Annotated in this window: 56 protein-coding genes and 1 pseudogene (1 of these 57 running past the window's edge); 39 read left to right on the top strand and 18 right to left on the bottom strand. The window is 43.3% G+C overall.

Translation table 11 applies throughout. The features are described from left to right. Nucleotides 1-111 precede the first annotated feature (111 nt). From ltrA to P4S58_RS15985, 3 genes are all read right to left on the bottom strand, one after another. Complete coding sequence (ltrA, locus tag P4S58_RS15975) at nucleotides 112-1584, bottom strand: group II intron reverse transcriptase/maturase (RefSeq protein ID WP_337163954.1); 1473 nt, start codon at nucleotides 1582-1584, stop codon at nucleotides 112-114. Nucleotides 1585-2272: 688 nt separating this feature from the next. Next, on the bottom strand, nucleotides 2273-3523 hold the full coding sequence (tyrS, locus tag P4S58_RS15980; protein WP_123014134.1) for a tyrosine--tRNA ligase: 1251 nt from the start codon (nucleotides 3521-3523) through the stop codon (nucleotides 2273-2275). 92 nt (nucleotides 3524-3615) lie between these two features. After that, a complete protein-coding gene (locus P4S58_RS15985; protein WP_337164607.1) occupies nucleotides 3616-4416 on the bottom strand; it encodes a response regulator transcription factor in 801 nt (266 codons plus the stop codon). A gap of 553 nt (nucleotides 4417-4969) precedes the next feature. Here P4S58_RS15985 and rnk point away from each other — a divergent pair. The 5 genes from rnk (at nucleotide 4970) to P4S58_RS16010 (ending at nucleotide 8100) form a co-directional block, all read left to right on the top strand. Then, a complete protein-coding gene (rnk, locus tag P4S58_RS15990; protein WP_112404664.1) occupies nucleotides 4970-5383 on the top strand; it encodes a nucleoside diphosphate kinase regulator in 414 nt (137 codons plus the stop codon). Between the two features lie 107 nt (nucleotides 5384-5490). Beyond that, nucleotides 5491-5697: a hypothetical protein gene (locus tag P4S58_RS15995; protein WP_241967549.1), complete on the top strand. Its 207-nt coding sequence runs from the start codon at nucleotides 5491-5493 to the stop codon at nucleotides 5695-5697. 259 nt (nucleotides 5698-5956) lie between these two features. Further along, the gene (locus tag P4S58_RS16000) at nucleotides 5957-6322 is read left to right on the top strand and encodes a hypothetical protein (protein ID WP_123014136.1); all 366 of its coding nucleotides are present in this window, start codon (nucleotides 5957-5959) and stop codon (nucleotides 6320-6322) included. 139 nt (nucleotides 6323-6461) lie between these two features. Then, on the top strand, nucleotides 6462-7013 hold the full coding sequence (locus P4S58_RS16005; protein WP_123014137.1) for a sugar O-acetyltransferase: 552 nt from the start codon (nucleotides 6462-6464) through the stop codon (nucleotides 7011-7013). 364 nt (nucleotides 7014-7377) lie between these two features. Beyond that, a complete protein-coding gene (locus P4S58_RS16010) occupies nucleotides 7378-8100 on the top strand; it encodes an NYN domain-containing protein (RefSeq protein WP_337164613.1) in 723 nt (240 codons plus the stop codon). Between the two features lie 142 nt (nucleotides 8101-8242). On the opposite strand, the gene P4S58_RS16015 is transcribed toward P4S58_RS16010, so the two are convergent. Next, nucleotides 8243-8845: a helix-turn-helix domain-containing protein gene (locus P4S58_RS16015; RefSeq protein WP_337164614.1), complete on the bottom strand. Its 603-nt coding sequence runs from the start codon at nucleotides 8843-8845 to the stop codon at nucleotides 8243-8245. A 45-nt stretch (nucleotides 8846-8890) separates the two neighbouring features. Here P4S58_RS16015 and P4S58_RS16020 point away from each other — a divergent pair, with 45 nt between their 5' ends. The 8 genes from P4S58_RS16020 to secF all read left to right on the top strand — a co-directional run bounded on the left by P4S58_RS16020 (nucleotide 8891) and on the right by secF (nucleotide 15597). Continuing rightward, on the top strand, nucleotides 8891-9595 hold the full coding sequence (locus P4S58_RS16020) for a B3/B4 domain-containing protein (protein ID WP_337164617.1): 705 nt from the start codon (nucleotides 8891-8893) through the stop codon (nucleotides 9593-9595). A 1-nt stretch (nucleotide 9596) separates the two neighbouring features. Further along, a complete protein-coding gene (locus P4S58_RS16025) occupies nucleotides 9597-10223 on the top strand; it encodes a LysE/ArgO family amino acid transporter (RefSeq protein ID WP_337164619.1) in 627 nt (208 codons plus the stop codon). Nucleotides 10224-10281: 58 nt separating this feature from the next. Then, entirely contained in the window at nucleotides 10282-11175 is an 894-nt protein-coding gene (locus P4S58_RS16030; protein WP_140148935.1) for a dihydrodipicolinate synthase family protein, read from the top strand. A gap of 58 nt (nucleotides 11176-11233) precedes the next feature. Continuing rightward, entirely contained in the window at nucleotides 11234-11860 is a 627-nt protein-coding gene (locus P4S58_RS16035; RefSeq protein ID WP_337164623.1) for a LysE family translocator, read from the top strand. 95 nt (nucleotides 11861-11955) lie between these two features. Then, the gene (locus P4S58_RS16040; RefSeq protein ID WP_267134692.1) at nucleotides 11956-12207 is read left to right on the top strand and encodes a mechanosensitive ion channel domain-containing protein; all 252 of its coding nucleotides are present in this window, start codon (nucleotides 11956-11958) and stop codon (nucleotides 12205-12207) included. A 65-nt stretch (nucleotides 12208-12272) separates the two neighbouring features. Then, the gene (locus P4S58_RS16045) at nucleotides 12273-12743 is read left to right on the top strand and encodes a hypothetical protein (protein WP_102968796.1); all 471 of its coding nucleotides are present in this window, start codon (nucleotides 12273-12275) and stop codon (nucleotides 12741-12743) included. A 129-nt stretch (nucleotides 12744-12872) separates the two neighbouring features. Beyond that, nucleotides 12873-14708: a protein translocase subunit SecD gene (gene secD, locus P4S58_RS16050; RefSeq protein WP_337164634.1), complete on the top strand. Its 1836-nt coding sequence runs from the start codon at nucleotides 12873-12875 to the stop codon at nucleotides 14706-14708. A gap of 1 nt (nucleotide 14709) precedes the next feature. Then, the gene (secF, locus tag P4S58_RS16055) at nucleotides 14710-15597 is read left to right on the top strand and encodes a protein translocase subunit SecF (protein WP_102968794.1); all 888 of its coding nucleotides are present in this window, start codon (nucleotides 14710-14712) and stop codon (nucleotides 15595-15597) included. Between the two features lie 342 nt (nucleotides 15598-15939). On the opposite strand, the gene P4S58_RS16060 is transcribed toward secF, so the two are convergent. Both P4S58_RS16060 and deoC read right to left on the bottom strand, forming a co-directional pair. Then, a complete protein-coding gene (locus P4S58_RS16060) occupies nucleotides 15940-16776 on the bottom strand; it encodes a DeoR family transcriptional regulator (RefSeq protein ID WP_110096922.1) in 837 nt (278 codons plus the stop codon). A 43-nt stretch (nucleotides 16777-16819) separates the two neighbouring features. Beyond that, nucleotides 16820-17479 (bottom strand): deoxyribose-phosphate aldolase, encoded by a 660-nt coding sequence (gene deoC / locus P4S58_RS16065; RefSeq protein WP_337164639.1) that lies wholly within the window; start codon nucleotides 17477-17479, stop codon nucleotides 16820-16822. A 217-nt stretch (nucleotides 17480-17696) separates the two neighbouring features. On the opposite strand from deoC, the gene rbsK reads away from it, so the two are divergent. The 7 genes and pseudogenes from rbsK (at nucleotide 17697) to P4S58_RS16100 (ending at nucleotide 25389) form a co-directional block, all read left to right on the top strand. Then, nucleotides 17697-18626 carry a ribokinase gene (rbsK, locus tag P4S58_RS16070; RefSeq protein ID WP_011149441.1) on the top strand — a complete coding sequence of 310 codons (930 nt, stop codon included), beginning with the start codon at nucleotides 17697-17699 and terminating at the stop codon, nucleotides 18624-18626. Nucleotides 18627-18709: 83 nt separating this feature from the next. Then, nucleotides 18710-20038, top strand: coding sequence for an L-fucose:H+ symporter permease (fucP, locus tag P4S58_RS16075; RefSeq protein ID WP_337164643.1), 1329 nt, complete (start codon nucleotides 18710-18712; stop codon nucleotides 20036-20038). A gap of 50 nt (nucleotides 20039-20088) precedes the next feature. After that, the gene (locus P4S58_RS16080) at nucleotides 20089-21105 is read left to right on the top strand and encodes an aldose 1-epimerase family protein (RefSeq protein ID WP_332189006.1); all 1017 of its coding nucleotides are present in this window, start codon (nucleotides 20089-20091) and stop codon (nucleotides 21103-21105) included. Between the two features lie 111 nt (nucleotides 21106-21216). Then, a pseudogene (locus P4S58_RS16085) lies at nucleotides 21217-21646 on the top strand (type I restriction enzyme endonuclease domain-containing protein); the annotation flags it as partial. Between the two features lie 262 nt (nucleotides 21647-21908). Then, nucleotides 21909-22736, top strand: coding sequence for a hypothetical protein (locus P4S58_RS16090; protein WP_337164646.1), 828 nt, complete (start codon nucleotides 21909-21911; stop codon nucleotides 22734-22736). A gap of 242 nt (nucleotides 22737-22978) precedes the next feature. Next, nucleotides 22979-23479: a hypothetical protein gene (locus tag P4S58_RS16095; protein WP_337164648.1), complete on the top strand. Its 501-nt coding sequence runs from the start codon at nucleotides 22979-22981 to the stop codon at nucleotides 23477-23479. 695 nt (nucleotides 23480-24174) lie between these two features. Beyond that, complete coding sequence (locus tag P4S58_RS16100) at nucleotides 24175-25389, top strand: MFS transporter (protein ID WP_337164650.1); 1215 nt, start codon at nucleotides 24175-24177, stop codon at nucleotides 25387-25389. Between the two features lie 79 nt (nucleotides 25390-25468). Here the strand turns inward: P4S58_RS16100 and P4S58_RS16105 are convergent, their stop codons facing one another. Beyond that, nucleotides 25469-26944, bottom strand: coding sequence for a Na+/H+ antiporter NhaC family protein (locus P4S58_RS16105; RefSeq protein WP_337164653.1), 1476 nt, complete (start codon nucleotides 26942-26944; stop codon nucleotides 25469-25471). A gap of 18 nt (nucleotides 26945-26962) precedes the next feature. After that, nucleotides 26963-28306, bottom strand: coding sequence for a glutamine synthetase family protein (locus P4S58_RS16110; protein WP_042481415.1), 1344 nt, complete (start codon nucleotides 28304-28306; stop codon nucleotides 26963-26965). A 339-nt stretch (nucleotides 28307-28645) separates the two neighbouring features. Here P4S58_RS16110 and P4S58_RS16115 point away from each other — a divergent pair, with 339 nt between their 5' ends. From P4S58_RS16115 to gabT, 8 genes are all read left to right on the top strand, one after another. Next, nucleotides 28646-29392, top strand: a complete 747-nt coding sequence (locus P4S58_RS16115) for a gamma-glutamyl-gamma-aminobutyrate hydrolase family protein (RefSeq protein WP_042481412.1) — start codon at nucleotides 28646-28648, stop codon at nucleotides 29390-29392. Between the two features lie 19 nt (nucleotides 29393-29411). Beyond that, nucleotides 29412-29969, top strand: coding sequence for an HTH-type transcriptional regulator PuuR (gene puuR, locus P4S58_RS16120; RefSeq protein WP_042481409.1), 558 nt, complete (start codon nucleotides 29412-29414; stop codon nucleotides 29967-29969). Nucleotides 29970-30004: 35 nt separating this feature from the next. Then, on the top strand, nucleotides 30005-31489 hold the full coding sequence (locus P4S58_RS16125; RefSeq protein ID WP_042481407.1) for an aldehyde dehydrogenase: 1485 nt from the start codon (nucleotides 30005-30007) through the stop codon (nucleotides 31487-31489). 37 nt (nucleotides 31490-31526) lie between these two features. Beyond that, the gene (locus P4S58_RS16130; protein ID WP_042481404.1) at nucleotides 31527-32804 is read left to right on the top strand and encodes an NAD(P)/FAD-dependent oxidoreductase; all 1278 of its coding nucleotides are present in this window, start codon (nucleotides 31527-31529) and stop codon (nucleotides 32802-32804) included. Between the two features lie 18 nt (nucleotides 32805-32822). Continuing rightward, entirely contained in the window at nucleotides 32823-33689 is an 867-nt protein-coding gene (gene aguB, locus P4S58_RS16135; RefSeq protein ID WP_337164663.1) for an N-carbamoylputrescine amidase, read from the top strand. A gap of 12 nt (nucleotides 33690-33701) precedes the next feature. Continuing rightward, nucleotides 33702-34784 carry an agmatine deiminase gene (gene aguA / locus P4S58_RS16140; protein WP_042481398.1) on the top strand — a complete coding sequence of 361 codons (1083 nt, stop codon included), beginning with the start codon at nucleotides 33702-33704 and terminating at the stop codon, nucleotides 34782-34784. A gap of 69 nt (nucleotides 34785-34853) precedes the next feature. Then, the gene (locus P4S58_RS16145; protein ID WP_042481395.1) at nucleotides 34854-36281 is read left to right on the top strand and encodes an NAD-dependent succinate-semialdehyde dehydrogenase; all 1428 of its coding nucleotides are present in this window, start codon (nucleotides 34854-34856) and stop codon (nucleotides 36279-36281) included. 15 nt (nucleotides 36282-36296) lie between these two features. Next, nucleotides 36297-37574, top strand: coding sequence for a 4-aminobutyrate--2-oxoglutarate transaminase (gene gabT / locus P4S58_RS16150; RefSeq protein WP_042481393.1), 1278 nt, complete (start codon nucleotides 36297-36299; stop codon nucleotides 37572-37574). A 115-nt stretch (nucleotides 37575-37689) separates the two neighbouring features. Here the strand turns inward: gabT and P4S58_RS16155 are convergent, their stop codons facing one another. Beyond that, nucleotides 37690-38250, bottom strand: coding sequence for an isochorismatase family protein (locus P4S58_RS16155; protein WP_042481390.1), 561 nt, complete (start codon nucleotides 38248-38250; stop codon nucleotides 37690-37692). A gap of 216 nt (nucleotides 38251-38466) precedes the next feature. Here P4S58_RS16155 and P4S58_RS16160 point away from each other — a divergent pair, with 216 nt between their 5' ends. Then, nucleotides 38467-39255: an AraC family transcriptional regulator gene (locus P4S58_RS16160; RefSeq protein WP_042481388.1), complete on the top strand. Its 789-nt coding sequence runs from the start codon at nucleotides 38467-38469 to the stop codon at nucleotides 39253-39255. Between the two features lie 41 nt (nucleotides 39256-39296). Here P4S58_RS16160 and P4S58_RS16165 read toward each other — a convergent pair whose 3' ends face one another. The 3 genes from P4S58_RS16165 to P4S58_RS16175 all read right to left on the bottom strand — a co-directional run bounded on the left by P4S58_RS16165 (nucleotide 39297) and on the right by P4S58_RS16175 (nucleotide 42151). Continuing rightward, nucleotides 39297-40181: a MurR/RpiR family transcriptional regulator gene (locus tag P4S58_RS16165; protein WP_042481385.1), complete on the bottom strand. Its 885-nt coding sequence runs from the start codon at nucleotides 40179-40181 to the stop codon at nucleotides 39297-39299. A 131-nt stretch (nucleotides 40182-40312) separates the two neighbouring features. Next, on the bottom strand, nucleotides 40313-41092 hold the full coding sequence (locus tag P4S58_RS16170; RefSeq protein WP_042481380.1) for a DUF4886 domain-containing protein: 780 nt from the start codon (nucleotides 41090-41092) through the stop codon (nucleotides 40313-40315). A gap of 12 nt (nucleotides 41093-41104) precedes the next feature. Then, entirely contained in the window at nucleotides 41105-42151 is a 1047-nt protein-coding gene (locus P4S58_RS16175; protein WP_042481379.1) for a porin, read from the bottom strand. A 542-nt stretch (nucleotides 42152-42693) separates the two neighbouring features. Between P4S58_RS16175 and dcuC the strand changes: the two genes are divergently transcribed. Genes dcuC through P4S58_RS16195 form a run of 4 tightly spaced genes read left to right on the top strand, consistent with a single transcriptional unit; the run spans nucleotide 42694 to nucleotide 48262 of the window. Then, nucleotides 42694-44055 (top strand): C4-dicarboxylate transporter DcuC, encoded by a 1362-nt coding sequence (gene dcuC, locus P4S58_RS16180; RefSeq protein ID WP_042481376.1) that lies wholly within the window; start codon nucleotides 42694-42696, stop codon nucleotides 44053-44055. 9 nt (nucleotides 44056-44064) lie between these two features. Next, a complete protein-coding gene (locus P4S58_RS16185; protein WP_337164675.1) occupies nucleotides 44065-45423 on the top strand; it encodes a class-II fumarase/aspartase family protein in 1359 nt (452 codons plus the stop codon). After that, nucleotides 45423-47102, top strand: coding sequence for an NAD-dependent malic enzyme (locus tag P4S58_RS16190; RefSeq protein ID WP_042481369.1), 1680 nt, complete (start codon nucleotides 45423-45425; stop codon nucleotides 47100-47102). Before P4S58_RS16185 ends, P4S58_RS16190 begins: the two co-directional genes overlap by 1 nt. A 35-nt stretch (nucleotides 47103-47137) precedes the next feature. After that, complete coding sequence (locus P4S58_RS16195) at nucleotides 47138-48262, top strand: M20 family metallopeptidase (RefSeq protein WP_042481367.1); 1125 nt, start codon at nucleotides 47138-47140, stop codon at nucleotides 48260-48262. A 205-nt stretch (nucleotides 48263-48467) separates the two neighbouring features. Here P4S58_RS16195 and P4S58_RS16200 read toward each other — a convergent pair whose 3' ends face one another. Together P4S58_RS16200 and P4S58_RS16205 are read right to left on the bottom strand one after the other, a co-directional pair. Next, complete coding sequence (locus P4S58_RS16200) at nucleotides 48468-49121, bottom strand: glutathione S-transferase family protein (RefSeq protein ID WP_337164678.1); 654 nt, start codon at nucleotides 49119-49121, stop codon at nucleotides 48468-48470. Between the two features lie 110 nt (nucleotides 49122-49231). Beyond that, on the bottom strand, nucleotides 49232-50161 hold the full coding sequence (locus tag P4S58_RS16205) for a M14 family metallopeptidase (protein WP_337164680.1): 930 nt from the start codon (nucleotides 50159-50161) through the stop codon (nucleotides 49232-49234). Nucleotides 50162-50282: 121 nt separating this feature from the next. Here P4S58_RS16205 and P4S58_RS16210 point away from each other — a divergent pair, with 121 nt between their 5' ends. The 3 genes from P4S58_RS16210 (at nucleotide 50283) to P4S58_RS16220 (ending at nucleotide 53181) form a co-directional block, all read left to right on the top strand. Then, nucleotides 50283-51191, top strand: a complete 909-nt coding sequence (locus P4S58_RS16210; RefSeq protein ID WP_337164682.1) for a DUF808 domain-containing protein — start codon at nucleotides 50283-50285, stop codon at nucleotides 51189-51191. Nucleotides 51192-51334: 143 nt separating this feature from the next. After that, a complete protein-coding gene (gene rlmC, locus P4S58_RS16215) occupies nucleotides 51335-52468 on the top strand; it encodes a 23S rRNA (uracil(747)-C(5))-methyltransferase RlmC (protein WP_337164684.1) in 1134 nt (377 codons plus the stop codon). Between the two features lie 173 nt (nucleotides 52469-52641). Continuing rightward, entirely contained in the window at nucleotides 52642-53181 is a 540-nt protein-coding gene (locus tag P4S58_RS16220) for a L,D-transpeptidase family protein (protein ID WP_102963733.1), read from the top strand. A 35-nt stretch (nucleotides 53182-53216) separates the two neighbouring features. Here the strand turns inward: P4S58_RS16220 and P4S58_RS16225 are convergent, their stop codons facing one another. Together P4S58_RS16225 and P4S58_RS16230 are read right to left on the bottom strand one after the other, a co-directional pair. Then, entirely contained in the window at nucleotides 53217-53537 is a 321-nt protein-coding gene (locus P4S58_RS16225) for an antibiotic biosynthesis monooxygenase family protein (protein WP_042481350.1), read from the bottom strand. A gap of 38 nt (nucleotides 53538-53575) precedes the next feature. Continuing rightward, the gene (locus tag P4S58_RS16230) at nucleotides 53576-54067 is read right to left on the bottom strand and encodes a DUF1993 family protein (protein WP_042481347.1); all 492 of its coding nucleotides are present in this window, start codon (nucleotides 54065-54067) and stop codon (nucleotides 53576-53578) included. 183 nt (nucleotides 54068-54250) lie between these two features. On the opposite strand from P4S58_RS16230, the gene P4S58_RS16235 reads away from it, so the two are divergent. Then, complete coding sequence (locus tag P4S58_RS16235) at nucleotides 54251-54475, top strand: ParD-like family protein (protein WP_042481345.1); 225 nt, start codon at nucleotides 54251-54253, stop codon at nucleotides 54473-54475. After that, nucleotides 54468-55253 (top strand): type I methionyl aminopeptidase, encoded by a 786-nt coding sequence (gene map / locus P4S58_RS16240; RefSeq protein ID WP_269350451.1) that lies wholly within the window; start codon nucleotides 54468-54470, stop codon nucleotides 55251-55253. The genes P4S58_RS16235 and map overlap by 8 nt, the downstream gene beginning before the upstream one ends. 188 nt (nucleotides 55254-55441) lie before the next feature. Here the strand turns inward: map and P4S58_RS16245 are convergent, their stop codons facing one another. Together P4S58_RS16245 and P4S58_RS16250 are read right to left on the bottom strand one after the other, a co-directional pair. Further along, complete coding sequence (locus P4S58_RS16245) at nucleotides 55442-55810, bottom strand: VOC family protein (RefSeq protein WP_337164695.1); 369 nt, start codon at nucleotides 55808-55810, stop codon at nucleotides 55442-55444. Between the two features lie 66 nt (nucleotides 55811-55876). Further along, nucleotides 55877-56578, bottom strand: coding sequence for a helix-turn-helix transcriptional regulator (locus P4S58_RS16250; RefSeq protein WP_337164697.1), 702 nt, complete (start codon nucleotides 56576-56578; stop codon nucleotides 55877-55879). Between the two features lie 251 nt (nucleotides 56579-56829). Between P4S58_RS16250 and P4S58_RS16255 the strand changes: the two genes are divergently transcribed. Then, a protein-coding gene (locus P4S58_RS16255) for a DUF1852 domain-containing protein (protein ID WP_042481337.1) crosses the window boundary here: on the top strand, nucleotides 56830-57671 show its 5' portion. 133 nt of this gene lie beyond the right edge of the window; the window shows 842 of its 975 coding nt (coding positions 1-842); it begins with the start codon at nucleotides 56830-56832; the stop codon falls past the right edge of the window.

The following is a 57671-nucleotide window of genomic DNA, read 5'->3' on the forward strand; positions in this document are numbered from 1 at the left end:
GTCGAGTAGACGACACCTGTTACCAAGTGTCGTCCCTCTAAGAACCCAGCGTGCAACTTTCACCGCACTAGGCTCAAGCCTTCACGAAGGCACCGATTGGCACCCAGCAACTTACAAAGCAGCGAGAGCAGGCTCATACCAAGAGTTACGGCATTGCCTCTTTGACTTTCTCTTTGCCAAGTATTCTTGGTATTGAGGGTCAAAAGGCGTTGCGGCACTCCTAATTTTTACATGTCTCTCTATTGGCACCTTGGCGATTTGAAACAGATTGAACTGACAATCCATATTCATGAGCTTCTGCCAACCGTGAAATTGCCATTGACCTTGACGGTTGATGAAGTATTTAAGGGCGATCCAAGTTCTAGACTTAGTCGGATGACGCCTTTTAGCCCAGTGCCATAACGCGTGAAATAGCTTGTGACCTACATATCCGAATATCTGTTTAGCAACACAGTGTCGATAGTAATTCGACCAGCCCCTGAGTTTCGGATTTATCAACTTGATTAAATCGTTAACGGGGATGGTTGCGTGCTTTTTGATTAGTTCACGCAAGTTACTCAAGAGCATCAGAGTGTTGGATTTGCTCGGTTTAATGAGCAGTTTTCCTTTGAACTTCCTATGATTGAAACCTAGGAAGTCAAAACCACGGCTGATGTGGGTAATGTGCGTTTTCTCTTCGGAGAGTGTTAAGCCTCTTTCCGCTAAGAACTCAGCAATCAACGGTTTGATATCGTTCTCCAGCACCTCCTTTGAAGCACAGGTGACGACGAAATCATCGGCGTATCCAATAAAGTTGGCTCTCACCCCCTTTTTGAGGGCGGTAGATTTTATGCGTTGTTCCAGACCAGCAAGAGTCATCAACATCAGAGTTGGAGATATAATTCCGCCCTGCGGTGTGCCCTCGACGGTATGGTAGAACAATCCTTTATCTATATAGCCAGATTTCAGCCATTGTCCCAGCATCCGTTTGTCTGCTGGTATGTTTTCGATTAGCCATTGATGTCCAATTTTATCGAAACAGGCTTTAATATCTCCCTCGAGTATCCATTGCGCGGATTTCTTTTGACTTAAACAGATGAAACACTGTTGAATCGCATCAGCAGTGCTTCGATTAGGTCGGAAGCCATAGCTATTGGGATCGGCAACGGTCTCCGATATTGGCTCTAGTGCAAGAAGATGAAGCGCTTGCTGCGCTCTGTCTATCATACAGGGGATACCAAGTGGTCTGAGCTTGCCGTTTTTCTTGGGGATGTAGATACGCTTGAGCGGTTTGGCTTGATAAGCTTTTCTGCTCAATTGATTGACAGCTTTCATGCGGCGCGTATCTGTATTCCAGATAACGCCGTCAATTCCTGGCGTTTTACTGCCTTTGTTTTGTGATACCCGCTTAACAGCAAGAAGCTTTGCTGAACGCGAGTGAGTCAGTATCCATTGCAATGCTTTAGCTTTGCCTTGTTTACCTTCTCGTGTTGCCTTTGCAATACGCATCTGAAGCTTTAATACATGGGATTCTACGACTTTCCAATTTATGGATTGCCATTGAGCACTGTCAGGAGATGCACTAATCTCTTTTGAAATCATCATTTGCTTATCTCCTTGAATAAAGTTCTTCAAATTCTCTTGCAACGGAAGACCAGTCGGAAGTCAGCTCACTTTCGTGATCAGATAGGAATCTGTATCTGCATCGTTACAATGCAGCTTTCGCTTTTTCCAACATCCTCTACCTGCATCACTATCGGCCACAGAGGCTTTCCCAAAGGGAGCGATACAGGCTTACCGTGTTCCGTATGTCGCGCAATGTCAGGGTAGATGCCTGCTATGGAGCGGAGAGCTTAACGATCACGAAAGAGCATGGGGCAATCTCTTTCCAACTCTCGCGCCTTTTGGCTACAGCGTGTTAACCACTTCCGCTGCTTGCAAGGATAACGCCCCTTACGCAGATTCACATATGTTCATCATACTGACTACCTAGCACTCACCCGATTCGTGGTTATCAGGAGAGCCGTCCCCTCACGGTTTCGACCCCGAACGGGATCACCCCATTCTTCGTTACATTGTCAGAGCCGCTACTTTATTCAGGCTCCTAGGTTCATCTGGTGATACAGATGGTTCACTCGTTAAGCGGTGAACAGCGCTTCATACGACTTCACGTCGCACGCCCCATTCCTTTTCAGGAACCGTCTAATAATTTTTACTAAGTGAAACACTGCAATACTTAAAGTAATGCGTTCAACCCTTCCACGAATGAGCTGAGGCGCATTACATTTTTACTTTATTTGCGTTTGATTAAGCAAAAGTGCTTCTTTCCGCGCTGAATTAACCAGTATTTATCAAACAGTGGAAATCCGAGTTGGGAGTTGTCAGGTGTTATTTTTTCTCCATTTACACTAATCGCATTGCCTTCGATCAGCTCTCTGGCGATACGTTTTGATTTAGCTAACCCTGACTCGAGCAACAATTCGACGACGTCTTGCAGAGTGCTTTCAATGCTTGGAAGACCATCTAGCTCTAATTGTTGGAGTTCACTATAACTCAGCTTCTCGACACCACCTGTGAATAATGCCTGTGTTATACGCTCGGCACTACGTAACCCTGATTCTCCGTGAACAAAACGAGTCATATTTTGCGCCAAAATCTTTTGTGCCTCAGGTTTGCCGTTATTTGACTTGTCCTGCAACTCTATCTGATCAATTTCTTCACAGGTTAAGAATGTGTAGTACCGAAGAAGGTTGTAGACATCTGTATCCTCAGTTGACAACCAGAACTGGTAAAACATATATGGCGATGTTTTTTGTGGATCAAGCCAAACGGCTCCTCCTTCTGTTTTGCCAAATTTAGTACCGTCAGATTTAGTTATCAAAGGTAACGTCAAACCAAACACTTGTTCACCATTCTGGCGACGTGTTAAATCAATACCGCTGACGATATTTCCCCATTGGTCATTACCACCAATTTGTAAACTACAACCATAATTTCTATTAAGTTCAGCAAAATCAAAAGATTGGAGTAAACAGTAACTAAACTCTGTAAATGAAATACCTTGATCGGGTCTTTGCAACCGTTGTTTTACTGACTCGCGGCTGATCATATTGTTGACAGAAAAATGCTTACCGACATCACGGAAAAAATCGATGACATGAATGTCTTTTATCCAGTCTGCGTTATTGACTATCGTCATTGGCTTGCTTAAATGAGGTGCTAATAACCGCTCAATTTGAGTAGTAAGATCTTTGACCCAAATGGCTACCGTTTCTTCAGTATTTAAACTGCGCTCTAAAGCTTTGAAGCTAGGGTCGCCAATCATACCCGTTGCACCACCAATAAGCGCTAATGCTTGATGTCCAGCATCTTGAAAACGCTTGAGCATAATTAGAGGAACTAAGTGTCCAATATGAAGGCTGCCTGCGGTAGGATCGAAACCGCAGTAAACTGTTTGTGGCTGGCTAAGTTGTTGCTGTATTTGTTCTAAATCACTGGCTTGAGCAATTAATCCGCGCGTCTGTAGTTCCTGAATGAATGTCATCTATAACGTCTTTTCTGTCATGAATAATGTGATGTACAGATTACGAATAGAACCTTTTGCGCGATATATCCCTAAAGGGATAGTTGGTTCATTTAGTGGGTAATAATATGGTTGAGGAAGATTTGAAAAAGCTCACTGAGTGATGACACCTTTAATTGAGCATAGATACGCTTTCGGTGATTTTTTACCGTTCCTTCTGTAATGCCCAAATGTTTTGCTATTTCTTTGGTATCAAGTCCTTGCAATATTAAACGTACGATTTGTTTCTCTCTAGTTGAAAGAAAATCTTTGCCAAAAGAGTGCAGACCATCCTCTATGAACTTTCGTTTTTTTACTGAGTAGGATTCAGGAGAAAAGACAGGTTCCGCAAGAAGGAATTCAGTTTGCTTCCAGTGTTGTTGACATAAGGATTGAATGACGGAGAAGTATGAATTTAACATCTCAATATCTGATAGCGAAAATGGATTACTTGTATGGGTGCAACCCAAATAGATAACGACCCAGCGAGTTGCTTCGACTTTTATGAGAATACTTAACTCATCCTTCCAGCCAGTTTGCAGGTAAAATTGATTACAGTATGTTTGATAATCCATATCCCGTTTGGCTACGTCTTTTAATGAAAAAACGCCTTGCTGTTCATCAGTAGTTAGCATTTTGTAGAATGGGTCATCTTGAAATGCAGAAGTGAGGTAACGGTCAAAAAGTAGTTCTCGATTATTTTCAATCGAATCATAAAGATAAATGGGATGTTTATCTGTACGCAGACCGAGAATTACTGCGCAGTCATAATTCACTAGAGAAGCGATGAAAGCCATTAGATTAGGCGTAAAATTCGTTGATTTCAGAGAAGAAATAGAGTCAGCGAGTAGATTATTAAATTGCGATTTAGGCATAGCGTATAAGACTAACAATATAGGTCTAAAGCATAACGTAATTACTTAAGTTGCTCAAAGATGATCTTTGCTAACAAACTCTTGCCCCCAAAACTTGTTAGCACACGTTTGTTCGTTCTGGACTTTACGAAAGAGTTACCCTACAAAATCTCATCTATTAGCCCTCCACTTTAGTGCTTCTCTATAACAGCCGAATCCTGGTTAGATATACAGTCATATCGTATTACGCTAGTTTTTGAGGGTTTTGAGAACAACATTCGTGCGCGTTTTTCCAAAAAATAAAATTGAAAGTCATTTTAAATCAATTGGATAAAATATATTGAGCTTAGTTAATCGGTTTGGAAAACGCGCATGCGCGTTTTTCCGGATAGTGTATTTGTAAGAAATCTGATAACTTCTTTACATACAGATAGTTAACTGTGCGCGTTTTTACTGGTCTAACGTGATAAACGCGCATGCGCACGAATAAAATGTTAGGCGCATGAGACATCAAATCAACTATCATACTTCGTTAATAAATTGACAAGTAAATCTAATTTTTTGTGAGAAACCAATGAAAAAGAAGCCCGAAATTATTTTGTCTTCACTAGACGCTGATAGATTGTATGCTCTTCTTGAGTCATTACCGAAAAACAGTGTGCCAGGCATTGAAGAGTTAGAGCAGGAGCTAAATCGAGCGGAGATCGTAGAGCCAACGAAAATGCCTCAGGATATCGTTACTATGAACTCAATAGTTCGATTTTTCGTTGAATCAACGAAGCAAGAATTTGAATTGACATTGGTATATCCAAAAGATATGGATTCAAATGGAAAAAATATTTCTATTCTTGCCCCGGTTGGGAGTGCAATGCTCGGCCTTGCTATTGGTGATGAAATCGAGTGGCCCAAGCCTGGCGGGGGTACTCTGAAAGTTAGAATTACAGAAATTCTCTATCAACCAGAGAGATCTGGCGATTATCAACGATAATGTGAAAGCGCCTAACAAGGCGCTGCACTCGGACAAATTTACGCTACGCTTCATTTTTCCGGTGAGCGTGGCATTATATGCTTCCGTCAGTAGAAGGAATAGAGCTTATGTCACTTTATGAGAAACGAAATAGCAATGCGCAGCAAGAAGATGCAATGTTAGTTGCTTCGGATTCTTGGTTTACAGTTAAATTTGCCCAAGAAGCAGCAAAGTCTTGGAAGCGTATTATCTTACTCTTCGTTGTTGCCATCCTATGTTTGTTTGCACCAGCATTGGGCCTTATTGTATCTGCTATCAATGCTTTCTTTTCATAAATACATAGGGAATCACCTGAAAGGTCGGCGGGTAAGTGCTATTTAAAGAAGTTGTGTTTTCATATTTGAATACGCATATAACAATAAATTTAAGCAGATTCGTAACGCTCGGCATTTTTGCTTTGAATCAGCTTCAGTGTTTACGGCACAATGGTTTAGGTTAGTGGTAGCGTTACTCACTACTTAATTTGGCGTTATGCCTCACAACATCATGCGTCGCACCCTACTCGTCCTGACCATTGCAGCCTGCGCTGGATGTATGAACTACTCGGACAAGATCTCGGAGCAATTCGAGGCCTCCGGCAACAAGCGAATCGACCTGAAGGCCGCCGTTCCAACTGACTGGGACAGAGTTTGCGTCGTTGGCCCGTACCAAGATGACGCATTTGTTGAAAAGACACTCGGCTTTGCTTGGCCAGCCGAACGTAAAACCAGCATCGAGGACAACGATGGCATCTCGCTTCTATTGTTCGCAAAGGGCCAATCGGTGGTGGCGCACGTTGAGTACCCGCGCAACCATGGCGACTTCACTGAGCTAGAGGGCCAGTGCTTCAATCCGCAAAAGGCAAGGTTCAGAAACTTCCCAAGTGGCCCGGACAACTGGCCGCGCCTTGTTCCGGAGTGAGGCATAACAATTCGTTCAAGCCGAGCCCGCTTCGCGGTCTCGGCGCTGGCGCTATGATTGAACCATCGCCGGTCCCGCTCAGCGGGCCGGCTTAACTCCGGCGTTATGAGCAGCATTAAAATTTAGGACTGAGTTGTATATGAGAGAAAGAGAAAAAATGCTCTCTGGCGAGTATTACGATCCGAGTGACGCTGAGCTCGTCAAGTTGCGTCTTGAGGCTCGTTTACTCACAGAGAAGCTAAATCAAACAAGTGTAAGTTGCCCAGAGAAAAGAGTAGGGATAATCAAATCCTTGTTGGGCTCTACAGGAAATAGCATTCACATTGAATCTACCTTCAACTGCGATTACGGGCTGAATATACACGTTGGTGAGAATTTCTATGCCAATTTTGGCTGTGTCATTTTGGACGTAGCGGAAGTTCGCATTGGCGATAACTGTTTTATAGCACCACAGGTTGGAATTTATACGGCAACTCATCCAATCGATCCGATTCAGAGAAACAGTGGGTTAGAGTTTGGAAAGCCAATCAGAATAGGTAACAACTGTTGGATTGGAGGTCATGCAACGATCAACCCAGGAGTGACGTTAGGTGACAACGTTGTTGTTGCCTCGGGAGCCGTTGTAACAAAGAGTTTTGGTAGTAATGTTGTCATTGGTGGCAATCCAGCACGAGTGTTAAAAGAAATCTAGCAACCTTTAGCTCGCTGCTCATAACAAACGCCTCAAGAGGGACTGTCAACGCGCGCCGTTTCCAGTCCCATTGAGCTACAGTGGTTATGGTTGTTGTGTTTGAGTTTAGTGTTATGCGTTGCCAGCCCCTTAGGCGGGCGTTAACTTAGCCATACAAATATTAATCTTAAACTCACTTTGTAGAGTTAAAATCCTAACTCAGAATTGTCCATAGGTGTGCTAGCGCCGATCACGGCAAACACACCTTTGCCCCTTTTCGGTTTAGGGTGTCGCTCGTAACATTTCTGATATCACCTATTTGAACTAGTTTAACTAATACCTATATAGTGCAACTGACTACATAAAAAATGTTCAGGAACGCATTATGGGCTACAAGAAAATAGCGGTACTAATTGATTCTGAAAATACACCCCATTCGAAACTGAACTTGATCATTGAAGAGCTATCTAGTTTTGGGCAAATAATAGTTAAACGTGCGTATGGTGATTTTTCTGCTGAACAATTGAAAAATTGGAAACAGCCTTTAAATGAATTGGCTATCCAAGCTAAACAACAGTTCGCGTACACTTCTGGTAAAAACTCGACCGACTCGTTAATGATTATTGATGCAATGGATCTCCTATATAGCCAAAGATTTGATGCCTTTGCTTTGATTTCCAGTGATAGTGACTTTACAAGTCTTGCAACAAGATTGAGAGAATCGGAGATTCACGTTATTGGAGTTGGCAAAGCGATGACACCCACTTCATTTAAAAATGCTTGTGACGACTTTGTTGCGATTGAGAACTTAAATGCTGATGTTGAGCTTGAGGAAGTACAACAGAATCCGAATCAAAACGCAGAGCGTGAACTTTGGCGATTAATGCACCAAGCTTGGCAAACCTATAGAGACGAAACTGGTTGGGTTAAGCTAGGCGAGGTCGGCAAATATTTAAAAAGATTGAAGCCAGATTTCGATCCCCGTAATTACGGGTTAAAAAAATTGTCTGACTTTTTTGATAAATATCCAACACGGTATAGAACCCGTAACACTAAGAGTTCGGGTATGGAATTTCAGTTAATTCCCAAGACCAGCAAACAAAAATGACATACTATATCGACAGACTTTCAAGTAATTTTGGTGACTCATTTTTGCCCCATTGTTACTTGGGGCTAGTACTAATCCAGTTATTACCAGTATGACTTTGCCTTAATAAATCTTATTCGAATTCACCTCCAAACTGGTGAATTTATCGATGTAACTCTGCAACACTCATCGTGAAAACTAAATCCGAATCAGCTTGGTTTGAGTAGCTGTGAGGGACATCCGTTTTAGCTATAGCGGACTGACCTTCAAGCAGTTCTATGGTTTGCCCATCAATATTCAAAGTAAGTATTCCAGACTCAACATGAAAAAGTTCAAACGTACCTTGTGGATGACCTGATGATTCAAAAATTTCTGATGACTTCATATCCCAGCGCCATAGTTCAATCATATCGGGACCGCTAGTTCCTGCCAGCAGCTTTGCGCTACCACCGTACTCGCCAGTCCAAAGCGTTGGAATGTCCTCTTTATCAATGACGTTGACGGTTGGATTACTCGCAACATTCACAATATCGGCAACCGAAATCCCAAGGGCAGCAGACAGTTTACACAACGTCGAAATACTAGGGTTAGCCGCACCTTTCTCTACTTCGACTAACATACCTTTACTGATGCCTGCTCTTTTTGACAAGGCATCCAGTGACAGCTTGAGATGTTTTCTATGTTCCTTGATCCTTGCTGCTACAGCCTGATTTATGAAATCAGCATCAGTACCACTGTCGGTCGATATATTGACTTTTTTGGTCATTGTAATGTATCTTGCACGAAAATGAATCACTGAAGGAATTATCTAATGGTTGTTATAGTGCCGTCAATCGATGCTCGCATTTCCCATATTGCACCAGAGTTCAAAGCATTGAGCATATCCGTTAAAGGAACGGAAGTTCAAAACCCAGAGTACGCAAAACAGGTTCTGCAAGAGGCGTGTACTTCCGTCATTGAGAATGACCATTCATGGGCAGAATCACACATCAATGCGTGGGGCGATGTTTTTCGTCAATTTGGCGCTAAACCAAATAGAACTCCTTGCTCGGCTGCGGCACTGCGAAAACGAGTATTGAAAGATGGGGGAATGCAGAGCATTGACCCTATTGTCGATATTTATAATGCCATCAGTATTCGATACGCCATACCCGTTGGTGGTGAAGATATGGACAGTTATCAAGGAACGCCAACACTCACTATCGCAGATGGCTCTGAATCCTTTGACACCATGAAAAATGGTGAGGCTTCAATTGAAACCCCTGATGTTGGGGAAGTAATTTGGCGCGATGAGGTAGGCGTTACTTGTCGTCGTTGGAACTGGAGGCAGGGTGTTAGAACTCGAATTGAACCCGACACACGTAACATGTGGTTTATTCTAGAAAGCTTGCCAGAAATGCCACTTGAAAGCTTGCGAGAAGCCGGGGACGAAATGATCAAACACTTGCAAGTGATCATGCCTGAGTCAGTGATAGAGCAATCGTTGGTGTTTGCTTCAAAATCCATTGAGGTTTGATGTGATAAATACTTTGTTAACGGGTGCCGTTGTTTCTGGAAGTTTGATTGTCGCAATCGGTAGCCAAAATGCGTTTCTATTAAAGTGCGGATTAAAAAAGCAATACGCGCTGTCTGTTGCCACTGTCTGTTTTCTTGGCGACATTCTATTGATCAGTACTGGTGTACTGGGTATAGGAACCTTGCTCTATAAGGCACCGTTATGGAAAGACATTTTGACTCTTGGTGGCGTAATATTTCTTTTCTGGTATGGCTACCAATCTGCAAAATCAGCCTGGACAGGTTCAAGTCACTTAGAATTGGAAAATTCGGACATTGCTCAGAGTTGGGTAAAGGTCGTATTGATGGCGATGGCTATTACTTTTTTAAATCCACATGTTTATCTGGATACGGTGGTGATCCTTGGTGGTGTGACTGCTCAAATGGAACCTGATGAAAAACTATGGTTTGTTATCGGAGCACTGGTTGCATCAGGGATATGGTTTTATGGCTTGGTGTATTTGGCTAACAAGTTGATCCCACTCTTTAGTAAGCCAAGAACATGGCGAATGTTAGATTCAGTGATTTCATGCATCATGTTTGGTATTGCATTAAAGCTGGCAACACCTCTGTTAAGCCAATTTATATAGAACGCCGTTATAACGCCATGTTTTTAATAAGTTAATTCTACTTTAGAAGGTAAATTTTATGTTTGTTGGGCTATCTGCATTTCCCTTAACACCAATGTACGATGATTCTGTTGATGAAAAAGCTTTTATAGGCCTTATTCAGCGCTTGGTTAATGCTGAGGTGGATTCTATTGGGGTATTGGGGTCGACTGGTAACTATGCGTACCTCACAAGAGAAGAACGAAAAAGAGTCGCGCAGATTGCGGTTCAACACGCAGAAAACATACCTGTCATGGTTGGTATTAGTGCTTTAAACCTAAGAGATGTACTCCTAAATGCCGAAAATGCTCAAGCGGCAGGAGCAAGTGCAGTGTTATTAGCGCCAATGTCATACCAGCAGTTGAAAGAAAATGAAGTGTATAAGTTGTATGAAGTTGTCACTTCTAATCTATCCGTTCCTCTGTGCGTCTATGATAATCCTGGCACGACACATTTTAATTTCAGTGATGAACTGCACGGGCGTATCGCTCAGTTACCCAATGTCAGGTCAATAAAAATCCCAGGTGTGCCGATGGAACCTCAAGCCGCTCTAGATCGAGTAAACCGCCTCCGTGCTTTAATTCCCGATCATGTATCCATAGGTATTAGTGGTGATGCTTGTGCTGCAACCGGATTGAACGCAGGATGTGACGTTTGGTATTCAGTCATTGGTGGCTTATACCCTGAAGTAGCTCAATCGTTTACAACAGCAGCACAGAAAGGAGATACACAAGAAACTTTGCGCCTGTCAAACCGCTTAGCTCCGATGTGGGAACTATTCCATCGTAATGGAGGAAGCCTTCGTGTTGTAGCTGCTGCGGCTGAGATTCAAAACTTAGTTAAGCCTCCCTGCTTGCCGTTGCCACTTAGAGCATTAGAAGGAAATGAAAGAAAAGAATTGGCACTATTGCTTAATAGTTTAGAATTATCATGATGTTAGGGTGTTTTTTTTGGGTTTGTAACTCACAAAGATATAGTTAAGGATGATTGCAATGGATGCTATTAATTACCCTCTAATCTTAGTGGCAGCATTAGCTGCTATAGCGAGTCCTGGGCCTGCGACATTAGCTATTGCTAGTGCATCTATGAGTCATGGTCGAATTTACGGCTTAGGCCTAGCCTGTGGCGTGCTCACTGGTTCGCTGTTTTGGTCTTGTAGTGCTGCGTTTGGTTTGGCTGCACTGCTCCGTTCAAATGTTTGGATATTTGAAGTCATACGGTATTGTGGTGCTGCCTATTTGATTTATTTGTCGTTGAAATCTTTACGTTCTGCAGTTGGAAAATCTACATTGACATTAGTTCAAAGTCATTCAACAACGCTGACCAATATTTATTTCAAAGGTCTACTTATTCACCTGACTAATCCCAAAGCCATATTGTCTTTCGCCTCTCTGTACTCCATCGGTGTTCCTGTAACTGCGCAGGTTTCTGATTTGGTGACAGTGATATTGTCGGTCGGAATGCTGAGTTCCAGTGTCTTTCTTGGTTACGCTGTTCTTTTCTCTAACCATAGAGCGAGAAATATCTATTTAAAATCGAAAGTCATGTTTGAATGTGCGTTTGCTGCTTTTTTTGGTTTTGCTGGCATGAAAATTTTGACGGGTGATATTGTTAAGTAGTTCTTTACCACCAAGATTGAGTTCTGAGCTAACCGATTTTTCCATACTAGAAGTTATCTATGACTTGCTAATTTAGTAAACTCACTGAAACAGAAATGTCCAATTCTGTGCTGCGGGTAAAATTTGTTCTCAAAGATCCTGAGCCAAAAGTGATTGTTCATATGCTGGCTGACAGCTCGGTTAATTTACAATTGCGGGCATGGGCACCAACGGACAAGTACTGGGATACTTATTGGGCAATTCAAGAGCAGATCAAATCAAGAATTGAAGAGGCTGGCTTATCCATACCGTTTCCACAGCGTGATCTCAATATAAAGTGGACTGACAAAATTCCGGTTAAGCGTTAAGACTCTAGGAGGGCATTTGCATTCAATACATTGAAAAAGATGTATTTGCCCCAATGATATAAAGTATGAAAACGAGCTTATTTTCTCTTATGCGAAATCTGACGATATTGCTATTTGTCGGTTTGTTAGTGTCTGTTTATTCTGGTGTTGTAGAGAATACAACCTGGAAGGCCTTCGCTCACACTCATACAGAGAGTGAAAGCAAGACTCAACAAGTCGAACAGTTCGATTTTCATATTTCTATTTCCGCAACGAATACCAATAAAGCTCAACATGATAGGTCATCGAATGATGGCTTATGGTATGCACCTGCCGTTAATCAGCGTTGCATCAGTATGTCGGGATCTTCGTTTGAAAATGACTATCCCGAATACATGCTTGCAACAGAAATCCTACTGCCAGATGTGCCTGAACTGTGTCATGGATATGCCGTTGCATTACCAGATTACCCTTGGACTCTATTCCATCCCGGGCGAGGTCGCCTAAACGGTTGGAAAGAGTCAAACTTGCAGTACCGCTTCATCCATCATATCTGACGTTTTTGTCTCAACGCTTTTAAGCAAACAACTCTGTATCGGGTATTCCTAGAATCACCTCATGCGTAGGTGAGGCTCGGCTACCTGCTGTTCGGCTATGCCGTAAGCTCAACGAGACAAAGAGCAAATATGTCAATCAATTCTATTTTTAATACGTCTACTAAGCGACGTACCTCAGCGTTGCCCAATCGCAACGCCAAATGGAAATACCTAGTATTAATCACTACTCTCATCATTATGGCGCTGAGCGCTATTCCTACTTGGTATGGTGAAGATGCGGCGATTCAAATACCGGTGTCTGCAGACTTAAATCTTGACGCTGAGTCGATTAATCGTGTGCTCATTCAAGAAAATGTACCGGTAAAAAAAATCAACTCGAACCAGCAAGCCACTCAGGTGGTTTTGGCTGACGCGAATCTGCAAGCGAAGGCAAAAGATATCCTCGCCAAGCATGCGTTACAGCCTGAAAAGCTGACTCTGTCATTAAGCCCTTCAGCTCCAGATTGGTTGCTCAACCTCGGGTTTGCGCCAATAAAGCTTGGATTGGATTTACGTGGTGGCGTTCAGTTTTTGTTAGATGTTGATTCGACTCCTGTGTATAGGCTGCAAGCCGAAGCGGCCGCCAACGCTCTACGAGATTTTGCTCGTACCGAAGGCATCAGAGGGCTACAACTCAGCTCTATCAACGAAGAACAGTTGCAACTTACTGTACCCACTGAGGCAAGACCGGCGCTGAGAACGTTTGTTGCCAGTCAATTGTCGCAATGGCAGATGGTTCGTGATGGACAAAAGTTAAAACTTCAGCTTGATGCAAAAGAAAAAAGCGACTTGCAAACCAGAACTGTGCAGCAAAACCTACAGATTATGAGGAGCCGTATTGAAGAGCTAGGGGTGACAGAAGCGTTAGTTCAACGAGAGGACGAAAATCGCATTCGTATTGAGTTACCGGGAGTACAAGATCCTGCGGTGGCGAAAGAGGTGATTGGCTCTACGGCAACGCTCGCCTTTTATGAAGTACTTCCAACTCGTGGTGCCAATACTCAGTTCATCAACAATGCGCAAGGGGAGCGTGTCGTGGTGGGCAAAACGCCCGTTTTGACCGGAACGCATATTCTCGATGCGAGATCCGGTGCCGGAGAGCTAGGGCAAGCCGAAGTGAATATCACCTTAGATAGTGAGGGTGGAAAGCAGATGACGACATTTTCCAAAACTCATATCGGTAAGCCGATGGCGACGGTATTCAGTGAATATGGTCGTACGCCTAACGGCACGCTGACTCAGAAAAATGAAGTGATTAGCGTCGCGACCATTCAATCTGTGTTGTCTGAGCGATTTAGGATCACGGGTGTTGGTACGCATCAACAGGCTCAGCAATTGGCTTTGTTGCTCCGTGCCGGATCGATGACGGCACCGGTGACTATTGTTGAAGAACGTACTATTGGTCCAAGTTTAGGTGCTGAAAACATTGAAAATGGATTTGCAGCGTTGGCGCTTGGCTTGGCGAGCACATTGTTATTTATGGCACTTTGGTATCGTCGTTTAGGTTGGATCGCGAACATCGCTTTGCTCGCCAATATGGTTCTGTTGTTTGGGTTAATAGCATTGATACCAGGAGCGGTTTTAACCTTACCCGGTATTGCAGGGTTAGTACTCACTGTCGGTATGGCGGTTGATACTAATGTCCTTATTTTTGAACGAATACGCGACAAACTCAAAGAGGGAAGAAGTTTTGCCAATGCTATAGACCGTGGGTTTGATAGTGCGGTTTCAACAATCTTTGATGCAAATATTACCACTATGATCACCGCTGTGGTGCTTTATGCCATCGGTAATGGTCCAATCAAAGGTTTCGCTTTAACGCTTGGGCTCGGTTTGCTAACCAGCATGTTCACCGGCATTTTTGCCTCTCGTGTCCTTGTTAATCTTGTTTATGGACGTAATTCATCGCGTGATGTGAGGGTTTAATATGGAAATCAAATTCACCAGTTTCTGGCGTTATACCTGTAGTGCTATCTCTATTTTGCTTATGGTGGTATCGATAGGTGTCATCGCCTTTAAAGGTCTGAATTGGGGGCAAGACTTCACCGGTGGAATTGTCAGTGAGATACGTCTTGATAAGCGTATTGAAGAGCCAGTTCTGAGAGCCACGCTTAAACAAAATTATGGTAGTGAAGTTTTCTTGATTGCGACAGGTGAGCCTCAGCGTTGGGTGCTACGTTATCCTGTTACGACGAAGGAGAATGTGAATCTATCTGAACTATCGGCACAGTTAGACACCAATGTTGAGACACTCAATACCAGTATTGTTGGACCACAAGTTGGCCAAGAGCTGGCAGAGCAAGGTGGCCTCGCGGTGCTTATCGCTATCCTATGCATTCTTGGCTATTTGTCGTTTCGTTTTGAATGGCGCTTAGCCAGTGGGGCACTGTTTGCTCTCGTTCACGATGTTGTGTTTGTGGTTGCCTTTTTTGCACTGACGCAAATGGAGTTCAACTTAACGGTACTTGCTGCTGTTTTGGCAATACTGGGGTATTCGTTGAATGACTCGATTATTATCGCTGACCGAATACGTGAGTTGTTAATTAGAAAACCGGATGTTCCTTTAGCCGAGGTCAACAATATGGCCGTAATGGCGACGTTCTCTCGTACTATGGTGACATCAGGTACCACGTTATTGACCGTTGCAGCGCTGTGGATTATGGGCGGAGAACCTCTGCAAGGATTTTCGATTGCTATGTTCATTGGTGTTCTGACCGGAACATTTTCTTCGATTGCAGTGGGAACATCGTTGCCAGAATGGTTGGGATTAACAAGTAAGCACTATCAATCACCATCTTTAGTTAAAGATATTTAATTAGAAGTGTTTTGATATGAGAAATAGGGTAGTGATGCGATCGCTGCCCTATTTCCGAGTTGTCATCATATAAGTCAAACCAGTAGCTTGCGTTTTGTAGATAACATATATCTGAAGCTTGATGTGATGTGGGAGAGAGAACGGGCATTAGACCAACCGCTCTCTTAGCAAGTCTTTGCCCCATTATCATTTACGGCTAAAATATTCGCGGCCACGAACTACTGAAATCTGCCCAAATACAGCTCATGTAACGATATTAAGATTTATGCAATAATAGTGAGTTTCTATGTTTGCAAAGTCGCTTCGGGACAAAACCGCCTCCACTCTTTATCACCAATTTAATCAACCGGTTGGGGTTAGAACTTGCAGTCGTGCTTCATTACAAGCCGCTTCGAGCTTATGAGGTAAGGCATCATCAGATATCAAATAGTGGAAATTTAGCAAGTTACCGATTTTGTATGTGGCGGTTTGATTGATAGTTTTCTTTTCTACTATCAGATACTTTTTCATGCTCCTTTCCATAACCAGATTCGCAATGTTTGCTACCAACATATCCGAAGCTGTCACGCCAAACCTATCGTGAACACCTGCGGACGAAATAAACACTTTCTGAAATATCATAGGTGTTAGCACATCATTAGAGGTGGAGACGAAGATATCATGTACAGCGTTATAATCGCCGCCTTGCAAGATAGCCTTACAGTTAGGTTTATTCTTTAATGCCAAAAAGACATTCATAGAAGCAGTAACACCTGTAAATTTCACATGATCGGGTATTGAACCAATAATGTCAGCGTTAAGTACTCCGTTATCGAAATACACTACATCATTCATCTCTATAAAGTCAGAAACGATAGCCGAGATATAGTTATTCACTTTGACTGGAGGGAAAACTGTTGTATTGCGCGCTTTCTGAGGTGGAGTCGCCTGAGAAGATACTTCCGAAGGCATCTGTTCAAGATCTTCCGTAACTTCATCATGAATGATTGGATCACCACGACGGATATATCCGCCGTAGTATTCAAGAGGAAAAGAATGAGCAGCATTGGAGCTTAAATCACGACGAACTGTCATTTCTGACACTTCTAAAAGGCGGGCGATTTCTTTCAAATGAATTTTGTCGCTGTGTTTTAGGCATGCTTCAATTCGTCGAAGTCTTTCTAACTGCTTTGTAACCATGTTTCTCCATTTTCGGCCTTTTACAGCCGAAGGCTTCTTACTCTTAGTAACCATTCGTCGTTGGAGCTTCACCCGTGACAATGCTCACACTCGCACTAGCGCCAACTCGAGACGCCCCAGCGTCAATCATTGCTTGTGCTGTTTCTTTGGTGCGAACGCCGCCAGATGCCTTTACTCCCATTTGTTTGCCAACAGTATCACGCATTAACTTAATATGCTCAACAGTTGCACCACCTGTTGAGAAACCTGTCGATGTTTTCACAAAATCAGCACCAGCACGCTTGCTAATGTTACACAATTTAACAATTTGTTCGTTAGTAAGTAGGCAGGTTTCGAAGATAACTTTAAGCAATTTCGGCCCACATGCTTCTTTTATAGCGACAATCTCTTTTTCAATAACATCCCACTTACCGTCTAAGACATCGCTGATGTTCACTACCATATCAATTTCATCAGCGCCTAAAGAGATTGCATTCTGAGTTTCAAACACTTTAACAGCAGTGGTGTTTGCCCCTAAAGGAAAACCGATAACTGTGCAGATCTTAACATTTGATGTGTTTAGGCGTTCGGCACAATGCTCAACAAAATCAGGATTGATACAAACAGAGAAGAACTTGTGTTCGTGGGCTTCATCACAGAGAGTGTTGATTTGTTTAGTTGTGGCGTTAGCCAATAATAATGTGTGGTCAATATAGTGATTCATGTTGTTACCTTATGCGTTAATCTTGGATATATAGTGTATGTTACTTTAATAACACTTATAAATTGTATTGTTATGATGTTAACTTAAAAATGTGATTCAGTGCTGTTTTTCTCACTATTTAATAGGCGATCACATCATTTAAGTGATCTCAATCTCAGTAAATACTCATTAAGATCGATTAATGTTAGTTTTATAACATCAATAAGGAAGGTTAACAATGAAAACAATTGCAGTTATCGGCTCAAATATGGTTGATCTCATTTCATACACAGACCGTATGCCAAAAGAAGGTGAAACATTAGAAGCTCCATCATTCAAAATGGGATGTGGTGGGAAAGGTGCTAACCAAGCCGTAGCCGCTGCGAAAATGGGAGCAGATGTTGTAATGGTAAGCAAAGTGGGTGACGACATGTTTGCCGACAATACGATTCGAAACTTTCAATCTTACGGCATCAACACTCAATATGTGAGCAAAGTACCTCAGACTTCAAGCGGTGTGGCACCAATATTTGTTAACTCCACATCTCAGAACTCAATTTTGATCATTAAAGGAGCTAACGAGTTTTTAAAACCAGATGACATTGATAAAGCAGAAAGTACCTTGGTGGAGTGCAGTTTGATTGTACTTCAGCTAGAAGTACCACTGGAAACTGTCTATGCCGCCATCGAATTTGGCAACAAGCATAGTATTCCGGTATTGCTAAATCCTGCACCTGCTGTACCTGAGCTTGATATTGAATATGCTTGTCGTTGTGATTTCTTCGTCCCTAACGAAACTGAACTAGAAATTCTAGTGAACAAGCCTGTTGAAACGGTTGAACAGATTAAAGAAGCAGCCACCATTCTTCTAAATAAAGGTTTGAACAATATCATCGTTACCATGGGTTCGAAAGGAGCGCTTTGGTTAAGCAAAGATGGTAAAGACGTATTCATTGAGCCAACCAAAGTAAATGCGGTGGATACCAGTGGTGCGGGGGATGCATTCATTGGCTGCTTCTCTCACTACTTTATGCAAACTGGTGATGTACAGAAGTCATTGGAAAAAGCTTCACTGTTTGCTGCATTTAGTGTGACGGAAAAAGGAACACAGTTCTCTTATCCGAGCATTGAACAATTCGAAGAGTTTGAAACAAAGCACTCTAAATAATACTAACGGTCTGAACTGACAATTAAAACTGGCTCATTATTTCTAATGAGCCACAGATAACTTGTTCTTTAAGGAACCCTACAATGATAAAAAATAATACCATCCAAGGCTCTGATGGCTATTTGGATAAAACACCAGTATTTCAATTCATACTATTATCTTGCCTTTTTCCTTTATGGGGATGTGCGGCTGCATTAAACGATATTCTAATTACTCAATTTAAATCTGTCTTTGAGTTATCTAACTTTGCAAGTGCCTTAGTGCAAAGTGCTTTTTATGGTGGTTATTTTCTAATTGCAATCCCTGCTTCTTTAGTTATTAAAAAGTCGTCGTATAAAATGGCTATTATGATTGGTTTGTCGCTTTATATCTTTGGTTGCGCTGCATTTTTCCCAGCTTCTCATATGGCAACTTATACTATGTTCCTAGCTGCGATTTTCGCTATTGCTGTGGGTTTGTCTTTTCTTGAAACAGCGGCGAATACATATTCTTCAATGTTGGGACCAAAATCCCATGCAACACTGCGTTTGAACATCAGCCAAACTTTCTATCCAATAGGTGCTATTGCGGGTATCTTGCTTGGTAAATACCTTATTTTCCAAGACGGTGCTAGCTTAGAATCACAAATGGCGACAATGTCTCCAGATCAGATTCATGCGTTCCGTCTGGAGATGCTAGAGCATACGCTGAAGCCTTATAAGTACATCATTTTCATTCTCATCGGTGTGTTAGCGTTGTTTATGTTCACTCAATACCCGAAATGTAAAGTGGCTCAACAAAGTGGTAAAAAAGCCCCTTCTATTGGTAAAACGCTTAAGTATTTATCGACTAATAATCGCTTCAAAAAAGGCATCATTGCACAGTTCTTATATGTAGGTATGCAGGTCGCGGTGTGGTCGTTCACGATACGTTTAGCATTAGAAATGTCTGATATCAACGAACGCGCAGCATCAAACTATATGGTGTACTCATTCGTGTGTTTCTTTATAGGTAAATTTATTGCCAACATCCTGATGACAAAATTTTCTGCTGAGAAAGTACTCATTGTTTATTCTTTGATTGGTATGGCGTTTCTTGCTTATGTATCTCTAGTTCACGATTTTAGCGCGGTATACGTAGCTGTTGGTGTGAGTGTTTTGTTCGGTCCTTGTTGGGCAACTATCTACGCTGGTACATTAGATACGGTAGATAACGAATATACGGAAACAGCGGGAGCTGTCATTGTTATGGCGATCGTAGGCGCAGCAGTGGTACCTGCTATTCAAGGTTTGGTGGCTGACGCTATTGGCATGCAGCTTTCTTTTTTGGTCAACTTTATTTGCTTTGGATACGTTGGTTATTATTTCTTAGGTGAAATGAAAAATAAGAACCAAAGCGAAAAACAGACTCAATTAGCAGAACAAACAAATTAATGTAGCAAAAAGCCACTTTATAAGTGGCTTTTCTGTTCCGGAGAAGATTTATGTATATCATTCCACTAAACAAAGCACAGTTTAATCAGCAAGAAACAATTTTAATTCAATCTGAGGATTTTAAAGTATCAGCGTTCAAATATAACTCTGGGGTCGAAGGGTTAAAAATAGAAAATGCGAAAGGTTATTTAACAATTCTGCCTTACATGGGGCAAATGATTTGGGATGCGAAATTTCTAGGTGAAGACATTTGTATGGAGAACATGTTTTCGGAGCCGAAACCAAGCAATGAGATTGTAGCCACATACGGATGTTTCGCTTTCCATTCTGGCATGATTAGAAATGGTTGTCCAAGTCCTGAAGATGACCACCCGCTGCACGGTGAAATGCCGTGTGCTAATATGGATAAAGCATGGTTAGAAGTCGATGAATATCAAATTACTCTAAAGGGTGAATATGAGTATGTAATGGGTTTTGGAGACCACTACTTAGCGACTCCGTCAGTTTCTATTGAGAAGGGGGCGTCTATGTTTGAGATTAAAATGAAAGTGCAAAACTTAGCTTCGGTCCCAATGCCACTACAGTATATGTGTCACATGAATACGGCATACTTCCCAGAGGCGAAGATGACGCAAAACATTCCGGATAGTGCGGTTAAGTTGCGTAAATCGATTCCCGGCCATGTTAAGCCAACACAACAATGGCTCGATTTTAACGACACACTCAAAGCGCAATCAGCACCCATTCATCAGCTTTCTGCACCAGACATGTATGACCCTGAAATCGTTTATTTTATGGATAACTTGTCTCAGCATACTGACAATGCTGAGTTTGAAATGACAATACCGAATGGCAAGACGTTAATTACTCGATTTGATACGACAGAATTCAACTATGCGACGCGTTGGATCTTGTACAACGGAGACCAAAAAGTCGGAGCCTATGTCCTGCCTGCAACTTGTCGACCAGAAGGTTACTTAGCCGCTGAGAAAAACGGTACGTTGATTCAATTGCAACCAAAGGAAGTGAGAGAGTTTACAGTGAAAACAGGCATTATTGAAAAATAAAACTTTGCGGTGTGATGTAAAAAACAGCCATTTGTTTGGCTGTTTTTTTAGTTTGAAAGCAATTTTGTAGACAAAAAAGTAAGAATCTATGAATCCACTTATTGGCATATAAACGATGTAGTTCACTCAGACTGCATCCTGACAACGCTGAACAAGTACCATAACCGCAGCATCGAAACCGCTCTGGTCATCGAAGAACTGATTCCAGTGAACAAAAGAGATGCATGAAGATAAAGAGCTATTTGATAAGCTTAATCTTTCAGTGTACGAGATAGTGTTCTACCGGGCCTTGGTTGAAAATGAGGCTTCAGTACATGAACTTGGCTATCATGCGTTGCGAAATCTAGCTATAGAGTTAACAGTTCAGCTTCGTAATTCAGCAACGCTTGACTGGCAGAAGCGTGACAGTGTCCGTGCTCGTATGCGTAACTTAGTCTGTCGACTGTTACGCCGCTGGACGTATCCGCCAGATGCCGCAGAGGAGGCTATCAAACTTGTACTTGAGCAAGCAGAGATTCTTGCTGACGCGTGGTACAAATAATGACAAAAGTAAGCTATCAACCTTGCCTTTTGAATATCTATGCATAACTTGTTTGATAGTCGGCCAGATGATTACATCTTTTGGTCAAAAAAAGTAATCTAATCAGAATTAATTAGAGTTTTATAACCAAGCAATAAATGTCTAATTCAATGACAGACGGTATGCGTGTCTGAAGGCCAATAAATAAAAATATTGAGACACGGTAACTCGTTTTACTAAGCGATATCTTAGTACGAAAATAAAGAAACTAAAGGTGCTTATCGTGACGAAATTACCTACAAACTCACCAACTGACTTTTGCGTAGCCTTTATAGAAAGGGAACTTGAAGATAACCGAGAGAAAAAAATTTTGATGAGTCGCTGGCCAATTATGCAACGGATGATTGATCAGGCATCAAATCTTGAAAGGGTGTTCAACGAGTTAATACATCGGTTTGGCTACGCTGACAAACTAGCAATCCATTATGAATCAGAGAGGCCAAATGCTGAAGCTGTTTGGTTAACATTGGAACATATCTGGATGAGCGAAGATTTTGCGAAGGAAGAGTTTATCCAAGCTAGAACCAATAGGCGTGAGCTACTCAAATTGCAAGAAGATATCTCGGAGCTTTCATGTCGTCTGGCCGGTATGTTAAGACGCCAGAGTGAATTGTATGAGTTATCTGGTTTTCGCCGTCATGATTATCAAACAGCAATCGATTCGTTGGTGCAAGGCGGAGAGCATAACTATCTTTTCGGAGCTTACGTTAAAAATGAGCTTGAAAGTCTGGCGTACCAATATGATCTTAAATACTGGCCTTCACGGGCTGATGTCGTAGAAGCCATTGGTGAGTTTGAAGAGCTTCAACCGATACCACGACATGTTGAAATCCCTGATGCGGTACTAGATGGAAGAGCGTCAGACCATAAAGATTTTGTTCTTGCGTTTGACGCCCAATTTGATGAACTAAATCAGCTACCTATCGGATTTAGATTCAGCAATCAAGCTATGGCAGACATTATCAATGTAGTTTTAGACTTTCCTGAAGATAAGCTCATCCTTGGTGATACTATTCGGACGATCAGGAATCGATATGTAGTGGTCAAATAAAACTGGCTACAGGTTTAGAGCTTTTCCATACTTTTGGTAATCTGAAATGCTTTCATTAGTGCAAAAGTCTTAACACGAAAATGTCCATGTTCGTTTCAGTCCCATTTCAATTTTGCTTTGATTTATGACTGTTTTCATTTGGCATTTATTTTGGTTAGTATTTCTGATACTAGAAATATGAATTAAGTTGGGTATTATTCTACTTGATTGGTGGATTGAAAAGTTGGGGTCAGGTCAGCATTATGGTCGATAAAAAGGTACACCTGCTTGGTCATGCATTGAATGAGCTTTTAGAGCGAGGGCTAGTAAACTTAAACGAGCTTGATGACACTAATGGCTCAATTGAGTGTGAACTACTGGGGAAAAGCTCTGTTATTAATTGGCATGGAATTGGACACGGTGAAATTCGGCTTTCCGTGTTGTGGGATTATGACAAGACAAAACACCCTCAGCATCTTGAAGGCGGATATAAAAATAAGAGTGTAAACCCTGATTCGAATCATGTTGAAAAGTACACAACCAGTACACCACTTGCAAAACCTGCCAAGTATAAAGAGTTTGTCGGGGTGGTATGTTCTACTTGGATAGAACGCAAAGAAGGTAAGTATCTTCAAACACGGGATGGGAAGGGCTCTGACAGCACATTTGATAATTACATCCGTCAATCAACTAGGCCTGAACTTCAAGATATCCCTAATTGCTCACCAAATGGATTTGAGTTAACTGGTCGCTTCCATATGTAGCGGCAGTAAACTCGGCTAGGTACGTCTGAGAGGCCGTTTCGACGATTGAATTTCCACCGACTTGATGGACATATTTATGGTAAGCGACCTACGATCTGATTCGTAGGGCTTTGCTTTGCCATACCTCAGTTAATCCGAGATTTTCTAATTTAGTAAATACCGTAACTTAGAAATGTCCATTTCCGAGTTACGATACCGGACATCAGTGTTGTGATCACCAAGCGATTTTGTCATATGTTAACTCGCTACTGAATTTGTCGGTGAAGTGAGGGGAGTTCAGGGCATTTTTCTGTAAGAAACTTTCTTACAAAAAATTTAACTCCCAAATCCAATCATCACAAAAATATCAACTTATGGTTGCATTGGACGATATCAATATATGGTTGTATTTTTTATAACTATCTGAATTATAATAAATCATAAACATCATTTTATGGTTGTATCAACAATTGCCAAACAACCATACATGGTAGTGATCCAACCGTATGTTGAAAACGCAATTACGATAACCTGAAAGTTAATCAATTGACTACCATTCTTTTACATAATTCCAACAAGAATGGTGTGATGGTTGAAAACTCATTATGGGATGTTTGTAGAGCACGGGAGTAGAGTATTGAATAAGCCTTTGAGCTTTGCTTCTGATCTAATATGCTCGTATAAGAAATAGAATTCATACAAGGAAAGTAAAGTTCATGTCTAACGATTCGTATTCGACAATCTCTGATCCCGCACTACTTGGTCCAGACGTCAGCCGTTCCAATTTATGGCGTTTAACACTGGCACAAGCGTTGGCAGGGGCGAATTCAGTGGTTGTATTTGCAACCGGAGCGATTGTCGGAAGTATGCTGGCGCCTTCTCCGTTGCTTGCCACACTGCCTATTTCTATTTTCGTTGTTGGTATGGCTGTGTGTGTCTTTCCTGCGGGAGAATTAGCAAGAAAGTACGGACGAAAAGCGGCGTTTATGGCGGGTTCGGTAGCAGGCGTGTTAACGGGGTTGTTAGCGATGGCTGCTATGTTCACGGGATTGTTCTGGTTGTTTTGTCTCTCGACCCTTCTAGGTGGCGCTTACGCCGCCGTTGTTCTCTCTTTTCGTTTTGCTGTAACGGACGGTTTACCGCCAGAGAAAAGACCTCAAGCACTTTCGCTAGTTATGGCTGGTGGTATTGTTGCAGGTGTTATCGGGCCTCAGCTAGTGACACAAACCATGTATCTGTGGCCAGAAAAAATGTTTGCTGCCACTTTCCTTGCACAGGCAGTAGTTGCTGTGATCTCAGGTGTGATCTTATATGGCGTTCAGTCTCCGGCTGTAAAAGAGCAGCATGGTGGAAGAAGACCATTATTGGAAATTGCACTTCAACCGCGCTTTATTTCTGCTGTGGTGTGTGGCGCAGCGTCATACATGATCATGAACTTTCTTATGACTGCAGCCCCGCTCGCCATGCATATGCACGGCCACAGCCATGAGTCGTCAAACTTAGGTATTCAATGGCATGTGATTGCCATGTATGCCCCGAGCTTTTTCACCGGCAAACTGATAGCGCGATTTGGCGCTGTGCGTATTTCCGCAATAGGCATTGTTTTGACGGGTGTTTCTGCGGCTGTTGGTTTGTTGGGCGTAGATGTAAACCATTTCTGGTGGTTACTCATTTTACTGGGCATTGGATGGAACTTCGGCTTTCTTGGCGCTTCTGCATTGGTGTTGGAATGTCATAAACCGGAAGAGAAAAATCGCGTTCAGTCGCTCAACGACTTTATTATTTTTGGCTTGATGGCAATAGGTTCTTTTTCATCAGGCGGGCTGTTAAGTGCTTACGGCTGGCAGATGGTGTTGTTGGTATCCTTTGTTCCTTTGATCTTGGCTGCTTTAGCTTTAGCAGCTGCGAAAGTTGGAAAATTGCGAGCTTAAATTCCCAACTGCTTTAGATACAAATAGCAAAGCCCCTTAAATAAGGGGCTTTGTTTTGGTGTACTTTTTGGTTAGAGATTTACGCAATCACTAAGAAGAAAATAGCGGTCGCGACAATACCGATAAGCGCATATGGGAACTGAGAAGTTGCGTGTTGCATTGGTGTACAACCAGAACCTTGTGCCGACAATACTGTAGAGTCACTGAAGAAACATGAGTGGCTGCCCGCAGCTGATGCAGAAAGCAGTGCTGCAACCGTTAGGTGTAGAGGAACACCAAGCTGTTCACCCAGTGGCAGAACGATTGGCATTGCTACTGCAAAAGTACCCCAAGATGATGCAGTGGCGAATACTAAAGCGCCGGTAATCATAAAGATGATGGCTGGGAAATAAGAGGCAGATAGGTAAGGGCTCACTGTTTCAATAACATACTGAGTTACGCCTAGCTGGTCGTTCACAGACTTCAACATAAAGCCGCCGATAACGGTTGCAAGAGGCAGCAACATGACTTTAATGCCATCGTAAACAGACTCGAACATGTCGTTCATTGAAATCAGTCGTTGAGCACCGTAGAAACAGATAGTGAAGATAAGGGCAACGAAAACACCAGCCAGCAAATCAATGCCGAAGTACCAGCTTGCAGCTACAAGTACAATCATAGGAAGCAGGAAGTTAATCAAACCCATGGTTGGATTGGTGTGAGATGAGATATCAGAGCCAAAGTCGATATCCGTTGCGCCGTCTGGGCGAACTTGACCATTTTTCGCACGCTGTTCAGCAGCTTTCATTGAACCCAGATCTGGGATCTTCTCCATCGCAACCAGCAGCACAATCACCAGTGTTACCCAACCGTAAGCCATATAAGGAATCGCTTCAATATAGGTCTTAATACCTTCACCGGCTTCAGCAACGTTGTTTGCTTCCAGTAGTGAGCTGAAGAAAATCGCCCACGTTGAAATCGGTACAAGAATACAAATCGGTGCTGCTGTTGAATCGACTAAGTAAGACAGTTTCTCGCGGGAGATGTTGTAACCGTCAGTCACTTTCTTCATAGAAGAAGAGATAGCAATAGCATTCAAGTAGTCATCAATGAAAATAACAATGCCCAGAACAAACGTCATCAACATCGATTGTCTGCGGCTTTTAACCTTAGTGACTAACATATCTGAGAAACTCAGAATGCTACCGCCTTTTTCCAGTACCGCAATCAAGCCACCCATCAGGCCACATACGAGAATAATCCAGGCGATGGTTTCATCCATCATCACGCCCATTGAAATATCCACGATTTGTTCAACCGCTTCTCTTGGATTAAGCAACAACACCCCAGCAATAGCACCGCTGAAAAGCGCTTCAACTGTGCGATGAGTGGTCAGTGCAAACACCAATACCAGTGTTGTTGGTAGAAGGCTCATCCACCCGTAGAGTTCGCCCTCTTCGTGGTTTAATCCTATCGCCGTAAAAAATATAAACGTGGCTAAGGATATAAGAGAGACAAAGATATGTTGCGTATTAATCTTTAGTGGCGCTTCCAGCGCTTTGGTTTGACTAGTCATGAAGTACAGTTCCTTTGTTTATGCTGAGTGTAACATCCAGTCGATTTCCATTGGGGTGATAGCTCGTTCAAATTCAGCGAGCTCACTTCGTTTGCAAGCTAGATACAGGTCAATAAACTCTCTCGAAATATATTGATTGAGTTCGCTGCGCTCTAGCCTGTCAAGGGCTTCAGGCATGCGTAGTGGCAGAGTTACCGCATTATCACTTAAAGGTGGAGGACATTGCTCCTTGGTATAGTTATCACTCGCTAATACTGCGGAAAGTACAACTGCAGCGAGAATATAGGGGTTAACGTCAGCACCTGCAATACGGTGTTCTATTCGACGGTTGTTCTTGTCACTAATTGGAACACGTAGCGCAACACCACGGTGGTTTTCTCCCCAGTTGGCTTTCGTTGGAACATAAGCACCAGGAGTGAAACGGCGGTAAGAGTTAACGTTAGGGCAAATCAAACCCATGGCTTGAGATGTTTGTGAAAGCATCGCTGCCATTGTTTGATAGAAAAGGGAACTTGCTTGGCCATCTTGCTGGCTAAAGAGGTTGTTATCTTCGCTATCCACCAAGCTAAGGTGAATGTGCATACCATTACCCGCTTGATCTGCGAAAGGTTTCGCCATGAAAGTTGCGTCGAAACCATGTTGGTGAGCAATTTGTCGGATCAAGCGCTTCGCGATAATGATTTCATCACAGGCTCGCAGAACATCTTTCGAGTGGTTGAAGTTAAGTTCGAATTGACCCGGAGCGGATTCAGAAAGTGCACCAGAAGTATTTAACCCTTGTTCGAAAGCGATGCGGTTTAAATCAGAAAGGAAATCAGCATAGTCGTCCAATCCATCTAAATCATAAACTTCGGTGTCTTTCTCTCGCGTTTTTTTGGTTGGGTTAATGGCGGTTAACGGTTCGCCATGCTCACCACGAACTTTATCGATCAAGTAGAACTCAAGCTCTAGTGCTATACAGGGAAACTGATTTTTGCTCGCGAGTGTTTCTAGCATGCTAGAAACGATATTACGGATGAAGAGTGGATTTGGTCGTTCGCCTTTTTCATCCATCATGCTGATCAGTAGTTGCCCGACCTGTTCCTTGGCTGTTGGCATTAGTGTTCCGCTGATCGGGAAACACAAATTATCCGGCTCGCCTAGATCTTCTCCAAGTCCGGCCGATTCAACAACGTTGCCTTTTGTATCAAGGGAAATAGTAGACAGCGGTAGGGCAACACCTTTGTTCAATTTATCTAATGCATTGATTGGGATTCGTTTTCCTCTTGGGGCTGCATTTATGTCTGTGAATATGAGGTCGACAAACTCAATACTGGGCCAGTTTTGTTTAAAATTTTGTACTTCCTGTAGATAAGCTTCCATTTTTCTTCTCCGAATAAACTGACGTATCGAAATTAGAGATAACTTTTAACAAAAAAATCACATCTTCATCTTTGAAATATGGTTTCTTCAGTTATTTGTAATTGAAACAGTCACTTATTGTTTTGCGTTGAATTCTGGTGAGTTGCTTTTATGTATTTCTTGTTAACTATTTTGTAACAGTCGTTTTTGTTTTGTTCAATATAATGGGCATGAATATTCGCTTTTAATGCTAAAAAGGTGCTCAGTGTCACGTTATTGCCATTATTTTGAACATCCGTGTTGATAATTTTGTACACGGTTTGTAGTGTAAATGTTAAATATATCGAACACGGAATTGTCATGGTAGGAAAACGCAAACCGATCATTGGCGTTGTTAGCTGTACGAAGGAACTCAACGGCTATCAAATTCAAGCGGTTAATGGATTTTATCTTCGCGCTGTCAAAGATTTTGGTGGAATGCCAATCATTCTTGCGCCAGACATGTCTGGTGATGAAGTGGAAGAAATTTTGAATGTCTGTGATGGCTTTTTATTCCCAGGTAGCCATTCAAACGTTGCACCGCATCGCTACAACGCGAGCCACACTGAAAATAAACGAGATGAAGCGCGTGACGAGCTTTCTATCTCTCTGATTAGAAAAGCCATTGACCGAAACATTCCATGTTTAGGCATTTGTCGTGGTTTTCAGGAAATGAACGTTGCACTGGGCGGAACGCTGAATCCAGCCGTTCACGATTCAGGTTTTAATGACCACCGAGAATCGGATGTTGAAGATTTTGAACAAAAATACGCACACGGCCACTTGGTATTAGTACAAGAGCAGAGTTTGTTTGAGCGTTGGCTGAAAGAGGAGGAGTGGGAAAATGCAGCTCACTTCCACGTCAACACTTTACACAATCAGGGTGTGGAACAGTTGGCACCTCAGTTAAGAGTAGAAGCTAAAGCCCCCGATGGTTTGATAGAAGCATTTAGCCTTCCCGAGCAAGATTTCTTTGTTGGTGTTCAGTGGCACCCAGAATGGAAAGCTAAAACAAATCATTTCTCACAAATTTTATTTAAAGAGTTTATGATGGCAGCCTCACGTTAACGTTTGGAGCTGCATATTGATGGACAATTTGGAGATTGGAAAAACTATTGTTCAGTTGCGTAAAAAGCATGAATTGTCACAAAGGGAACTCGCTGAAAGAGCTGGCATAACACACAGTGCTATCTCTTCTATCGAGAATGGCAAAGTGAGCCCGTCGGTGAGCTCGTTGCAAAAGATCGTCAATGTTTTTTCTTTATCTCTTTCGGAGTTTTTCATGATTGAACAATCTCCGAAAAATGAAGCGAAGGTTGTTATTCCATCTGAGGAACTGGTTGAAATGGGCAGTGAGTCTGTCTCGATGAAACTAGTGACCAATGGCAAAAAAGATCAGGTGATTGGATTCCTGATTGAAGAGTACGCACCTTTTGGAACGACAGGTGCGAGAGAAATCGAACACGAAGGCGAAGAGATAGGCACGGTTCTAGAGGGACAAATCACTCTGGAATACAAAGGCAAATCTCACGTTATCAAAGCTGGCGAGTCGTACGTTATTGATACGAACGAGCCGCATAGATTTACTAATCACACAGACAAGGCTTGTCGAATGATAAGTGCGCATACGCCAACCACTTTCTAAGTGGTGCTTGCCTTGTGTGATCACAAGGAGAGCGTATGAACACCCAAGAGCAATGGATTGAGTTAAAAGATAATCTAAACATTGAAAATCGGGCCTATATTAACGGTGAATACAGCGCCGCGCTGAGCGGGCAGACGATTCCCGTAGTAAACCCAGCAACAGACGAAATCATTACAGAAATCGCTCGTTGCCAAAGTGAAGATGTCGATCTTGCGGTATCATACGCTCGACGAATTTTTCAATCAGGTCAGTGGAGTGAAAGCAGTCCTTCTTATCGAAAAGCAGTACTGAATCAGTTCGCTAACCTGATTGAACAAAACCGAGAAGAGCTAGCACTACTTGAAACGCTCGACACAGGTAAACCTATCTCCCACAGTTTTTCTACCGATATTCCAGGTGCTGCTAATTCACTGCGCTGGTACGCGGAAGCGATCGATAAAGTGTACGGTGAAGTCGCACCGACAGAAAAAGACGTACACGCTTTTATTTCCCATCAACCGATTGGTGTTATTGCTGCTGTTGTTCCGTGGAACTTCCCTCTATGGATTGCATGTTGGAAGCTTGGCCCAGCATTGGCTGCGGGTAACAGCGTTATTTTAAAACCTTCAGAAAAATCTTCTTTAACCGCGATTTTCCTTGGTCAGCTTGCGGCTCAGGCTGGCATGCCTAACGGTGTGTTCCAAGTGATTACTGGCTTCGGTCATGAAGCAGGTGATGCCTTAGCAAAACACCACGATGTAGATTGCATCGCCTTTACTGGTTCAACACGGATTGCTGGTCAGTTGATGGTCAGCTCAGGTCAAAGCAACCTAAAACGCGTCTTCGCGGAAGCTGGTGGTAAGAACGCCAATATCGTTTTTGAAGATTGCGACGATTTAGACCGCGCAGCAGCAGAAACGGCTTCTGGTTGTTTTTATAACCAAGGTGAAGTGTGTGTTGCAGCGACTCGTTTGCTGGTTCATGAGAGCATCAAAGATCAGTTCATCGAAAAAGTGATTGCAGCAGCAAAAGCGTTCACGCCAAAAGACCCTATGAATCCAACATCATCGATGGGCGCACTTATCGACCAAGACCACAAAGCGAAAGTTCTGGAATACATTTCACTAGGTCAGGCTGAAGGCGCAACCCTACGTTGTGGTGGAGATGTTGAAGGTCAAGGCGCGTTTGTTGAACCAACCATTTTGGACAACGTCAGTAACAAAATGCGTGTTGCTCAGGAAGAGATTTTTGGTCCTGTACTTTGCGTCATTCCATTTAAGGATGAAGCTGAAGCTATCGAGATTGCCAACGATTCTAAATACGGCTTAGGTGCCGCATTGTGGAGCAGCAACATCAATCGAGTACACCGTGTTGCCAAGCAGCTACAAGCTGGCTCCGTTTGGGTCAATAACTACAACGAAGGGGATATGACTGTCCCGTTTGGTGGATTCAAAATGAGCGGTAACGGCCGTGATAAATCACTCCACGCTCTGGAAAAATTCACTGAAACCAAAACCACTTGGATTCGTATCCACGCTTAAGCCCACTGACGATTACGATAAATAAAGGAATATGATTATGAACAAGCATACGGACTCGTATTACGCTGATTCTGTGCCAAATATGCCAGATTACCCTCAACTTCAAGACAACATTGAATGTGACATCTGTATTGTCGGTGCCGGTTTCTCAGGGCTTTCTTCCGCGATTCATCTGGCGGAAAAAGGGTTTAAAGTCGTCGTTCTAGAAAGTGCCAAAGTTGGATTTGGAGCAACTGGCCGTAACGGTGGACAGATCGTCAATAGCTACAGCCGAGATGTTGATGTGATTGAAAGCCGTTATGGTCAAACCCAAGGAAAAGCTTTGTGTGAAATGATCTTCGAAGGTGGCGATATCATCCGTGGCCTCATCGATAAATACAATATCGAGTGTGATTTCAAACAAGGTGGCCTGTTCACCGCTCTCAACAATAAGCAGTTAAAAGGGCTTGAAGAACACAAGCGCAACTGGGAGCGCTACGGTAACGACCAACTTACTCTGCTGGATGCAAAAGAAATCGAGCAAACCGTTGGTACAAAAGTGTATACCGGTGGTCTTTTGGATATGCGTGGCGGTCATATTCACCCGCTTAAACTGGCGTTAGGTGAGGCTGCGGCGTTTATGTCACTGGGTGGTCAGATTTTCGAACAGTCAGCGGTACTGTCGATTGAGAAAGGTGCTAACCCAGTTGTGAAAACAGCGTTGGGCAGCGTTAAAAGCAAGTACCTTGTGCTGGCTGGCAATGCTTATCTTGGTGGTTTGGCACCGAATATCAGTAACAAAGCGATTCCATGTGGTACTCAGGTAATTACAACGGAACCTCTGTCTGACGAGCAACTGCAACAAGTATTAACCAGCGGTTATTGTGTTGAAGACTGTAACTACTTATTGGACTACTTCCGTCTGACGGCAGATAACCGTCTGTTATTCGGTGGTGGTGTAGTTTACGGCGCTCGCGACCCAGAAAATATCGAAGCTCTGATCCGTCCGAAGATGGAAAAAGTCTTCCCGCAATTGAAAGGCATCAAAGTCGATTACACATGGACAGGGAACTTCTTACTGACCTATTCACGCATGCCTCAGTTTGGTTCGTTCGCAGACAACATTTACTACCTGCAAGGTTACAGCGGTCATGGTGTTACCTGTACACACCTAGCGGGCAAATTGCTGGCAGAAACATTAACAGGCCATGCGGAGCGTTTTGATGCTTTCGCAGCGCTAAAACATTACTCATTCCCAGGCGGTCGCCATTTCCAAGTTCCATTTACAGCGATCGGTGCGGCTTACTACAACTTACGTGACAAATTGGCAATTTAAGAGATAAGGAACATCGAAATGAGCAGAGTCGTTAAATTTGCAGCTATTCAGCTATCTAAAAGCTGGGATCTGGAAGATAACCTGAACAAAGCGAAAAAAGCCATTCGTGAAGCGGCACAAAACGGAGCGAATGTTATTCTTCCTCAGGAACTGTTCGCTGCCCCTTACTTCTGCAAAAAGCAGGAAGCAAAATATTTCGAGTTGGCAGAAGAAACAGAAAACTGTCTCCTAATCAAAGAAATGAGTGCGTTAGCTAAAGAGCTTAACGTAGTGATTCCGGTTAGCTATTTCGAGCGTTCTGGTAACAACTTCTTCAACTCACTAGTCATGATTGATGCTGACGGCACAGTGATGGACAACTACCGTAAGTCACACATTCCTGATGGTCCGGGTTACAGCGAAAAATACTACTTCAGCCCTGGCGACACAGGTTTCCGTGTATGGCAAACCAAGTTCGGCAAATTTGGCGTGGGTATCTGTTGGGACCAATGGTTCCCAGAGCTAGCTCGTAGCCTAGCATTGCATGGTGCAGAAGCGATCTTCTACCCAACAGCAATTGGTTCTGAACCTCAAGACCCTACACTGGATTCACGTGACCACTGGCAACGCACAATGCAAGGTCACTCTGCTGCAAACCTAGTACCTGTTATTGCTTCAAACCGTGTAGGTACAGAAGTGGATGATGGCATTGAAACTACTTTCTACGGCTCTTCTTTCATTACCGACCACACAGGTGGAAAGATTGCAGAAGCGCCACGTGAAGGCGAAACCATCATCTACGCAGAGATCGATTTAGATGCGACAGCGAAAGCTCGTCATGCTTGGGGCTTATTCCGCGACCGCCGTCCAGACCTTTACACGAGCGTTGGCAAACTAACCGTTTAAAGGGGCGTTAAGATGAAGTTGTCAACAACTCCGGCGCAAGATGGCTTCTATTTTCCGGCTGAATTTCAGCCGGTCAGTGAAGTGTGGTTAGCATGGCCAGAACGTCGTGATAACTGGCGTGAAGACGCTAAGCCAGCGCAAGAAACCTTTGCCAACATTGCTAATGCTATCTCTCAAGTGGCAAAAGTTCGTGTGGCGGTATGCTCTGGCAGTTATGACCGCGCACGTGAAATGCTCGATTCAGAGGTTCGCTTAGTGGACATTCCATTTAACGATGCTTGGATGCGAGATATAGGTCCGACGGTTGTCATCAATGATAAGGGTGAGCGCCGAGGCATAAGTTGGAAATTCAACGCTTGGGGTGGTGAATACAATGGGCTTTATGATAACTGGCAACAAGACGATTTAGTGGCAGCTTCAGTCTGCGACATTATCGGCATTGACCATTATCAAGCGCCGTTTGTATTGGAAGGTGGATCAATTCATACCGATGGTGAAGGAACACTTTACACCACCGAAGAGTGCTTGCTGAGTCCGGGACGCAATCCTCATCTGAGTAAGTCAGAGATTGAAGCGCTACTGAAACAGTATCTGGCGGTTGAGAAAGTGATTTGGGTACCGAATGGCCTGTTTAACGATGAAACTGACGGACATGTTGATAACCTCATGCACGTCATTGCGCCAGCGAAAGTGGTGCTAAGTTGGACAGATGATCCAAGCGATCCACAATACGATTTGTCTCGCGAAGCAGAAGCTGTTCTGAAATCTGAAACTGATGCGAAAGGTCGAGCGATAGAAATCGTGAAGTTACCACTGCCGGGACCACTACACTATAGCGAGAACGAAGTGAGCGGGATTGATGTGAGTTCTGGTATGAATCGCAGCGCAGGAGAAAGGCTAAGCGCTTCATACGCGAATTTTCTTATCGTCAATAATCATGTGTTTTTGCCACTGCTTGATAAAAATACAGACGCACAAGCGGTAGAGATTTTGAGCGCGGCGATGCCGAACCATCAGATTATCGGTATTCCGTCCAGAGAGGTTCTTTTGGGCGGTGGGAACATCCACTGCATCACTCAGCAGATCCCAGCGTAATTTAAAGTTGTGTTGTTCAGTCGGTGAAATCTTCTGAGCAACGCAGCAAAGTCATCATAAGGATTGACCATGCAACAGATACAAAACAAAAGCCTTCTTTCGTTTATGGTGTCGAATGAAGCGGAAGGGATAGCGGTAACTAACCCAGCCACAGGCGAAGTCATTGGTTATGCACCGATGTCAGCAGAAAGCGACATTCTCAATGGCATTGAACGAGCGAGTGTCGCTCAGAAAGAGTGGGCGGCGATGCCAGCGAAAGCGCGCTCGGCGTTGCTACAAAAATGGAATCAATTGATTCTGGATAACAAACAAGATCTTGGTCGTCTTATGACGCTTGAGCAAGGTAAGCCGTTGGCGGAAGCTCAGGGTGAAGTGGTATATGGCGCGAGCTTTATCGAATGGTTTGCTGAAGAAGCAAAACGCACTTACGGCGAAACGATTCCAGCCCCGAGTAAAGACAAACGCTTAGTGACCATCAAGCAACCTATCGGTGTTGCCTGTGCAATTACGCCGTGGAACTTCCCAATTGCGATGATCACTCGTAAAGCAGGCCCAGCTTTGGCGGCAGGTTGTAGTTTTATCGTTAAGCCTTCGGAATCAACCCCTCTTTCTGCATTTGCAGTGGCAGAGTTGGCTTATCAGGCAGGCATTCCTCGCGATGTGTTGCAGGTGGTTCTGGGTGAAACTTCTCGTCAAGTGGGCGGTATTTTCACAACACATCCTCTGATTCGTAAGCTTTCGTTCACTGGCTCTACTCAGGTCGGCAGTATCCTAATGCAGCAAAGCGCTGCGGATATCAAACGCACCTCTATGGAGCTGGGTGGCAACGCGCCTTTCATCGTGTTTGATGATGCAGATATTGATGCCGCGGTCACCGGCGCGATTGCTTCTAAGTTCCGCAACGCGGGGCAAACCTGCGTGTGTGCTAACCGCTTCTATGTTCACAGCAAAGTGTATGACGATTTCGTCACTAAGTTTGATGCTGCAGTACAGAAACTGAAAGTCGGTAACGGCTTGGAAGCTGGCGTGAACATTGGTCCAGTGATCAGTGAATCGGCAAAACAAAATATCCAAGCACTGATTGATGGAGCCATTGAGCAAGGCGCGAAACCTGTGTCTGAATTGCACCAGTTAGATGGTCTGTTCATGCAACCTGTAGTGCTGAAAGATGTGACTCACGATATGACGATCGTCTCGCAAGAAATTTTTGGACCAGTTGCGCCTGTGATTCGTTTTGATAACGACGATCAACTGATCGAAATGGCGAATGACACTATCTACGGCTTGGCTTCTTACTTCTACAGTCAAAACATTCACCGTGTATGGAAGATTGCCGAAGCGCTTGAGTACGGCATGGTGGGCATCAACGAAGGTTTAATCTCTACTGAAGTCGCACCATTTGGTGGTGTGAAACAATCTGGTATCGGACGTGAAGGCGCGAAGCAAGGCATCGATGAATACATGGATGTGAAATACCTGTGCTTTGGCGGAAACTAATTTAAGGACGAAAAAATGACAAACCAACAACTACACCAAAGAAGAAGTCAGGTCATTGCTCAAGGGATGGGCGCTCTGTATCCCCTATATGTAGAAAAAGCTGAAAATGCCTATGTATGGGATGTGGAAGGCAACAAGTACATCGATTTTGCAGCCGGTATCGCAGTAACGAATACAGGACATGCCAACAAACGAATCAGTGAAGCGGTGAAAGCTCAGCTAGATAACTTCTCTCATACCTGTGCGATGGTCACGCCTTATGCTTCATTCGTTGAGCTAGCGGAAAAGCTGACCGAGTTGGCTCCGGGTGATACTAAGAAAAAAGCCATCTTCTTAACTACAGGTGCAGAAGCGGTAGAGAATGCAGTGAAAGTGGCGCGTGCGCATACTGGTCGTAGCGGTGTTATTGCTTTTAAAGGTGGTTTCCACGGTCGTACACATATGACAATGGGCTTAACTGGCAAAATTGCACCTTATAAAGTGGGCTTTGGTCCTTTCCCGAGTGAGATTTTCCATGCGCCTTACCCGAACGCTTTCCACGGTATCAGTGTCGAGCAGAGCCTGCAGGCACTAGAAGATCTGTTTGCATGTGATATCGAACCTGCACGCGTTGCAGCGATCATTTTTGAACCTGTGCAAGGCGAGGGCGGTTTCTACCAAGCGCCAAGAGAATTTGCACAAGGTCTGCGTAAACTCTGTGACAAACACGGTATCGTTCTGATTGCTGATGAAATCCAAACAGGCTTTGCTCGCACAGGTAAAATGTTTGCAACGGAATACTTGGGCATTGAACCGGATCTGATGACCATGGCGAAAGGTATTGCTGGCGGTTTCCCAATCTCTGCTGTTGTAGGTAAAGCAGATGTGATGGATTCAGCCTTACCGGGCGGCCTTGGTGGTACGTATGCTGGCTCGCCACTGGGTTGTGTAGCTGGCTTAGAAGTGCTGAAAATCATCGAAGAAGAAGATTTGTGTACCAAAGCAATGAGCATTGGTGAAGTGGTAAACGCTCGCATGAGCAAGCTACAGCAGTCTGTACCTGCGATTGGTGAAATCCGCACCACGGGCGCGATGATGGCGATTGAGTTTACGGATCCGCAATCAGGCGCTCCTTTGCAAGATGTCACCAAAGCGGTGATCAGCAAAGCTCAAGAGAACGGTCTGATCCTGCTTTCTTGTGGTGTGAAAGCGAACGTGATTCGCCTGCTACCACCGCTGACCATTGAGTTCGATGTGCTTAATGAAGGTTTGGATAAACTAGAAAAAATCATTCTAGAAGTGGTTAACGCGTAATAAGTTCTCACTCAGACCTTATTAGCAAAAGAGCCTGCGAGTTGGTGAAATCACTCGCAGGCTCTTTTATTTGAGGGATAACCCCTATCAGAGACAAGCTAATCCGTAGCGCGATTTAGCTCAGTACTTCTTCGTGGGTTTTAAGCGAAATAACACCTTCGGTCGGCGTTAAGTTAGACCATATGAAGTTATGGAATTTGATGATGTCACTTGCGCTCATTTCCAGTTTGTCAGCCGTTGTATGACAATCGGAAACCACCACAATATTAAAGTCTTCTACCAGTGCGGTGTGAATGGTTGCGTTAACACAAAAATCAGTCGCCAACCCTGTGATATAAAGGGTTCCAACATTTAATGAGTCTAAAAGCTCTTTCAAATTTGTCTGATAAAAAGCGCCATTAACGGTTTTCTCGACGGTGTAATCTGCATCACTGATGACAAGCTCTCTGACGATTTCAAAATCTTCTGTACCCGGCAATAAGTAGTTTTCTTTAATACCGTTATGCTGAATGAAAATAACGGGTAAGTTTTTGGCGCGGAAAGCATGAGAAAGCTTATTGATTCTTGAAATAACGCCTTCTCTGTCGTGTCTTGGTGTGTGGAAACAGCCTATCTGCATATCAATGATCAACAGGGCTTCGTTGCTCCCATCCCCTTTCGTTGTCGAGTCCGTCATGTCACTGTAATCCTTTACTTTCAGCCAAATGAAGGTCGCATTATAACCACTAAACTCTTGGCTATGCAGCCAAAATGAAGCCGATAGAGGCTATTTCTTCATTTATCTACGCTAGGGTTTTGATATCTGCTTTCATCTCGTTTAAAGTCTTTAACCTGATAAATATCGTTAAAAAGACATAGTTCTTTAGGAACATAGCTCGACAAGGAAAGCAGAGTGAAAAAACAGGCGAGAAATCTTCATCCTTCACTAGCAATTGCTAAAGCGCCTTCAGACGTATTCATGAACTTCGAAGCGTTTTTGTCGAATACGGAAACGCGCGTACACAGCCACGCTTGGGGGCAAGTTCAGTTAATTGCTGGTGGCATATTGGAAATGGAAGCGGAAGACACCCGTTTTCTTGCTCCACCTCATCTCGCAATTTGGGTTCCAGCAGGCACTCGACACAAGAGTTTTAACCGTAAGCCTCTGGATTATTGTTCCATCAATATTTCAGCCGAAATGACACACGCTTTCCCGACCAAAACGAGCCTGATTAAAGTGACTCCGATAGTGACCGCTATCATTGATGACTTTCGCATGCGTGAAATCGGTGTGGCGGAAAGTGTCGAAGACAAACGTCTGTTGCAGGTATTGATTGACCAACTTGCGACACGCGAAATGCAGCAGCACTTTTTGCCGTCCAGCCACCACAAATATTTGGCACCGATTTTAGCGGCGGTAGAAGAGAACCCGACCGATAACACCAGCTTGCAGCAGTGGGCTGAGCGAGTACACACTACCGAGCGAACGCTCGCCAGATATTGTCAGGCAGAACTCGGCATGAGCTTTACTGAGTGGCGCTTGCGTGTTCGCTATCTGCACTCAATGGACTTACTCCGAAGTGGACACTCGGTCAAAGAGGTCGCCTTAACCTTGGGATACAACCAAGCCAGCCCGTTTATTGCCATGTTTAAAAAATACTCCGGCCAGACGCCGGAGCAATATAAGAACCGTTTGTTGTAGTAGTTCCTCTTCAAACTCATCAATAGTTGTGAAGTAGAACGCTACTTAAATTCAAGGGAAGAAAAGGTGCCAAAGAACTTAAACAGTTCTTCAAGCTCCTCAAAGTTGTCATCACCATTCGATTCTCTCTGGACGAGAAACAGCAGCAGTTCAACAAAAAGGAAACCAATGGTGCGGCTGTGGAATATTGAGTCGACATCACTGGGCAGTACATACTGAACATCACTATATATGCTGTAAGGGTTGGAGTGCGTGTTCGTCACTACCGTGACATGCGCATTTTTGAGGTTGAAGAGTTTTGTAATATTCAGCACATCCGGATTAAACCGGTAGTATGAAAAAGCAATCAAAACGTCTTTATCACTTACTCCAAGCAGAGCTTTAGGTAGATCTCCCTTATCCAAAGGCAGCAAGACAACATTTGAGCGGCTGTATTTCAGTAATGTTGAAAAATGGATAGCTAGAGCGTATGAAGACGCTGGGCCAACAACATAGATAGTCCTTTCTTTATCCATGATCATCTTTGCAAGACTTTCTAGGTTTTCCATATTGAGGTCTTTGGAAAACTGCTCAATCAGTTGGCTAACATTTCCAATATAGCGTTGTGCTTCGGATTTGATATCACTGATTTGGCTGGTCTGCTTGGACTTATTTGCCTCTATTGGAGAGACCATAGTGTGAGTAATGAGCTCTCTCTTGAGCGCACTCTTAAACGCTGCATAGCCAGTGAAGCCAAGTTTGTTGAGGTAGCGTCCAATGGTGGCTTTGCTTACTCTAGCCTTTTGCGCTAAATCGATAATTCCATAGTACGAAAGTTCTTCAAAATGATTGATGATGAAAGAGTTGAGTGCTGCTTCTGACTCTGTGTAAGGTTGTAGTTTCTCTGCTAACTGCTTATAAGTTGTCAAATCAAGATGATCTTTCATGGAAGTTTAACCGTTGTTTTTCTGAGATTGCGCAGAGTAACACAGAGTCTCAAGGGTTTAAGTTTACGTTCTGTGAAAGTTGACCAAGTTAAAAAGGTCTTCTTCTTATTCCAAGAAGAAGACCGGTACGATTAACGTTGAGATTGGTAATTTTGCACCGTTTTCCACGCTATTGCTTGTAGTTTCTTCGCTATATCTGGCGACATATCACTATCTACAGGTACATCACCACCTATCGGTGATTGGTTGTAAAGTGTGGCAAAGAATACCGAAGCTGCCAGATAAGTACCCGCTAAAGAAGGGTGCTTACCATCACTATGATAGAGTTCGATATCTGGATGTTGTTGAAGGCTATTGGCAAATGCCAAGCCAACTGGGGCTACGTAGCCTCCCGTCTCCAGAGCGATTTCGTCATAAGCCTTTGCCAACGCTTGAGTTTGTTCAGGATGTGCCTTTTGCGCCCATGTCATGAAATAGACCACCTTTGAGCCTGCATCATGAGCAATTTTCGCCATAGATTTTGCGGAAGTTTGGAAGTACTCCCTTGATTCACTTTTGTTACTAATCGGCTCCATCGAGTTGCCTTGTAGAATGACCACATCCCAAGCTTTTAACGTGTTCTGGAAGCGCAAATTAGGTTCATGCCAGCCCAATTGTCCGCTAGAAATCGTAATGCCGCGGTAGCTGTAACCTTTCGCGTTGTCAGGCAGCAATGAACGAGTTAAATCACGTAAACGAGTATTAAGGTTGTTGTTGTAGTGCGTGTAAGAATTGCCATAAATAGCGACAACTTTGTTTTCACCGTCCATTTTAACTGTTGGAGATGGGGCAATGAGGATGTCAGCGTACACTGAGCTGCTACCAAACATTAACGCTGCTGCAAGCAAAGAGCTCTTTATTTTACTGTTCATGTCGTTTAGTCCTTAGAAGTCGTAACGGAGTCCAACAATGATTGCGTCATCGTCGCTGTCGGCATTTTTTGCGGCAATTTCACGATCGTACGTCACAGAAAGGTATGTACGACTCGCCAAAGTCCATTGCCCTTCAATACGCCAGTCTTCTTTTTCATAGATATCTTCACCATCCTCGTCTAAGAAGCTGTAACCTGCGAGAATTTTGAAGTTGTCCCATTGGTAAGCAACAATTGAGTCAATACCAAAATATTTTTCATTGCTATTATTGTCAGTGTCGATATTTATATAATCAGCAGTAATACCAAATGAGAAATTATTAAGTGAAAGTTCAATGCCGGCGATAATTTGATCATGCTGTTCACGAGATGTAGCTGTACTTTCACTGTCTCGGTTGAACTGGCTAAATGCAATTGCTGGAGAAACTCTGAATCCATCGCTTTTATAATTCATACGATAACTTGCCATTATGCCGTTATCTAAGCGTTCATTTTCATTGTTTCCAATAACGTAGGCAGCTTGAATTTCATGAATTCCAAATTTTCCTTCATATTGCAATGTGGAATCTTGGCGATTATATGAATAAGAAGTATCTATTGAAGATAAACCAAAGTTATAGATACCAGGAGTGAAGTTTTTATATTTATCAGTAATCTTCATTACTTGATACAAAGGGTTTTTCGTTCGGCCAAAAATTAAAGTGCCGAATTTATCATTTTCTATTCCTAGATAGTTATAACGAGCTTCCAAACTTTCTCCTGCGTCAAAGCGAGTGTCATTTTTTTCAGTTCGGACTTGCCATTCAAACTTACCTAATACTCTAGTGTTTTCAACGGCGCTTAGCTCTCTGCTCATGTCGAAGCCTAAACGGCCGCTCATGCGACCAGCCAAGTCATCTTCTGAAGCAAAACTCTCATCACCATGAGCGATTTGAGCTTCAAGTCGACCATAAATATCAAGGCTATTGGTATCGTCTTTGTAGACGTTTTGTGCTTGAGCCATTCCTGAGAAACAAAGGGTAGAGATAATGAGAGTTAAGAGTTTTTTATTCGTTACCATTGCTGCAACTTTCCTTATTTGTTATTGGAAATTGCATCCTAGATTGCATGTTTTTTAAAATGTAAGGGAAATTAATCTTCCCTAACTAAAGTTTGATTAACTTCATATTTGTCTATTTTTTAAGTAAGAATTCATGCTCGGTTAATTTATATGTGTATTTTTATTTATTATTTTTTATGGTGAAATAAATTAATTGGGCTTGATTTGTGATTTACGCAACGTTCTTGGTGTGTCTGAACTAGGTGAAAAATAGAAAGTGAGAAAAACGATTTCTCATCATAATACCTAGGAGGCGTAACGCTCTAATTATCTTTGTAGATAATACATGTGATTACTTTTTGTAATAATTCGTTCTTAAGGTATTCGCGAGGTTGTTGAATTAAATTGCTACGTTAGAATTTTTAGTTTGTGTTTAATCTAGCGCATCTAATTAAGAATTTTTAAACGCTTCACACTTTTATATGGGAAAAACAGGTTCCCATATTGTTATTTATGTTGGGTCACCAATATAAGGAGACTTACTACTATAAAAAGGTGAACAAATGATTGCTCTACTCGCTCTGCCTATCGTATTTGGGGCAGGATACTTAATAGTTAAGAAATATAACACTCAGGCTGTGTTGTTTGGCGCGGGTTTACTGATGATGATAGTTGGGGCGTTGGTTGGCGGCCCAGAATTCTTACCAAAAGGGGCTAAGCCTTCTGGTGCCACAGCGGTGGATTTTTTCCTAGTTATTAAAACCATTAGTTCGTCTACACTCGCTAACCTCGGTTTGATCATTATGGCTGTAGGTGGTTTTTCAAAATACATGGGACATATCGGCGCAGCCAATGCATTGGTTAAAGTCACCACTAAACCGCTTTCTGCCATTCGTAACCCATATATCATTTTGGCGTTAACCTACATTTTGGGTCAGTTCTTAAACGTATTTATTCCAAGTGCTGTTGGCTTGGCAATGCTGCTTTTGGTTGCACTGTATCCAGTACTTGTGGGTATCGGTTGTACGCCAGCTTCGGTTGCAGCGGTGCTGGCAACAACCGCTTGTTTGGACTTAGGTCCTGCATCTGGTGCTTCAAACAAAGCGGCAGAAGTGATTGGTATTGATGCGGCTGCTTACTTTGTTCAACATCAGTTGTTCGTTGGTGTTTGTGTTGCGGTTGTGATTGCTGCTCTGCACTTTGTTTGCCAAAAGTGGTTTGACAAACGTGATGAAGCAAACGGTGTTACTTATGAACTTAATGCTAAAGAAGACAACTCTCGCCCAGCACCACTATGGTTCTCTGTGTTACCTGTACTTCCTCTAGCATTGCTACTGACTTTCAGCAAATTTGCCATTACCTCAATTAAGATCGATGTGGTGACAGCAATGTTTATTAGCTTAGGCGTAGCAATGTTGTGTGATTTTATTTACTCGAAAGACGGCCGCGCAGTGGCTGCATCGCTGAAAGTTTACCTGCAAGGTATGGGTGATGTGTTCGCAAGCGTTGTATCTTTGATCATCGCAGCTCAAACATTTGTGATTGGTTTAACAGCAATTGGTTTTATCTCTGGCATGTTAGGCTTAGCAACACATCTAGGTTTTGGCTATATGCTGATGGTTATTCTGCTTGTGGCAATTATCGGTGTAACGGCGTTGCTATCAGGTTCAGGCAATGCAGCATTTTTCAGCTTCTCTAACTTAGCTCCGGATGTTGCAGCTCATGTCGGCGTATCAACGGCAGCACTGGCGCTTCCAATGCAGCTTTCTGCTGGTATCTTCCGCTCATTTTCACCAGTTGCAGGTGTAGTGATTGCTTGTGCAGGCGTAGCGGGTGTACCACCGACAGAACTTGTTAAACGTACAGCTATCCCAATGATTGGTGGATTGCTGACTCTTCTCATCATTACCTTTATTGGAGCATAGGAAATCAATATGCATGGTTCAAACGTTTCTGTTTTTGACTCAACACTTTACTCACCGCTGTTCACGCAAAAAGAGATGAAGCAAGTTTGGTCAGATAACAACTTGATCCGTACATGGTTAACTTTTGAGGTTTCTATTGCCAAAGTGCAAGCTGAGTTGGGGTTAATTCCCCAACCAGCAGTTGCTTCAATTACTAAGGTTTGCCGTATTGAAAATATCAACTGGGCTCGCCTTGCTCACGATACACAAACGGTCGGAATGGCCATCAAACCTTTGGTTGACCAACTTTCTGAACAAGGCGACGACTACGTAAAAAAATATTTGCATTGGGGTGGTACAACCCAAGATCTTCTTGATACTGGCCTAGCTATGCGCATCAAGCAAACAATGGATTTAATTCGTGTGCAGTTGACCACCTTAGGTGATCATCTACAGCAGATGGCTTTGAAACATAAACATACCGTAATGGTTGCTCGCACCAATGCTATGGATGCACTGCCAACCACATGGGGTTTGCAAGTAAGCAGTTATTTGTTGGAAGTGACTCGTCACGTCAAACGTCTTGATGAAATGTATGCTCGTGTAACTACCGGAGTTTATGGTGGTGCGATTGGAAACTTGTCATCGATTGGCTCCCAAGGTTTAGAGATGCGCAAAGGTCTGTTCGCTGAGTTAGGCTTGACTGAACCGAAAGGATTAGGTAATGCCAGTATGGATCATGTGGTTGAATTGATTCAATTCTTCGCACTTATCCATGGCACTCTATGTCGCATCGCTAACGACACAGAAATGATGGGGCGAGCCTCAATTGCAGAAGTTCGCGAAGGCGAAGGCGGTGGTGGCTCAAGCGCAATGCCGCATAAAGCCAACCCTCGTGCTGCAAACATGATTCAAACCCTTTCTCGTATGGGGTGGATGTACGCAAGTGGCGCGCCAAATCTCATGGATCAACAAGATGTACGTTCTGCCTCTATGCGTGTGCTGAACTGGAGCTTAGTGCCTGAAGCTGCATTAGCTGTATCGACTTCGTTAGAGCGAGCTCATCGCTTGATTGCGAACTTGATTGTGAATGAATCAAAAATGCTGGAGAACTTCGCTGCTTCGCGAAACTTCGTGATGTCTGAAGCGGTGATGATGAAAGTGGCAGAAAAAGTCGGCAGAGGTGACGGCTACAACAAGGTGAAAGCGGCTATTGCCAATGCACCTGAAATGGGCAGCTTAAATGAAGTGTTAGCGCTAGATCCGGAAGTTTCAGCCATTTTAACCACAGAAGAAATTGATGCTGCATGTGACCCTAAAAATTACCTTGGTTGTAATGACGCTTTGATTGATGAAACCGTTGAACAGTATCGAGAGGTAATAGGGTAATGCCAAAGAAAATGTTTGTCAGACAGGCTGGAAATACCCTACTGAATACGCCCTTGCTGAACAAAGGCAGCGCGTTTTCATCTGAAGAGCGTAAAAGTTTTAACTTATCAGGGTTGTTACCAGCCAATATTGAAAGTATTGAAGAACAAGCAAGCCGAGCGTACGAGCAGTTTTCATTGTTCTCATCAGAGTTAGATAAACATATCTATCTACGAAATATCCAAGATACCAATGAAACTCTGTATTTTAAGCTCATTGATCAACATATCGAGGAGATGATGCCGATCATCTACACACCAACAGTAGGTGATGCATGTCAGAAGTTTTCTCAAATCTATCGTCGTAACCGAGGTCTGTTTCTTAGTTACGAAGAACAAGATGAACTAGAAGAAATCCTCAATAACGCTCCAAACAAAGATGTCAAAGTTATCGTTATTACGGATGGAGAACGCATTCTCGGTCTCGGTGACCAAGGCATTGGTGGCATGGGTATCCCTATTGGGAAGTTAGCTCTGTACACCGCGTGTGGAGGTATTAACCCAGAACATACCTTACCGATTGTATTGGATGTCGGTACGAATAATTCCGCGTTACTTTCTGATCCAATGTACATGGGGTGGCGTCATCCGCGTGTGTCGGGTGAACAATACTACGATTTTGTCGACGATTGTCTGAAAGCAATTCGTCAACGTTGGCCAGATGCTTTGATCCAATTTGAAGATTTTGCTCAAACCAACGCAATGCCTCTTTTACAGCGTTATCAAGATAAGTTTTGCTGTTTTAATGATGATATCCAAGGCACCGCATCGGTAACTGTGGGTACTTTACTTGCGGCAGCAAATGTGACGGGAAAACCCTTGTCCCAACAAAAAGTGGTTTTCGCGGGAGCGGGTTCTGCCGGTTGTGGCATTGCCGAAGCCATTATTGCTCAAATGGTCTATGAAGGTATCAGTGAGCAACAAGCCCGAGAGCAGATCTTCATGGTTGACCGCTGGGGATTGTTAGAGCAGGGAATGACGGGATTGCTCTCTTTCCAACAGTCTTTGGCACAACCAACCTCTATTCGTACCCAGTGGGAGGTTGATGCGAATACGGAAATCAGCTTGCTAGATGTTATTCAGAAAGCGAAACCTGACGTATTAATCGGCGTAACAGGTGTGCCTGGTTTATTTAATCAACCGATCATCGAAGCGATGGCCGCTGGGTGTGAGCGTCCTGTTGTAATGCCGTTATCAAATCCCACTAGCCGTGTCGAAGCGAAGCCTACTGATATCATTACTTGGACTGATGGCCGCGCCATTGTTGCCACTGGCAGCCCATTTCCTGATGTTGTGTATAAGGGCGTTAAATACCCTATCGCGCAGTGTAACAACAGCTACATATTTCCTGGGATTGGCTTGGGTGTTATCAGTGCAAATGCCAATCGAGTAACCAATGAAATGCTACAACAGGCGAGCATGACGTTGGCATCAATGTCGCCGATGTTGAAAGGCGGGAAGCAGCTTTTACCGCCACTGAGTGATATTCAAAACGTGTCGCGAAAGATAGCGATTGAGGTCGCGAAGAAAGCCGTGCAGCAAGGGAAAGCAACAGACAGAACTGAAGAGCGACTCTCAGAGCGCCTTGAGGAGGAGTTTTGGCAGGCGCAATACTGTGAATATCGACGCATCGCTTCATAGAGCAAAGACGGTGCTATAAGTATCTAGGAGTTAAGATGAAGTTTTCTATTGAAGAATATCTTGAAGAGTTACGTCCGTTAATTAACGTTGATTGCGGAACTTATACAACAGCAGGTATTGAGTTCGTTGCTTCACAATTTGAGGAAAAGTTTAATGCTATGTCCAATTGGCACATTAAACGAATTGAATGTGGTAGAGCTGGCGTTGGTTTAGAGATTCGCAATAAGCCAGATTTAGAGCAGATCGATGTGCTACTTGTTGGTCACATGGATACGGTTTTTCCCGTTGGTACCGCAGCGCAGCGCCCTATGTCAATAGACGCCGAAAAAGCGTATGGTCCGGGTGTTTCAGACATGAAATCTGGGCTTCTTAACATGGTTTATGCTTTGCGCAATTTGGATTCAGAAGTGTTGAGTAAGCTGTCCATCGGTATTTGTATGAATCCCGATGAAGAGAAAGGCTCATTGGATTCTGTTGAGTGGATCCAATCGGTCGCAAAACTGGCTAAAAATGTACTGGTTTTGGAAGCGGCAAGAGCAGATGGCGGGTTAGTGAAAGCTCGCAAAGGGATGGCTCGCTACAAAATTTCGTTTAAAGGTGTTGCAGCGCACGCAGGTAATGAACCTGAAAATGGTCGTAGTGCTATCACCGAAATGGCTCATTGGATTTTAGCGGTTAACGCAATGACCAATTTCCATTCAGGCACCACATTGAACGTTGGTATTGTCTCTGGTGGCTCGGGGGCGAATGTCGTATCTGAACATGCTGAAGCGATTGTCGACATACGTTTTTGGAACAACGAAGAGTATCAAGAGATCGATCAAAAACTGAATGGGTTGGTTGAAATGCCTTTCACTGACGGCGTAACGATTAACTTGGAACGCGAAGCTTATAAACCTTCAATGATCCATGGTCCGAAAACGGAGCCGTTGATGGCGCTAGTAGAGAAAGCGGCTCAAGAGCTGTCTATCGACATTAACTGGAAAGAAGCGGGTGGTGGTTCTGACGCCAATCATACAGCCATACTTGGAATTCCGACCCTCGATGGTTTTGGACCTATTGGCGCAGGATTCCATAGCGACAAAGAGTATCTGCTACTTGAATCCATAGAGCCTCGCATCAAAATGCTCATTCGAGTGCTGGAAAAAATCGCTGAATAATCTGAACAAAATAAGATATGCGCGGAACTAAAAAGCTGGCTCCTTGATAAGAACTTTCGACCCAAAGGACTTGTCGCAGGGGAGCCAGCTTTTTGTCTATTTTGAGGATGGATTAAATCTTTATGTGATTTAAACAATCAACCATGATGTGAAAAATACTCCGGACAGACGCCGGAGCAATATAAGAACCGTTTGTTGTAACTGGCTATTCGCTGAGCTTTTTCATCGCCTTTTGATAGCTTTCTACTTTTTCAACTTGCCCTATGTACTTCTTAATGTGGTGGTAAGGAGACATGTCACAACGTGCAGTGGCAAGTTGCAGAGCTAGGACCATCTGGAAATCTGCGCCAGAGAGTTCATCGCCAGCAAACCATTTGTTAGTAGAAAGATGCTTATCCACCAACTTGAGTTGCGGAATAATTCTTGGGTCAATGAAGTATTGGTTTAACGCCTGCACAAACTTTTTAATCACAGGTTTAATAAAGAACGGCATTGGTTTATCGCCCGCTTTTGATAAAACCAGTCGCATCACCAACAAAGGCATCATTGAGCCTTCAGCAAAGTGCAACCAGTAACGGTAGTCTAACAGAGCTTTAGGATCTTTAGGTCTGAACTGTTGCTCGGTGTCGTAGGTATCAATCAGATATTCAATGATTGCGCCAGATTCAGCAATCACCAATTCACCATCGGTAATAACCGGAGATTTACCTAGTGGATCGATTTGCTTGAGTGACTCTGGTGCGCCGTAGGTTTTAGGGTCGCGTTGGTAAACTTTAATTTCGTAAGGAAGATTTAACGCTTCTAATAACCACGCAATGCGATTAGAGCGGGACTGAACGAGATGGTGCAGGATAATCATAAAGGCCTCTGACGTTACTTATTGATTTATCCTGCTAGTCTCACCAATCGCCAAGCATAGGTCAATTTAAAATACGCTATACATTGGCGAGAGTTATATAAGAAGTGCGGTTATTGGTTAGCTAGCTGACGAATCACATAGTCCAGAGCGCCAACTACTGCAGCAACCTGAGCATCGTTACATTCTTCATCAGTGACTTTCGGGCTATCAGGGTAGACTTCTGTTGTTGTGCCGTATTGGCAATTTGTTACACCACCACACAGGCCAAGCTTCTTCATGGGATAAAGAATCACACCGTGTTGAACCACGTCTGAACCGATGATCTGTCCGTTCGCGTCTGCTGGCGCAATGTGTGTTACTTGCGCAACAGATTCAATAACTGCCGCTTGGAATTCCAGCTGAGGCAATTCAGTGTCGCCAACGGTGTAGAAACCGTCCGGAATACTGTCGGCTTCGTAGTCGATACCATCGCGAGCAGCTAAAGCAGGGCGAAACTCGGTTTCGTCTGTGTCTGTTGTTTCATGCAAATCAATATGAACCAATACTTCTTGAGGCAGGCTTGCTACCAATGCCATTAGGTTTGCTGACTCTTCTGCTGGACTGTCAGCATAGAACGAACGGTTTGGATCAATCGCATTAGGGTTCCAGCGGTTGATGGTTTCGTATCCCCAAGGGCTAACACAAGGTGCCGCAATAATGTTAAAGTGCTGCTCGTAGCGCTTAGCTTCGTTTGCCATAAACTTAAGTGCGCCGTGCACACCGCTGGTTTCGTAGCCATGAACACCGCCAGTAATCAACACGGTTGGTTTGTTCGCTTGCCAGTTTTTGCTTTTGATTGAGAAAAGCGCGTAGCGCTCTTTGTCATAAGACAAAGCACCGTATTGCTCCACAACAAATTCGTTTTCTAACGCTTTAATTTTTGGCACAACTTCTTGCTGATATTCGCGTTTGATGGTTGTAGTCGCACGCCATTGTAAGCGTTCAGCCTCTCCCCATTTTTGACCAGGGGTCCCGATTGGGTAAGCTTGTGAATTGTTCATTACTTTCCTTGGAATAATTATTCTCATGCCATGGGATGAGCGTTATTAAAGATGTTTCATCATTTCTGACAGGCTGCTATGTTACCTCTTGTTTTATACAAACCCAAAAAGAGAATGTCATATGGCTGGAGCTAGCTTACTCACTTTATTAGACGACATAGCAACCGTACTCGACGATGTCGCTGTGATGTCGAAAGTGGCAGCAAAGAAAACCGCAGGTGTGCTGGGGGATGACTTAGCACTGAACGCTCAACAAGTGTCTGGTGTAGCCGCAGAGCGCGAAATCCCAGTGGTATGGTCGGTGGCGAAAGGGTCGTTTCGCAACAAGCTGATTTTAGTACCTGCTGCATTGGTGATCAGTTCATTTGTTCCTTGGCTTATTATGCCTTTACTGCTGCTCGGTGGTTTGTTTCTTTGCTTTGAAGGTGCAGAAAAAGTGCTGGAGAAACTGTTTCATTCCGCGCCAAAGAAAGAACCAGAAGAGGCGATGGCGGAGTTGCAACAAGTAAGCGTTGAAGAATATGAAAAAAGCAAAATCAGTGGCGCTATTCGTACCGACTTTATTCTGTCTGCTGAAATTATCGTGATTGCTTTGGGTACGGTTCAAGGCAAAGAAATGATGACGCAAATTATCGTCGTGAGTTTAATTGCGATGGTCATGACCGCCGGTGTGTATGGCTTGGTGGCTGGCATCGTAAAACTGGATGATCTCGGTTTTTATCTTGAGAGAAAATCCAAAGGCGAAGGGTTAATGGCAAAGCTGGGTGGTGTGCTGGTTGCTTTCGCACCTAAACTGATGAAAGGCCTGACTGTGGTTGGTACTGCGGCGATGTTTTTAGTCGGTGGCGGTATCGTTGTGCATAACGTACCGTTTATTCATCATTGGGTTGAACCTATTATTATGAAACTGCCTGACCTCACTTTAGTCAATGCGCTGGTTCCAACGTTACTGAATGGGACCATTGGTGTGGCAGCTGGTTTAATTGTTGTCGCGGTTATGGAAGTTATCCATAAAGTGCGCGGTAAATAAACCGACATACAGCATGTATTTGCTGCGTTAGGTTAGGCTGGTTTGCCTCGCGGTAACGCATGAGTATTTAGGTGAAATATTTATTTGGCGATTTGTCGCTAGACGAATAGACTAGCGCTTTTCGAAATTTGGTGACCACTGCTATGCAATGCGAGTTCTTTACTCAGCAACTATGTACTTCCTGCACGAACTGCGCTCAGCCTTATCAACAACAGGTTTCTGTAAAAGATGCCGAATTGAAAACGCTGTTGGCTGAGCTTAATCCAGAGCAGTGGTTGTCGCCTGTCACTAGCAGTGAAACTCGCTTCAGAAATAAAGCAAAAATGGTTGTGCTTGGCGCAGCTCATGCGCCAATTTTGGGTATCGAAAATACGCTCAATGGTGAACCTCTTTCTTTAACGCATTGTCCTTTGTATCCGCAAGATATGCAGGATTTACTGGCGTATCTGCAAAACTGGATTCGTACTTCCGGTATCCCCCCGTACAACAAAATCAAAAAGAAAGGTGAACTGAAATTCATCTTGCTAACTCGCAGTGAGCATGGTGGTAAGTTCATGTTGCGTTTTGTTGCGCGTAGTAAAGAGGTGTTGCCTCGTATCACCAACAATCTGCCTAGATTACTTGAAGATTTTCCTGCTATCGAAGTGGTATCAGTCAACATTCAGCCAGTACACATGGCGCGTTTGGAAGGTGATGAAGAGATCTTTTTGACCGAGCAAGAGTATCTGATTGAGCGCTTCAACGATGTGCCACTGGTTATACGTCCTAAGAGCTTTTTCCAGACCAACCCGAAAGTTGCACAGGCGCTATACGCGACGGCTAGAGATTGGGTAACAGAAATTGCGCCAAGCAAAATGTGGGATCTGTTCTGTGGTGTGGGTGGATTTGCGCTGCACTGTTCAACACCAACAACGGAAGTGATTGGTATTGAGATTGAGCCGGAAGCCATTGCCAGCGCAAAACGATCTGCGCAGGAGATGGGTATTGATAACTTAAGTTTTGCCGCGTTAGATTCCGCTCAGTTCTCACATTCTCAAGATGCTGCGCCTGATCTGGTATTGGTTAACCCGCCACGCAGAGGCCTTGGTAGCAGTTTGACGGACCAACTGGAAGCGCTTGCGCCAAAGCATATTGTCTACTCAAGCTGTAATCCTCACACCATGAATGAAGACGTAAAGAACTTACCAAGCTACAAAGTGCTTAAAATTCAGTGGTTTGATATGTTTCCACATACCAACCATGCTGAGGTGTTAACGCTTTTAGAAAGAGTAAGCTAGTCAGTTGGAGTTAACATCGCCGCGTTTGTTTGCTTTTCGACTGACAGAAACTGCGATAGATTGAGCTAAGTCTGGCTATCATTGATAGAGAATGACAACTAAAAGCGTGGGACTACATTGGTTAATAATGACCCACTCTCAACATTAGACACTGACTCAACCTAACGACAAACATGCAGCGACTACTGATTTCATTCCTTTCATTACTGATAAGCTGCACTGCCTTTGCTCAGGGCAATGTGTTACGTGGCCCGTCAATCAAAGCTCACTTGCCCAAAACTGAAGTGGCGAAAGTCGATTTGGTCAAAGTTGATAAGTCCAAACGCCGTATGTATCTCGTCTCCCAAGGCGAAGTGATTAAAGAGTATCGCATCGCTTTAGGGAAATCTCCGCGCGGACATAAGCAGCAGGAAGGTGACCAGCGGACACCGGAAGGGCGCTACTATTTGGATGACATTATGCCAAGTAGTCAGTTTTATCGTTCGATGAGTATCAGTTATCCGAATCTAAGAGATAAATTGCGCGCACAGGCCGAGGGCGTTGACCCCGGCGGTGAAATAAAAGTGCACGGCTTAAAAGATGGCTATGATGGGGACCCACAATTCATCCAAAGCTTCGACTGGACAAATGGTTGTATCGCCTTAACCAACCAAGAGATGGACGAGTTTTTAAGCCTAGTGAGAATTGGGACGCCGATAGAAATTGAATGGTGATTTAAATCATAGTTCTTTTAAGTTATCGAGATTGGTTATGCCTGCGCTTGGAATGGTTGTAGGTAATCATCACAGACTTCAAGCTTATAGGCCGTCTTCGAACTCAGCAGACAATCATGCATTTTTTGACGAGAGACCTTATAGAGTTCATCGCTGATAACATGATCTTTTTCCCATTGTTCTCTATTGGGCCATTGTGCATACCCGACGAAAACATTCGGTACATCCGACTGATGAAGCCGAGAGCCAAAGCTACCACAATGCTGATAAATGGCTTTGGTCACCTCTAGCCATGATTCCCGAAATACGGCTTCACTTCCCTCTTTAACTTCAAACTCATATACAGCGATGAACATGATCCTTTTCTCCTTTAGTGCCAATTTAAGGTGCGAACCTATCGAATGAAGCTAAAGCCATTCGGATAGGAATGTAAACCATCAAAATCCCCTTTGCTTAGTGGAACGCCTTCTTTCCTTGCTATTGCATATACCATGCTGACATGGAACATGTAGTTCGGAACTATATAACTGAATATAAAACGGCTTTGAGGAAGGTTGATGTTGTTGAAGCCCGCAGAATCTGAAAGCAGCACGCTATCGTCGAGCTCCGTCACTTCTGGGAATTCATTTAATAACATATGAACGTCTGAAATGAGACGAAGAACTTCCTCTTTCCCAAGTTGAGAGCTCGTACAGGAAATCACATCTTTTCCGATTAAAGGGCAATACCCCCTTAAAAGAAAGTTCGCGGCTATTTGTGCATTCATCTCAAGGGAGAACATACCTTCCGTTAGGGAATCCGCAAATAACTCTTCCGGCACTTTTTCAACAACAACTTTTAGTTGTTCCAGATAGCCTAAGAACAAATTTTTAATTGAGTTTGTCATTTTTCCACACAAGCCCTTAGAGGAAACTATCTATATAAAACTAAGAACATAGTCTGCTATAAGGAAAAGCAGGTCAACGTCTAACATGCTCTAAAAAGAACATCTAGCTTAGATCCTTCAGATTTGACACAGCATCCAAAATAATTACACTACGTATACGATTTATATATTAAGTGTATGTTTATGGGCATTGTTAAAATTTCAGATGAGCTTCATGAAGAACTTCGCAAAGCAAGTTCGGTTATGTCACGTTCAATTAATTCACAAGCAGAGTTTTGGATCAAAATGGGCATGTTAGCCGAATTACACCCTCAACTTTCATTCAATCAAATCATTGCGAATCTGATGCAATCAGCGAATGTTTCTGCTTCAAATGTTTCGACGGCGGAAGAGTACACTGATGCGTAAGGAAGTATTGATTAAATCAGAACAAGACATCGCTTTGATGCGAGAATCTGGAAGATTACTTGCTCAGGTTTTTAAAATGCTTGATGACTACGTTCAACCTGGCATTTCAACGATGGATATCAATAACAAAGTTGAGCAATATATCGTCAATGAACTGAATGCTCGTCCTGCAAGCAAAGGGCAGTATGACTATCAGTACGTCTTAAATTCATCTATCAACGAAGTGGTGTGCCACGGAGTACCAAAAGAGACTGAGATCCTAAAAAGTAGCGATATTATCAACCTAGATATTACTCTCGAAAAGAATGGATTCATTGCAGATTCAAGCAAAATGTATGTGATGCCTTCAGCCTCACCACTCGCTGTTCAGTTGGTCAACACAACTTACAATGCTATGTGGGAAGGGATTAAACAGGTTAAGCCTGGAGCCAAACTTGGTGACATTGGCTATGCAATACAACGATATGCCGAGTCTCATGGGTACAGCATTGTAAGAGAATACTGTGGGCATGGAATAGGTCGCGAAATGCATGAAGAACCACAAGTGCTTCATTATGGCCTGCCAAATAGTGGACTGACGTTAAAAGAGGGGATGATATTCACTATCGAACCTATGGTTAATCAGGGTACTGCGAAGATAAAGACCAAGAAAGACGGCTGGACTGTGGTTACCCGAGATAAGAAGCTTTCTGCTCAATCTGAACATACGATATTAGTCACAAGTTCGGGTTATGAAGTCCTGACGTTAAGAGAAGAAGAAAAGCTGCCTCAGATGTAAGCTCACTCTAAGACCTGAGTGGCAAAATATTCAAACATGCTCGGTCAATTAGAAACAACACCTGTTTCGAGTCGACTTGCGCAATGAAGAGTCAGCGCAGATTGGCTGACTCAATCGTTGAGCTTTTTGATGAAAGATGTCTTCGCAGTAGCGGCTAATAAACCTAATCACCAGTAAAGAGCAGGTCGTTATTGATTAGGTACAAACAGACGTATTCTGTGACCATCGGGGTCAACGGCAACTGCGCTAAGGCCAAAGACAACCTTTGTTGGTGTTTGGAGGAATTTAACGCCCTTCGATTGCCATTGGTTAAACAGATGGTGCAATGTCTCCGAGTCTTTAACTATCAGAGAGAGCTCCGTTCCGCCACCGGTAACCTTGGATATCGGGTCGGCTTGAGCTAACTGCTTCAGCTCAATATTGATACCCATTTTCAATGGGAAAGAAACAAACGTTGGCGAGAAAACGTGTCCTTCACAATCAAATACATCGCTATAGAAGGCTTTACTGGTTTCAATATCTTCCACATACAAAACAAACGAATCAAATGTAAACATACATGCTCCAAAGGTCATACAGTAAGATTTGACTGTTAATGTAATGAACCCCTGTGACAGTTTTTGTCAGTAGCGTAGTTTTGGCTGGCTAATCCCTTCTTCTTGTTGCCATTTTTTTAGCAACTCAGATCGATGCGGTAAGTACTTTTGTTCAAGTGTCTGCCAATCTTCAATTCTATCTAACCGAAAATTGCGAAACGCATTTCTTGTTTCACACCAAGCGACCAACACATAGTGTTGCTGAAACATACCAATCAGTATTGGCCAGATCACCCGTGAGCTTGAGTTCCCTTTCAAATCTAGGTAGTTAATATTGGCTTTGTATTGGTTCTTGATTGCCTTTCGAATATCAGACATATCAATGGTCAATTCTGGCACTTCAATAATCGATGCAACACGCATGACTTCTTGGCTATGTTTAACCTTATGATCTGCGGGCAGTACGGCTGAGATTTTTGCAATGGCGTTCTTAGCCGATTCGCTAAACTCGCCATTTGCTTGTTTGGAAATCCAATCAGCACCTAATAAAAGAGCTTCTAACTCTTCCATTGAAAACATCAGCGGAGGCAGTGTAAATGTTGGCTTCAATACATACCCAAGCCCCGATTCTCCTTCTATTTCAGCACCTTGTGTTTGCAGGGTCGCAATATCACGGTAAATGGTGCGCACACTGACATTCAGTTGCTCAGCCAGATGTTCAGCGGAAACAGGGTATTTATGACACCGGAGTATTTGCAGTAAATCAAACAGTCGTTGGCTTCTAGACATAAGTGCGAAGTATTCAGAAGAGTTGAGGGTTCTCAGTATCGTTACATTCCAAGGGATATGAAACAAGTAAACCGACCAAATTAGCTCTTGAGCAAATATTTTTCGCCTTATCCATTCCGATCATGAATTTTTCTCACAATCAACATTAAGTAATAGCGTTATTAAACTTGTAGCACGCCAGTTATAACTAAGTCATGGATTTAACGAAAGATGATTTTGATTTCATCTAAAGCACATTGAAGATAACGCTCATGACTCAGAATTTTACGTTCACAATTAAAAAGACCTGTCTTGATGAGAATTATCGTCCATCAGACAAAACACGTATCACAACTAACTTTGCGAACTTAGCGCGCGGTGAAAACCGTCAGCAGAACTTACGCAACGCATTAAACATGATTGACCGCCGTTTTAACGAACTGGCGTGTTGGGATAACCCAACGGGCGATCGTTACTCGGTAGAGCTGGAAATCATCTCTGCGGATATCAAAATGGAAAATGCAGACGAAGCTATTCCATCTATTGAAGTGTTAAAGACTTATGTTGTTGATCGCAAGACGAACCAACGTATTGAAGGCATAGTCGGTAATAACTTCTCGTCTTATGTGCGTGATTACGACTTTAGCGTTCGTTTACTGGACCACAACAAAGGCAAATCGCAATTCTCAGTACCAGAAGATTTTGGCGAGTTGCATGGCAACATATTTAAGTCTTTCATCAAATCAGAGGCTTACCAACAAAACTTCGCCAAACCTCCGGTGATTTGTTTGAGCGTTTCAGACAGCAAAGTGTATAACCGCACCAACAACCAACACCCAGTTCTTGGTGTTGAATACGAGCCGAATGAGTCGTCATTAACGGAACAGTACTTCCAGAAAATGGGCTTACAAGTGCGTTATTTCATGCCGAAGAACAGCGTAGCGCCATTTGCATTCTTCTTCTTTGGCGATCTGCTGAACGACTACACCAATTTGGAACTGATCAGCACCATCAGCACAATGGAAACATTCCAGAAGATTTACCGCCCTGAAATCTACTTTGCCAACACAGTAGCAGGGGAGCGTTATCAACCGAATTTGAAGAGCAATGAGCA

Source organism: Vibrio sp. Hal054 (genome assembly GCF_037162405.1).
GTDB classification, from domain to species: Bacteria; Pseudomonadota; Gammaproteobacteria; order Enterobacterales; family Vibrionaceae; genus Vibrio; species Vibrio diazotrophicus.

What these genes read in the sequence shown, in the direction of transcription:
- P4S58_RS16010 (WP_337164613.1), top strand. Translation starts at nt 7,378, where the DNA reads ATGGGCTACAAGAAAATAGCGGTACTAATTGATTCTGAAAATACACCC.
- map (WP_269350451.1), top strand. Translation starts at nt 54,468, where the DNA reads ATGCGTAAGGAAGTATTGATTAAATCAGAACAAGACATCGCTTTGATG.
- P4S58_RS16155 (WP_042481390.1), bottom strand. Translation starts at nt 38,250, where the DNA reads ATGACGGACTCGACAACGAAAGGGGATGGGAGCAACGAAGCCCTGTTG.
- P4S58_RS16030 (WP_140148935.1), top strand. Translation starts at nt 10,282, where the DNA reads ATGTTTGTTGGGCTATCTGCATTTCCCTTAACACCAATGTACGATGAT.
- P4S58_RS16165 (WP_042481385.1), bottom strand. Translation starts at nt 40,181, where the DNA reads ATGAAAGATCATCTTGATTTGACAACTTATAAGCAGTTAGCAGAGAAA.
- puuR (WP_042481409.1), top strand. Translation starts at nt 29,412, where the DNA reads ATGGACAATTTGGAGATTGGAAAAACTATTGTTCAGTTGCGTAAAAAG.
- P4S58_RS16145 (WP_042481395.1), top strand. Translation starts at nt 34,854, where the DNA reads ATGCAACAGATACAAAACAAAAGCCTTCTTTCGTTTATGGTGTCGAAT.
- P4S58_RS16110 (WP_042481415.1), bottom strand. Translation starts at nt 28,306, where the DNA reads ATGGAAGCTTATCTACAGGAAGTACAAAATTTTAAACAAAACTGGCCC.
- rbsK (WP_011149441.1), top strand. Translation starts at nt 17,697, where the DNA reads ATGAAAACAATTGCAGTTATCGGCTCAAATATGGTTGATCTCATTTCA.
- P4S58_RS16080 (WP_332189006.1), top strand. Translation starts at nt 20,089, where the DNA reads ATGTATATCATTCCACTAAACAAAGCACAGTTTAATCAGCAAGAAACA.
- P4S58_RS16035 (WP_337164623.1), top strand. Translation starts at nt 11,234, where the DNA reads ATGGATGCTATTAATTACCCTCTAATCTTAGTGGCAGCATTAGCTGCT.
- P4S58_RS16005 (WP_123014137.1), top strand. Translation starts at nt 6,462, where the DNA reads ATGAGAGAAAGAGAAAAAATGCTCTCTGGCGAGTATTACGATCCGAGT.
- fucP (WP_337164643.1), top strand. Translation starts at nt 18,710, where the DNA reads ATGATAAAAAATAATACCATCCAAGGCTCTGATGGCTATTTGGATAAA.
- rlmC (WP_337164684.1), top strand. Translation starts at nt 51,335, where the DNA reads ATGCAATGCGAGTTCTTTACTCAGCAACTATGTACTTCCTGCACGAAC.
- aguB (WP_337164663.1), top strand. Translation starts at nt 32,823, where the DNA reads ATGAGCAGAGTCGTTAAATTTGCAGCTATTCAGCTATCTAAAAGCTGG.
- P4S58_RS16095 (WP_337164648.1), top strand. Translation starts at nt 22,979, where the DNA reads ATGGTCGATAAAAAGGTACACCTGCTTGGTCATGCATTGAATGAGCTT.
- P4S58_RS16130 (WP_042481404.1), top strand. Translation starts at nt 31,527, where the DNA reads ATGAACAAGCATACGGACTCGTATTACGCTGATTCTGTGCCAAATATG.
- P4S58_RS16045 (WP_102968796.1), top strand. Translation starts at nt 12,273, where the DNA reads ATGAAAACGAGCTTATTTTCTCTTATGCGAAATCTGACGATATTGCTA.
- P4S58_RS16220 (WP_102963733.1), top strand. Translation starts at nt 52,642, where the DNA reads ATGCAGCGACTACTGATTTCATTCCTTTCATTACTGATAAGCTGCACT.
- P4S58_RS16060 (WP_110096922.1), bottom strand. Translation starts at nt 16,776, where the DNA reads ATGGTTACAAAGCAGTTAGAAAGACTTCGACGAATTGAAGCATGCCTA.
- deoC (WP_337164639.1), bottom strand. Translation starts at nt 17,479, where the DNA reads ATGAATCACTATATTGACCACACATTATTATTGGCTAACGCCACAACT.
- P4S58_RS16000 (WP_123014136.1), top strand. Translation starts at nt 5,957, where the DNA reads ATGAACTACTCGGACAAGATCTCGGAGCAATTCGAGGCCTCCGGCAAC.
- ltrA (WP_337163954.1), bottom strand. Translation starts at nt 1,584, where the DNA reads ATGATGATTTCAAAAGAGATTAGTGCATCTCCTGACAGTGCTCAATGG.
- P4S58_RS16040 (WP_267134692.1), top strand. Translation starts at nt 11,956, where the DNA reads ATGTCCAATTCTGTGCTGCGGGTAAAATTTGTTCTCAAAGATCCTGAG.
- P4S58_RS15995 (WP_241967549.1), top strand. Translation starts at nt 5,491, where the DNA reads ATGTCACTTTATGAGAAACGAAATAGCAATGCGCAGCAAGAAGATGCA.
- P4S58_RS16210 (WP_337164682.1), top strand. Translation starts at nt 50,283, where the DNA reads ATGGCTGGAGCTAGCTTACTCACTTTATTAGACGACATAGCAACCGTA.
- P4S58_RS16125 (WP_042481407.1), top strand. Translation starts at nt 30,005, where the DNA reads ATGAACACCCAAGAGCAATGGATTGAGTTAAAAGATAATCTAAACATT.
- aguA (WP_042481398.1), top strand. Translation starts at nt 33,702, where the DNA reads ATGAAGTTGTCAACAACTCCGGCGCAAGATGGCTTCTATTTTCCGGCT.
- P4S58_RS16100 (WP_337164650.1), top strand. Translation starts at nt 24,175, where the DNA reads ATGTCTAACGATTCGTATTCGACAATCTCTGATCCCGCACTACTTGGT.
- P4S58_RS16175 (WP_042481379.1), bottom strand. Translation starts at nt 42,151, where the DNA reads ATGGTAACGAATAAAAAACTCTTAACTCTCATTATCTCTACCCTTTGT.
- P4S58_RS16115 (WP_042481412.1), top strand. Translation starts at nt 28,646, where the DNA reads ATGGTAGGAAAACGCAAACCGATCATTGGCGTTGTTAGCTGTACGAAG.
- P4S58_RS16200 (WP_337164678.1), bottom strand. Translation starts at nt 49,121, where the DNA reads ATGATTATCCTGCACCATCTCGTTCAGTCCCGCTCTAATCGCATTGCG.
- secD (WP_337164634.1), top strand. Translation starts at nt 12,873, where the DNA reads ATGTCAATCAATTCTATTTTTAATACGTCTACTAAGCGACGTACCTCA.
- tyrS (WP_123014134.1), bottom strand. Translation starts at nt 3,523, where the DNA reads ATGACATTCATTCAGGAACTACAGACGCGCGGATTAATTGCTCAAGCC.
- dcuC (WP_042481376.1), top strand. Translation starts at nt 42,694, where the DNA reads ATGATTGCTCTACTCGCTCTGCCTATCGTATTTGGGGCAGGATACTTA.
- P4S58_RS16190 (WP_042481369.1), top strand. Translation starts at nt 45,423, where the DNA reads ATGCCAAAGAAAATGTTTGTCAGACAGGCTGGAAATACCCTACTGAAT.
- P4S58_RS16015 (WP_337164614.1), bottom strand. Translation starts at nt 8,845, where the DNA reads ATGACCAAAAAAGTCAATATATCGACCGACAGTGGTACTGATGCTGAT.
- P4S58_RS16020 (WP_337164617.1), top strand. Translation starts at nt 8,891, where the DNA reads ATGGTTGTTATAGTGCCGTCAATCGATGCTCGCATTTCCCATATTGCA.
- P4S58_RS16195 (WP_042481367.1), top strand. Translation starts at nt 47,138, where the DNA reads ATGAAGTTTTCTATTGAAGAATATCTTGAAGAGTTACGTCCGTTAATT.
- P4S58_RS16185 (WP_337164675.1), top strand. Translation starts at nt 44,065, where the DNA reads ATGCATGGTTCAAACGTTTCTGTTTTTGACTCAACACTTTACTCACCG.
- P4S58_RS16245 (WP_337164695.1), bottom strand. Translation starts at nt 55,810, where the DNA reads ATGTTTACATTTGATTCGTTTGTTTTGTATGTGGAAGATATTGAAACC.
- rnk (WP_112404664.1), top strand. Translation starts at nt 4,970, where the DNA reads ATGAAAAAGAAGCCCGAAATTATTTTGTCTTCACTAGACGCTGATAGA.
- secF (WP_102968794.1), top strand. Translation starts at nt 14,710, where the DNA reads ATGGAAATCAAATTCACCAGTTTCTGGCGTTATACCTGTAGTGCTATC.
- P4S58_RS16225 (WP_042481350.1), bottom strand. Translation starts at nt 53,537, where the DNA reads ATGTTCATCGCTGTATATGAGTTTGAAGTTAAAGAGGGAAGTGAAGCC.
- P4S58_RS16250 (WP_337164697.1), bottom strand. Translation starts at nt 56,578, where the DNA reads ATGTCTAGAAGCCAACGACTGTTTGATTTACTGCAAATACTCCGGTGT.
- P4S58_RS15985 (WP_337164607.1), bottom strand. Translation starts at nt 4,416, where the DNA reads ATGCCTAAATCGCAATTTAATAATCTACTCGCTGACTCTATTTCTTCT.
- P4S58_RS16170 (WP_042481380.1), bottom strand. Translation starts at nt 41,092, where the DNA reads ATGAACAGTAAAATAAAGAGCTCTTTGCTTGCAGCAGCGTTAATGTTT.
- P4S58_RS16205 (WP_337164680.1), bottom strand. Translation starts at nt 50,161, where the DNA reads ATGAACAATTCACAAGCTTACCCAATCGGGACCCCTGGTCAAAAATGG.
- P4S58_RS16105 (WP_337164653.1), bottom strand. Translation starts at nt 26,944, where the DNA reads ATGACTAGTCAAACCAAAGCGCTGGAAGCGCCACTAAAGATTAATACG.
- P4S58_RS16230 (WP_042481347.1), bottom strand. Translation starts at nt 54,067, where the DNA reads ATGACAAACTCAATTAAAAATTTGTTCTTAGGCTATCTGGAACAACTA.
- gabT (WP_042481393.1), top strand. Translation starts at nt 36,297, where the DNA reads ATGACAAACCAACAACTACACCAAAGAAGAAGTCAGGTCATTGCTCAA.
- P4S58_RS16235 (WP_042481345.1), top strand. Translation starts at nt 54,251, where the DNA reads ATGGGCATTGTTAAAATTTCAGATGAGCTTCATGAAGAACTTCGCAAA.